The organism is Eisenbergiella massiliensis (assembly GCF_003435485.1).
The window spans coordinates 115798-173468 of the sequence record NZ_QVLV01000012.1 but is presented as its reverse complement, the minus strand read 5'-3'; the positions used below and the strand labels follow the sequence as shown (position 1 = coordinate 173468).

Sequence of the window (57671 nt, the reverse complement as noted above, 5' to 3'; positions counted from 1 at the left end):
CAAAAGAAGTATGGATTGCTGGAATAACAAATGGATTCACTGCTAAAGTAATGGATCAAAATAATGGATCTGGATACAGTATGAACTATTATACAGATTATATGCAACTTGTATTATCAAGGCCAAGATATACTTGGATAATCGTCCGTCTGTGTTGTACAAACATAATTGATTTGACAAATCTATCAACTGTAGAATTATTATACGATCTTGATGGTATCGGAATAACTAAGATTACGCTTGGAACATCGGCATTGGAAAATCCAAATACATATGAGATATCACAGGAAATAAATCGAAATGGAACGGGCACAGTTACTAAAGGCAGTATAACATTGGACATATCAAATTTATCAGGTAAAAAATATATTTTTGTTGAAGTGGTCACACCTAATTCTGGTGAATCAGGATCTTCAACAGTAATTGCGAACTTTAGGATTCGTAGAATTATTGCATATAAATAAGATACGTAAAGCCCGCTTTAGAATACTAAATAAAGCCTCCCAAAATTAAATTTATATTACCACGGTTCCCACTTGAAAAAGTTATATCTGATTCTTTTTGCGCAACATATATTCCGCACCCATAAACCCCTCCGGGGCCGCTACCATACCTAAATCCTTCGTACGATAACAGACTGGATTGGCCAGTAAAAGATGGTTTTACATCATTTACACTTGGCACAGTGGATCCTTGATGAATTTGCATTGAGCTGGATGTTACAACATAAATACTATAGCCAGTCACCGTAGCTGCATCAGTAGCAATGAGCTTAAATTTTATATCTGTTAAATTGTTAAAAGGGATTACTGTATCGGCACCTCCTGGAGGAATATAACCAGGTTTACCGTCAGTGGTTTTTCCGAACTTATACCCGTTCAAATTAGAACTTTAATACATAGTCTATTTAACTTAATTACAAAGTTAATGTTTGAATATAGTCAAAAAGTACATCTGATTGATATTTTTCAGGTATAAAAATTCTATAATAAATCATTTATTTGGTATCTTTGTCCTCACATTCCTTCAAATGTTAATGTATCATAATAAGTAGGTATGATAAGTCTTGAAAAGCATAGTAGCTTTAATATCGTTGTTAGATACTTTAATTTGTCCAAACCCATTTAATTAAGAAGCCGGAAGAGAATTTTGGAAACTTATGTTCATTACATTTTAGTTATTTTTTAACCCCACCAATATATTGAGCTTATTTGTAATGTATTTATTTCCATAATTATTACTCTTTTAATAATTTATTTTACGAAAAATAGACATGAACAAAGTCCATGTCAAAATCTGTAGGTTTTTAGGGCTAATTATTTAGGCTGCATGAATTTTACATTCAGACCTTATTCGTTCTATATTGCTGTAGATATAATAGTTATTTGTAGTATCAATGCTTTCATGCCCCATCATATCCTTGAGATCCTGAATCTTAACTCCTTTATTTATCATACTTGTCGCAAACCATTTACGGAATCGATGTAAGTGTACATTTGATACACCGGCAAGGATTCCTATATCTTTTACATAAGCATGAATAGAATTTACAGTTAGTTTTCCGTGTGGTTTTCGGTCAGATGCGAATAGGTACTCACTTTCATAACCTCTAGTTCGTAAATAGAATTGTAAGTGGACTTTGCAACGTGAAGAGAAGTAAACCATCCGTTCCTTCGCACCTTTACCATGAATCATTATGGACATCTGGTTAAAGTTGACATCTGATACCTGAATTTTTGTGATTTCCTCTCGTCTGATACCCGTGGATACCAGCAAATCAATTAGGGCCGTATCTTTGGCTGTTTTGCAAGCATCCTGCATTAATGCTATATCTTCATCACTAAAAGGCATTTCCATTTTTTTCTCGATTTTCACTTTTTTAACCCGTCTGCATGGGTTCTTAATAACATAATCCTCGTCTTCCATCCATTGATAAAATGTGTTAAGATTTCTCCTTACATTATCTACATAGCTGTTCTGATTTCCTTTGCTAATAAGGCCTAAATAGCATCTAATAGCATTTGTATTTACTTTTTTCAAATCCATGTTTACACAAGAAGCAAACCTGCTGATTGTATACTGATACTGAATAAGAGTATTGGGAAGACAGCCTTCAATTTTTTTACAAGATAAGAAATTTTGGATGAGTTTATTAGTATCATCCATGTCGGGAGATGGTAGTTCTTTTGCCTCAGAGATATCATAGCTTTGCAATACATTAGATAACGTATAAATGAGCATATCTAGTTGTTCCGCTGATAGATTTTCGGACATGGTTTGGGTTATAAGACTGATAAATTTTTCTTTTGAATCATTCATTCACAATTTCTCCTTTTAATAGTATAATTTTCCATTTTAATAATTACAAATATGGAGAATAATGTCAATTAGACAATAGGCTGTGAATGAATGTTCAAAATACTATTGTAGTAAATTCTAATTTTAGTGGTCAGTTTGGGGGAATGACCTTTTGGGTTAACGGTACAGGTGATCCATGTGTAACATATAAGGTTGGTGCTGATACAGTATCAAAAAAATTGGGTAGTGATGCTATTTTGCTTGCCAGCAGCAAAACTGGAACTACAGCGATTAATATAGCGTCACTGTACCCCAATAACTATGCTGCATTTACAAGCAAAAACTTTTTGGTGGTTATGAAAAATATAAATTATTCCCTTAATATTTGGGGACACGGTTCCTCCAATCATGAGAACCAGGGGAGTTCAACGAAAACTATAACTCCATCAATATCGTACACTTCGGAGACAGGGGCATTATCTGTTACCTGTACTGCTGGAAGCTTTTCTCTTGGTGCCTCTTATGGGCATGGTAATGGCGGCACCGTCACATGTACCCCGTATTATGATGTTTACCTGGTTATGTAATACCTATCTAAAATAAAATGGTACTGAGCAATATATCTCATCAGATGCATTGAATGTGCCTATGGCAAATCGGATAACAATTATACCTGCCATTGTAATATAGCCATTATAGGGACATACTTTTTGGCTTCCTCTTCAAACTGTAAATAAAACATCATAACTCAAGAAAATAGTTCAATATTATAAATAAATCCAGTTGCATTGCGGTTTCCTTGGCTTTGATTAGGTCCAGAATTCGGGGAGTTTAATATTATCTTCATCCTAAATTTTTCAGGAACATTATCAAGTTCTATTAATGATACTGTATTTTTTATATTTGAAGTACCCGAAGCAATAACTAAATTTTCTGAATTGAGTAGTTGTAAATTTAAACTTGATACTTCTGAGTTTAAATTTACATGTGCTTTCATTTTAGTAAATCCTTTTGAATCCAAAAAATTTTTTGTAAAAAACTCTACTGTTGAATATTTATACCACCAATCGTTCATTGTAGAATTATATTTAATGTATCCGTTTGTATCTGCAATAATAGAAGCTGCAACACTTCCATTTGGATTCTTATCTAATACAGAAATTGAATAATTTATAATATCTCCATTAAAATAAGAATATGTGTTACAATTACCCAATTTTTTTGGGACTGAATCAGCACCCACAACATATTTTCCGGTTTCATCTTCATAAAAAGACAAACCCCCTAAATTAGAATTTAATTCACTAACCAACTTAGTACTAGCCGCAATTTTGTCGCTGCTGGAATCTTTAGAGCTGGAGATGCCATCGATGGCACCTAACTTCGCCTGGGCGGTCTTTCCGTCGTCGAATTGCAGTGTATTTGCGTTCGTCCAATGGGAAACAAGCTGAAAGCCCGAGGAAGTTAAAATATACTTTTTAAATTTTTTATAACCTGATACAATACTCATATTTTTGTTTCCTTTCTTAGTATTCTTTGTTCCAGAAAACCTTGCCGGCCATTTCTTCGGCGGTAGGTTCTGTGTCTGAATATACGTTAAATATTTCCTGTTTTTTAAAGGACAGCTGTTCTTCGATGGAAACCAGCTTTTGTTCCAGGAAATTGAAGAGTGAGGCGGTAAACGCCTCAAGGTGGGGATGGTTCTTTAAAAGCCTGGCAGCGCCTGCCGGATTGCCCGCTTTGAACAGCTTTTTGTGTTGGTCGGCGGTTTCTTTGCTGCGCAGCCGGGCAGAGCTGTGGGGTACAAAAATAAAATCATGTTCGTTCATTAAATCCTCCCTGTTCAGTATTCGGCAAACCATTCGGTGCCCTGACCGAAATTGCCTTCCGGTTCGGTTTCGTCTTCCGTAATCACGACGGCCTGGGTGGACGAGGCCGTCTGCCACATCTCATAAAGGCCCTGTTCAATTTTGTTGATGCCGTTCATGTCTATAATGTACGGCTTTAAAAGCTCATGATTCTCCTCGAGCAGCCGGGAAGCGGCGGCAAAATCCTCCTGGTCCATGTATTTATAATACTGGAGGACGAGGGGAGCGGCTGTGGCATCCACGTCTTTGTAATTTGACAGTTGATATGACATTTTTCACCTCCTTAGAGTGGGATCTCATAATCGTACATTAACGGATGGAAACGGTACATTGTTATGGAGGTCGTCGGTACGGTGCCTCCCAGATTATGGGATATGTTTGTGATGATATAGGGATAGGGTTGGGATGTATTCTGTTTCTGCCAGGTGACTTTTTCGTAGACATCCAGCCAGGGGACACAGAGGGTTGTGATGGTGACAATATCATTCCAGGAGGAGGTTTTTATATTGTCATAGATAGCTGTTTCGATGGCATTGGACACGGAGGTGATGTTGTCATAGGTATCTCCGGTTTTGACATCGGGAACGATGCCTATCTGCTGTACCGTAAAGGGATTGTCGGGTTCCACGCGGAATACCACGTTTTTGCAGTTAAACCGTTCTGCAAAATACTGCTTCGTATAGACCGGGTCCTGCGCATCGGCGGTAAGAACGCATATGGCATGGGGCTGGTATTGGCCCAGATAATAAAAACGGCCGGAGTTATCAACCTTTTTATATTGTAGGACATATGTTTCACCGGCGGTCATGGTATCTGCGGCGACAAGGGTCGTTGTATTCTCATAATAAATGGGAACCAGGGAAAGCCCGTTGATCTGAAGCTGCATTCCCTCTGTATTGTTTTTGTCTGCTGTGAAAGCGATATAATCGTTGGAAACATATTTTTCATAGTCATCCAGCTGAAGCTTGTAGGTATTGCCTGAGGTGGTGCAATTTTCGGACATCCGGTCAATTTCGTATACGGAACCGAGGACCTCCGTGACATTGCGGATGTTTTCAATATCATAGTCAACGGATTCCCCGCTGTCCGTGAGGATGGATTTGAGAAAATCATCGTCCAGTGCAATCGGATTATTTTCACAGGAAGGGATCATGTGGCAGCAAAAGTTATTGTATACATCAAAATATTTCTGGAGATTGGGATACAGGCCGGTGATTTCGTTAATTTCGTCGGCAACCATGCATCCCATGTTAAATTCCAGGTCATAGGGAAGCTGGTTCCAGCCGGGGTTGTTTTTCCGGTATTCTTCAAAATCCGTGTTATTGGCTTCCATGCCGAAAAATTCTCCGATATCATCAATGATGCAGTTTTCAATCCCGCCCTGCTGCTTTAGGACAAAGGTCAGCACCTCCCGTAGGATGGTGTGATTTCCTTCGTCGTCCACAGCGGGAATTTTTATCAGCGGCGTGCCGCCTACCTGTCCGTTGCGTGTCCCGTTTAGTTTGGAGAACCAGTCCGAAACGGTGAGGGAAAGGGTATTGCTGGTGCTGTTGTACTGGGTATTGGAGGCGGTAATCAGATAGGTGCCGCAGGGATACCAGAGGTAATCATTTTTCATGACGCTGTACATGCCGATTTCAAATTTAAAATCCAGGCCGAACCAGCTTTGGATTTTTTCCTCAATATCCGTCTGAAATTCATCCAGCGCCAGCGTGAAGTTCAGGGTCCTGCGGATGTCGGATTCACCGTTGATTCCGTAGGTGCCCAGCTGTGAAATCCCGTAGATAATGTCCACAATCCGGCTGCCCTTCATGACGCTGAGACGGTATTTATAGTCAAGGGCGCCCTGGCTGAAAAGCAGCTTGTCTTCTTCGTTTATTTTATATTTCATAAATCACCACCATTCCGGCCCGATGGGGCTTAAGCCGTTGGTATAGAGCGCTTTGGGGTCATTGACATCACCGATTTCGGCGAACTGGAAGGTGATTTTACGCAGATCAGGATGGCTGTCCATGGTATCGGTGGGGGTTCCCACAACATCAATCATCCAGATCCGGCCGTCCTCCCATTTGAGGATTTTTGGCTTTTTATCGGTGAGGAAATCCATCATGTCCTTTCTCAGCGACAGGCTGCCGGGAAGGTCGGCAAAGCAGTCCCTTGCGTCCGTTTTCAGGAAGGCGCCGGTAGCTGTGCCCGTATCGTAGTTATAGGCGCCGTTATGGATCACCTTGGCATATTGGCTGTTTAAAAGTGTGGCAGCCTCGCCGGACGCCGTCCTGGTGATATCGCATCCGTCCAGGTTGTAAATGGTTCCGATGGCGTTGTCCTGGTTTACAACGAAAAAGCCGTTGAAATCGGAATGGACTTCCCTGATTACGCGGCTGTTTTCAATGCCGTTGCAGGTGGACGCCAGCATGAATTCGTAATCCGTGTTGCTTCGGGCATAGCGGTAAAAGTAAAACATTTTGAAATCATCAATGGTTTTGATTTCCTTGGTATGGATTGTCCTCCAGTCCATGCTGCCTTTTTCACGGCATTTGACCACCATTACGTCGGTATTCCTTAAGCTGAAGCCGGAATTCCCGGCATCCAGGCTGTCATCAAAGGGCGCGCTGAGAAGGGTATTTTCATTCCATTCATTATGCGTGCTTTCGATGGTTTCTTCGGAATTTTTGCTGGCGTATAAATGATCGAAGGTTCCGTTGGTCAGCTTGATTTCCGTAATCGGGCTGACGCTGACGGCAGGAGGATCCAGTGTATGTAACCCGCTGAAAAAAGCGGTTCCGAGAAATAGCATAGTTTGTCAGTCTCCTTTCAGATATTTTCCACCGTACTGTCGTTTTCATAATAGATGCTTAAGTCATAGCGTCCGTTTTTATAACTGATTTCGAAAACTGCGGTGTTTTGATCCGGGTAGCCCGGGGCGGCGAGCATAAGCAGGTTGCCGGCGGTGTCCACAAGCAGGCTGCCTTGTGCGTCTGCCAGTGAGGCCGTGGGGATTTCTGCAAAAATATTGTAATGCCCCAGTTTGGCGCCATAGGGGATGTTTAAAATCCCGTAGTAAGCTTTCCCCAGCCGTTTTATGCGGATATCAAGATATTTGCCGGTTCCCGGACAGCGCATTTTGAAAAAAGAAGCGTCAAGGGGGACTTTCCGCGCTTTGAGAAATACCTTGAATTCATCCGTGATTTCGAAGCCAGCATTATAGGTGAGCGTGTTGTTGCCGCCGATGATCAGTTCGCTGTTTTTAATGGTATAATTGTCGTTTTCTATTTCATAACCGATGTCAATGACGCCGCTTTCCAGTGCAATGCTGCCGTTTTCGGGATGGTTTTTTGCCTCAAAAAGGACGTTGGCAGGCATGAGGAAATATTTAATGCTTATTTTGATATAGTCGGTTTCGATGCGAAGTCCGTGGGCCGTTGTTCCTGTGGCCCGCACATAATATTCGCTTTCATTTTTCAGGCCGTAAAAGATATGGGTCATGTCGGAAGCGTCATATTTATGTTCGGAGGAAGTGAGCAGTGTTTTATCGTAGTCGTAGAGAAGGAACTGGAAGTCCTGTAAGGCCTCCTGTTCCTTCTGGGAGTAGATAAGAGTCAGCTTTGGGTTGGCCGTGTGGAGGATGGTGTCTTTGTCCAGGGCGTCGAAACGAAATTCCGGGGTGGAGTAGCAGCAGAAAAGTACAGGCTCTGAAAAAGGGGATTCATTGCCATAGGCGTCAAAAACCTTGATGCGGATTTGATAGCTTTTTCCGGGAGAAAAGGTGGCTCCCGGAAATACGTGGTCGGGCCGCATTCTGTCCTGCACGGAATCATATACGGTCTGATAGGTTTCGTTGTCCAGCACGATGGCCCGGTTGCGGACTATCTGGCTGCCTGTGTAGGAAAATTCCACAGTGTGGTTGTTGATGGGATCAAAGGTCTCGACAGGATGTATATCCGGCGTATGTAAAGTAGCCATAGTATCCTCCTTAATATTCCTGAAGCCAGTAATTATTTACTGACAGTCCGGTGGGTTCGGTTGCGCTTATTTTTTCCTTCAGTACGCCTCCTGCCAGGCTTGTGGCAATGGAAACGTTGCCGGACAGGTTGGTCGAGGCTGAGCCGGTGATATCGCCGGTCAGGGAAATGGTTCTGCTGGCGGATAATTTTTCCGCGCTGGAAGCAGCGCCTCCGGCGGAAGCGGAGCCGGCATAATTGTGGGTATGGGATTTGGCGGCCGCATCCGTAATGCCGTAGCCGGAAAGCGTGGTGGGATTGGTGCCGCCGATAACATGGCCCTGGGCGTTTACGGTTACGCTTTTATAGGTTCCGGCCGATGCGCCGCTGTTGGGATGGGTATACACGGTATCTGTAAATTTGGCGTTGGAGGGAACTGCCGCTGCAACGGTGACATTGGACCAGGATCCCCAGGCGCCGTTTGATTTTACACGGATGTATTTTGGTACGGCCCTGGCGTCCGCGCTTGCCGTAAACTGATATACCTCCTGGTACAGGTAGTTGGCGTTATGGGCGGTAACGCGGCCGAAATACCAGCCCGTTGACGGGGCGTTTGCGGCATCATTTCCCATATAAAAACCATTTGCCGCCGCCGAGTTCCAGTCCGTGATGGTTTTGCAGAAATCAGTGAGAAAGCGGTGGGTGGAATCCTCGGTTATCATGGACGCGGGATGGGAAGCGGGGTGGGTATATTTGTTTGCCCCTTCGGCGATGCCGTTGAGCTTGCTGAGAAGGGCGGCCGTAAAATCGTTGGTTGACAGGCCTTTGCCGCTGACCTTGTCCACTTTATTGGAGACGGTGTTCCATTTGTCGAGCATGGCCTGGGTAAGCGTATCCAGGATGCCTTTATTGGCATGTGTGTGGTTCTGGCTGGTATCGATGTCCGCGGAGGTGAGATAGCCGGGATCGTTGGTAAACTGGGACAGCTTTGTGGGCATGTCGGAAATCTGTGCCTTTGTGTGGGTATGGGAGGAAGGCGGGAAAGAGGACGGCTTATTCTTGATAAAAGCATCGGAAGCGGAATCGGTACTGCTCCAATCCGCCTGCACATTGACCTCTGCGCCGGCGGCAATGCCGTTAAGCTTATTTAAAAGAGCTGCCGTAAAATCATTGGTGGATAACCCCTTGCCGCTGACCTTGTCCACTTTATTGGAAACGGTATTCCATTTGTCCAGCAGTGCCTGCGTAATGGAATCCAGAATGCCTTTGTTGGCATGAACATGATTCTGGCTGGTATCGATATCCGCGGAGGTAAGGTAGCCGGGATCGTTGGTGAACTGGGACAGCTTGGTTGGCATATCTGAAATCTGTGCCTTTGTGTGGGTATGGGAGGAAGGCGGGAAGGAGGCCGGCTTATTTTTGATAAAAGCGTCGGAAGCGGAATCAGTGTTATTCCAGTCCGCCTGTACATTAACCTCCGCACCGTCGGCGATACCGTTTAGTTTATTCAGAAGAGCCGTTGAAAAATCGTTGGAGGATAAGCCTTTTCCTGTGACCTTGTCCACTTTATTGGAAACGGTGTTCCATTTGTCCAGCAGTGCCTGTGAAATGGAATCCAGAATGCTTTTGTTGGCATGATTATGGATCAGGGAAGTATCAACATCCTCGGAGGTAAGGTAACCGGGATCGTTGGTAAACTGGGAGAGTTTGGTGGGCATGTCTGAAATCTGGGCCTTTGTGTGGGTATGGGAGGAAGGCGGGAAGGAGGCCGGCTTATTTTTGATAAAAGCGTCGGATGCGGAATCAGTGTTGTTCCAGTCCGCCTGCACATTAACCTCCGCACCGTCGGCGATGCTGTTTAATTTGTTCAGAAGAGCCGCTGAAAAATCGTTGGAGGATAAGCCTTTTCCTGTGACCTTGTCCACTTTATCGGAGACAGTGTTCCATTTGTCGAGAAGGGGCTGTGTGAGGGTATCCAGGATGCTTTGGTTGCCATGCACATGTTTTTTGGCGTTTGCATCGTTCCAGTTTGATTTTTCCGTGGTGGTAACATGTTTGTTGTTGTCCGACTGGTGGGTAATATAGTCGGAGATGGACTTAGCGGTTTTGCCCAACGAAACGGACAGGGTCTCACCTGAGGTCAGCCCGGCCAGTGCGGCGGCGCTTGTGAAGGTGGGAGTCTGATTGTTTGTAGTTACATTGGGGACGTTGCCCAAGCCTACGTCGGCCTTGCCGGGTTTGTTATTTGTTGTATAAATTTTTCCGCTGCCCAGATAGCCGGTGGCGTCATCACGGACTTCCAGAAGGGAATGGAAGGTAGTTCCGCTGTCTTCGGACTGGGAAACTCTGAATACGGCGTCACCGGCGGTGGAATTGTCCACCACTTCGATTTTCTGCTGATAGGTGCCGGCAGTCTGGTCTATGGAAAAACCGGCGCCGTCGCCAAAGGTGGCGGTATCGGGCAGCTTATAGACGGGGGTTTCCGTACCGTTGATTTTGATATTGCCGTTTTTTTCGGAGCGTTCTGTTTTGGTGGCATCGGTTCTGGCATGGGCGGCCAGGCTGTGATCATAGGCGGCTTTGCCCTGATCTCCGCGGAAGGCGGAGCTGCTGTCCGTCCCCAGAACCACGCCTACGCCGTCTGCGTTGGTCACTGTTTTGCCGATGGCGCCGGGAGAACCGGTGGTATTGGATTTCACGGAAATGGAATCGGCGTCCACATGGATGCCGTTCCCCGCGCCTACGTTGAGGGTTCTGTCGGCGGCCAGGGTGCCGCCTCCGGTCAGGCCGCTGCCTGCGTTGATTTTTCTTGTCTGAATTACGGCGCCGTCAATATTTGTCTGGCAGACGGTCCAGTCGGAATCCAGATTGCCGGAACCCTTTCTGTCCGTAAGCGCAACGATCAGATCGCCTGTTTCACAGGGCTGTCCGGCATAGGTGCCGTCTGTGACAACGCGGTAGGTCCAGCCTGTCAGATAGGTGGAGGGCAGGGCGGAAATGGTGCCCCCGGTTCCCAGTGTCCCTTTAAAAATCATGGCGTCGGACGCGGCAATGCCGTTTGCTATCTGCCGGTTTACGAATTCTGTGTTTGCCAGCTGTCCGGAATTATCATCCGCGTCCGCTGTGGGAGCGGTAGGAATGCCGGTAAAAACAGGACTGTTAAACATGGTGGCTTTGGATTCATTTGTGACATTTCCAAGCCCTACCTGGGCTTTTGTAGTTTTATGGGGATTCCCGGAATCTGCTTTGTGGCTGTCTAAGCTGGCCTCCAACGCTTTTCCGGCAGAGCCTTCATAAACGGTTCCTGTTTCTTTCCCGTAGCTTAAAAATTCGGATGGAAGCCTGGCTTTATCATCCAGCGGCGCAATGCCGTTTGCTGCGCCGATGGCCTCCTGATGGGCATAAAAGCTGCTTATGTCATTATGCTCTTTTACATACTGGATCAGCTGTTTCAGGGTGCCCTTGCGGGTGGTGTCCTGATCTTCGATGACAGTGATATCGGAATCCTGTAATTTCTGAACCTCTGCCAGATTTTTTAGTTTCTTATATGGGATTGGCATGTATTCACCTCCATTGCAGAGGAAGGTTTTTATGGGTTTGTCTAACAGCCCGGGACGATGGCCGCCCCGGACTGTTATAATTTTGCAATGATTACCTTCCTGTTAAAATCTCCGGAAATACAGTAAACGAGACATTTATTTCCGGGTTCAAATGTAAGCGCTGTCCCATTTTTTATGTCGTAGCGCTGTTGGTTGACAATGACCTGGCAGGTGCCGTCGCCATTGTCTTTTTGTATGAAGCCTTCGTAATCAAACCTCACATTTTTTATATTGTCGGCAAATGCTCTTGCGAGGACAGAGATTGCCTTTTCATCATATTTTTCCATATTTTTTCAGAGTATGCAGCTTGGGCATACCCTTACAATTACCCCCTTTTTGAAAGTTCCTGTTTGATTTGTGTGGGCAGGCGCATGACAATCTGCCGGGAGAGTGTATCTGTATCCCGGACATTTTCAAGAATAATGTCCCCGATTGTGACATCAATTTTATTGTCCTGATGATTGTCCGCAAAAATCGGCGAGGCTGCGGCTGCGTTAGACTTTGCCAATACGGAATTGCGGGGCTGCAGTTCGGGCAGCGCGGAGGAGAAAAGAACCGGGCTGGCGAGGGAAAGATTTTTGACACCGGAAGAAGCGGCGCGTCTTTTACTGCGTATCAGTGCCAGGGTCTTGCTGTTGTTAAGAACTATGTCGCCGGGGTTTAAATCAGTCAGAGTCGGGGATGAGGTGATTTGGTAGGTACCGTTTCTTCGGATGATAGTTTCCAGCTGACCGTATTCAGAGACCATGGCATTTTTATCGCCATGAGAAAGGCCGCCATTTGCCTGGGTTATTCCGGTAGTGCCGGAGGTAACGGAAAAGTTACCGTCCTGGGGATTTAAGAGAGGAATAATCGCTGTAATATTCCTGAGGTTTTCAAGAATGCCGGAAAGAACTCCGTTTAGTTCCTGCCATTTCTGGATTTGGGCCGGAATTCCGGTTTCTTCATCCAGCGCGGCCTGGGATTGGGCGGCCATGGCCTCCATCAGGGAACCGGAATCCTCGCCGGAGCTGTTTTCTCCTTCTGCGGAGGATTTTTTCCCGGAAGAAGAGCCTGCAATGGCCGCTTTGGCTGCTTCAACGCTTCCGGCAATGCTTTGCGTGGAATCTTCCGAGTCCTCGCCGCCGGCAAAAGCATCCGCAACATTATTGAGCATGGGAACGCTTTCTTTTTCCAGGCCGGCAACCGCGTCTATGAACGATATGTTTCCATTGCCGGAGCCCTGGGAGGGAGAAGCGTTTGTGCCGTTGTTTTTTCCGACGGATACGCCGGTAGTGCCGACGACGGAGCCAGTCATTATGCCCGCGGCCTCAGCAACCTTGGAAAATTGGTCCATGACGCTGCCAAGAGAGTTGTTCAGGTTTTCAAAGTCTACGCCTTCTGCCAGGATTTCCATGTACTCCTGTGTATCGGTTAAATATCCGGTGAGAGAAGACAGGTTTACATTTTCCAGCTCGGATAAGGCGTTCAGCATTTCTGAATTGCCGGCGTAGACATCAGCCATCAGACTATCGTGCATTTCTTTAAAATTGCGGATGGTTTCCTCTGACAGCAGTGCATTCGGATCATCGGGATCGATATTCAGGGATGCCAGCTTAACTTTGTCTTCGGCCTCTTCTATGGCGTCGCCCATTTTTTCCCATTCGGATTTGGCATTTTCAGCGCCCTGAATCATACCGTCCCAGTAGGTTTCGGTATCCTCTATAATTTTTCCATAATATTCGTCAACCTTGTCAATCTGTTCGTCGATTGCATCCTGCTGATCCTTCAGCGCATCCTTTTGCTTTTCCAGGAGGGAAATCTCTTTTTCTATGCCGGCAATGCGGATTTTGTCTTCCGCTTCCTTGACGTTTTGTTCCTGGTCACGGATTGCGCCGGTGTCCGTCCGGTATACGAAGCCTTTTTCTTTACCGCTGTAGGTAAATTCCGTTCGCTGATTGCGCAGCCTTTCAAGCTCATATTGTTCTTTTTCCAGATTTATGGTGTTTTCGTGAGCTTCATTTTCTTCATTGATGGCATCGATTTCGGCCTGTTTGGCGTCAATCTGCTTATCAATCAGCTTTATCTGCTCCTCCAGGGCGTCTTTCTGGGCTTCCAGCGCCTCTTTGGCGGCATCCTGCTGTTCCTTGAGGGAATCCACTGCGGCGCCCTTTTGCTCTTCCAAAGAACTGATGTATTTGTCTATTTGTTTGGTAGCAATAGATATGACGGAATCATGGAGGCTGAGCATGCCGTCAAGATATTCTTTTTTGTATTTTTCGTATTGGTCGGTGTATTTTTCGTTGTTTTTGTAATACTTTTCGTTGAGGGCGCGGAGGGCATCCAGGTATTGCTTTTCGTTGAGGATATCGCGATCTCTGAGGTCTTTGAGTTGGTTGTATTTTTCGTCGAAGGCGGTGACGTAGGCATCAGCTGCTTCTTCACCCGCCTGACTACTTGAGGATTTATTGGATTGTTTTGTTGATTCATTATTGAAGGGCAGAAGATTATTGCCAAAATCAGCTTCAACACTATTTCCTGAAAGGGCGTCTTTCAGCTTTTTATTTACACTATCTAATTGAGAAATGGCGGCATCTATTCTTCCGGCATTACCAGACGCGAGCGCGTCCTCATAAAAATTTTTTGCACTTGCAAATTCCGAAAGAATATCAGAAGAAACACCGGCAGCGGTTGCAAGAGCCAGTACATGATTGATATCATCTTCGGTGTTTAAAGTTACATTATTGCAATATAGTTTTTTCAGTTGTAAGAGTGCCAATGCCTGTCCGGCATATTCAGCAGAAACATGTTCATTAACAAACGCTTCCATTTCACTGTCGCTTGCTTTTGCTAAGTTAAATCCGGCATCGCTAAGAGCATCGGTATTATTTAAGAGTGATTCAAAAGCGACAATTTGTGAATTTGTAACGCCCATGGACTCCAAAGATGATGCAATTACACTGTAATTAGCTGTTGTAATATCACCGAGGTTAGAAGAAACAGAGGATGCCATTTCATTAAATGCATCATGTACTTCATCGGCAGTTGACGTGGATTCAGAAAGCACAGAAATAAGGTTTTCATATGCTGAAATATCAATGGAACCGCCTGCTTTTTGTATTTCTTCCATTCCATCCTTGATTGAAGTGAAAGTATCAAGATCTATGTTGTCTAATGAAAATATTTCTTCACCATTTTCGTCAATACTGAATATATTCTGATAGGCTTTTCCAATAGAATCAAATGCAGGAGATAATTGCGAATTTAACTGATCGATAGTATTAGATATTTCACTTACAGGTTCTTCATCGGAAGGCATATTTTTTTCGGCTTCAGCCAGGGCATATAGCTGTTCTACAAGGGCTTTTGTAGCAGATTCCCCAATAAGCTGGCTACCTTCTATAGCGTCGGTAAGTTCAGAATATCCTTCGAGAGTTTCTGGTGTAAGTTCGCCTGATTTAGCTAATTCAAGGAGTTCTGCCTTGGTTTCGTCTAAATCAGCATTGTTAAAAATATTGTCAAACTCAATGCGGTTCCAGGCTTCCGGATCAGTGTACTGGTAAATCAGTTTCATTCCCTGTTCCAGATTATCGTAAAAGGCTTGTTCATCCTCTGTTAATTCACGGTAATCCATGAGGTCATTAAGATTATCCCTATAACTTTGCAGAGCAGGCAGATTATCTTCTAACTGTTCTTTGTAAGATTGTTCTCTTTCATTTAGTGATGCCAGCCAGTCTGTATTACCAGTATTTTCTGCCTCGACCTTTGCCTCCTGCACTTTTATTATTGCAGCCGAAAGTCCTTCTATTCCCTCCTCAGCTAAGTATAAATCCGATGTTGGTGTATTTGTTAAATCACCATATTTTGATTCCAGATCTAAAACGTCTGAATTACTGAAATTATCGTCGCCAAATTCTTTTTTGAATGCATCCATATTTGCTTTGGACATTTCTTCTGAAGAACGTTTAAGTTCTATATCCTTAATTGCTTTTTGGCGTTCTAATTCCTTAGAGGATTCCCGGAGCCTTTCAAGCTCTTCCTGCTCTACAAAACTTAATTTAGGAAGACCTTCAAGCTCTTTAATCCGTTCGGCATTATTTTCAAGTTCGGTAGTTAAGTCGTTGAATTCCGATTTTATAGAATCAAAGTTGCTTTTTGAATTATTCAGTGTTTCTTTTGCAATCTCAACCCGGTGTATAAAGTTATCAAATGCAGTAACAATCAATTGAATAACAGCTGTTATTGCCCAGGAGGCCAACATATTTCCCGCAGCTGCAAGTCCCTTAAGGGCAAGTTCTCCTGCTTTTACGCCTAAAGACATCTGCCCTAAAGTTTTGTTATATTCGATAGCGGCCTCCCGTGATTTTTTATAGGCGGCCACCATATTTTCTTCATTACGTATTTTCCCTTGGGTATCTTGACCATATTGGGCAATCCAACCGTTTCCCGATTCTTTCTGCGAATCATAAAATGCTTGCCAGGTGGTAGAATTATTCTTTACTTCTTCATCAACCTGCTTTAACTTTTTTATCCAGTCATCGGCATCAAAGGTTTGTTCATTCATTTTAGGAACAACAACGGGAGTTTTTTTCTGATTAGAGTCTGTGCTTCTGTTTGCAGAAACAGAAGTTAATTTGTTTGCGGCAAATATATCTGAATGGTTAAGGCTGCCAACAATACCATTTGAATATTTATCTAATGATTTACCCAATAAGTTATCAATTTGAGTAATAGCCTTTCCTAATTCTCCGTAATTGATTTTTATTGATACCGGCTTTTTTTCTATCTTTTCCTTTAAACTGCCCCACAGCTTATGCGTCTGCTGTTTGGCTGCCTTATCATTCACCTTTACACCAACACTAATTTGACTCTGCCCCTGCAGTTTCTTCTGAACATCAGCCAACTGCCGTTTCATTATTTTATATGTTTTTTCTTCATCCAGCATAGCCGTAATACGCATTATTAAGTCAATATCCATAAACACCTCCTGTTTTGGAGTTTGAATTGTGCCGGTTTATTTCGCGGCCTCCATTTCCCGAAGCTTCTGGGCATCGTCGTGTATTTTTTCATACATTTTATCCTTGAAGTCAGGCGCGGCCACCATTTCTTCCATGAATTTCAGGACCGTATCCATATTTTCACCGCTCAGTTTTTTCTGGATTTCCGCGGTATCGCCCAGATAAGAATGGACGAGATCCGTAACATCCTTAAAAGCAGAGATGATCTCCGCGCTGTTGATAATAAGCAGGCTCAGAGCGTCTCTGCGCAGTTTTCTAAGCTTCAGGTAATTTTTAATTTTAACTAACATTGTATTCTCCCTTCCGCCGTCTCTTTACGGCGATCAACAATTATGTTTTTATAATGGAACAAAATCAGTGCAGCTGTTCGATTGCCTGTTTTACCTTATCGTATCCCACCATAGCGCCCAGCCAGTTGGCAATTCCCATGAGAGGGATGTAGATGATATTTAACGGGGTAAAAGGAATGCCGGAGCCTGTATAATAGAGAATGGTTCCGCCGCATCCGAGAATCAGCGCGATGATGAGCACGACGATATTGGAGGCGTAACGGATACGCTGCTCCTCCAGGAAATTTTTCACCGCCTCGGTTACGGTTGAGGTTAAGACGGCAAAGGACATCAGTAAAAACAGAAAGGTTGTTATATTCATAAATTTATGCCTCCTTTCGGGCAGACGGGCCGTTATTTTCAGTCATTTCAATTACCGGCTTGTTTTCCAGCCAGTATTTCCAGGCTGCCTTTGTCTCCGGGATAAAATAATAGGCGATCAGCCGCCCGCCGTAGCCTTCATCGATCCAGACGGGCTGGACCTTCATTTTTGCATAGGTCAGAATCTGTTTTATGTTGCAGATTCTGCATAAATTGGATTCGCCATAGACTTCCTTCACATCTTCAAAGCTTCTGTATTTAATTTTGACACATCTCCTTTTTCGTAAAAAATAGGGATATAGAAACCGCAAAATATTGTGATTTCCATATCCCTTTTACCAATTCACAATATTCATAATCATCCGGCCATAATGCCTTTCCTTAGAACTCCTGGAAACACAGGGCGGCGGGCTGAAAAACTCCGCCGCCCTGCGTTCGTAAAACAGGCAAAAGGCGGAAGCTGGCTTTCGCTCCTTTGCCCGGATAACCGCTGTATGACCGGCTTTTTTATCCGCAGAAGCAGATTTCTTTATTCCGCTTCATCAGAAATTTCAACGATTTCCGCGAAGTTGCCGTCCTTGTCCTCAAGCAGATCGAAGGTCATGGTGATGCTTGCAGGATCACCGGCGGAAGACTGGGAAAGAGAGAAGTTTCTCTGAGGCTGTGCCTTGTAGAAAATCATCTTGTAAGGCGTCAGCACCTCATTCTCGTCCTTTTCCACAGTATCCATGGTAATGTAGTAAGCCTTGGGAAGCTTGCTGTTGTTGATTGCGATGCGTTTTACGCCGCTTGCCTTTGTGGCAACATAACCAACCTCATATTCCTCGCCTGTTTTAATGTCGCCTTCCACAGCGGCGGTAAAGGTACCGTCTGCAAAGGTGCCAGCGATTTCTGTGCCTGCAAATTCCCCATTCTTGTATACAAATACGGAACCTGCCATGGCGTTGGCGGGAACCTTCAGGCTGCCGTCTGCATCTGCTTTCACCACAGCTTTTTCCGGATATGCGGCATCTGTTTCAATAACGCCGCCGGAAATCAGTGAATACAGCTCAAACGGATATACCTGTGCTTCAATGGTAATGGTTCCTTCGATCGGATTGGCAAAAGCAATCCTCTTCACACCCTTTGCCGTGGCGTACACGGATTCGCCGGTAAGCGCCTGCGTGGTTGTATTGGCTGTTTCAAAGAAGAGTACGGGCTTTCTGTCGAGGGAACGGATATCTACATCACAAACCTGTCTGTTGGCTTTATTAATATTGGGCATAGTAAACCTCCTGATAATTTAATAGGTGAAACAGTCCGGCGGTGCGGACCGAATGAAGTTACGGTTTGATGCATTCAAACCACTGCGTGAAATCAACCTTGTTGTCCTTGTTTCCCCATGCTGCAACGGACATTTTGAGCACATCAAAAATGGTGTTCTGCTGCATCCGGGCGAACAGGTCGTAAACCTGGTAAACGGTAAGATCCCATATGTTCAGTATGTTGATGGAGCTGTGGCAGGCCGAAATGGCTGAAATAATATTGGGAAGCTCCAGCTTGGGATCCGGTTTCGCGCTTTTTTCTTTTGCTTTCTTTCTCTTATTCAGTTTTTCAATTATTTTGGCAGCCGTCTTATTTTTGGCATCGGCGGCATCCATGGTGTTTACGGATACTGCGTTTAACTGCAGTATGATGCTTTCCAGCTCGGAAAGCTGCCGGGAATTTATGGTGCAGACAGGATCGGCGCTCTCGGCGCCGAAAATAAGAAATTCGTTCTCCTCCGGTGAATAGATGATCTTTTCACACAGAAAAAAGGAGAGAGCCTGGGTAAGCGGAACCACTATTTTTCTATCAAAGCCGAAAATATCCAGGCGGCCTGTCAGGGCGCGCTGTTCCTCCGTAAGACCGGCGTATTCGGCCCGTATGCTCAGAATCTGCTGCTTTTCTTTTTCCGTATAACCGGCAAAATAGCTGTCGCCCTGCAGCTCCATATTTTTGTAATAGGTGTCAATATCGAGAAGCAGCATGGACAGATACATATGATAGGTATTGAATTTATCGGGCAGCGCGTCGATTTCCCTGAGAGTGGGGGAGCGCACGCTGCACAGGTTCAGTTGGAGCGGGGAGGGGCTGATCAGAAGAGCATAGTCGAGAGTCAAAATTCTTATCCCTTCATTTTAAAGTCAGGCACGGTAAATACCAGCTGCCTGCCGTAAAACTGGTTTTCCAGCAGGTTATTTGTTACCGATTCCAGATGCAGCGGGCCGATACCGAACTGGTTGGAGGCACGCAGCTCCCGCTCAGCCATATCGGCGAGAATATCCGGTTTTGTTCCAAGATAATCCTCCTTCGCATACTGCATCTGCTCCAGACGGCAATAGGACCATACGATAATTTTCATATCCTTGATCATGCCTGTGGGAATCTGCGGAACATCCACCTCAAAGCAAAGACAGGCATTCATATCGGCCTGGGTATTTATATGGAGGTAAGGAAAAATCCGGGTATAAAGGAGGCTGTCCGCTTCGTCCTGGGTGTAGGAATCCTTTTCAAGCAAAAGACGGCAGATGTCAGGAGAGTTTATGAAGGTGGATATCAGCCTGGTTTTGTATAAACCGATATCGTTCAGGATTGATTTTTTCATAAAGTTATTTTCTCCTTCTGAGAAGAGTTCTGGTGGGAAGAAATGACGAGGGAACGGTAATATTTTTCATGCAGCCTCATAGCCTGCGCCGATTCCGTCATATAATAGGTGCGCCTGTGGCGGGCAACCGTATGGTGGATATCACCATACGGGCCCGGACGTAAACCATTTGAAACAAGATAGTTTCTTTCCTGTTTTGTAATTTTGAGGATCGTTAAAACCTTCTTTCTTCGTAAATTTTCCGGAAAAGGAAGAGGGGCCAGCCGCGGCGCCGTTTGGACAGCGCCGCGGCCGGCTAAGATGGGAACATAAGGGACGGCTTTGAAAGGGAGTGGGCCAAACTATATGGTAAGCTTAAAAGCCGGCAATAAGAGATTGGTTTCAAAAGAAATGGCCATTTCGTATCTGTTCTGCGCAGTTTGAAAGAGGCAGGAGTCTGCTTACTCTCTCATAATAAACACGCTAAATTATCTGGCCGGAGGCTTTAAAATACAGGGTTTTCCATTTTCCGTTCCGCAAAATTAATCAGCTGGTTTAAAATTCGATAAAAATGCCTCTTTGTTCTGCCGGTAGAGCGTATTCAGCATCCGCCTGCCGTATTTGATCCCGTATTTCCTTTTGCAGTTGGGATTGTTGTTTTCCTCTGAAATATCCATGGCAATTTCAATCAGGCGGTTGATGGTTTTAGGATTGCCGATCTTTATTTTTCCCATGGAGGAAAGGAAAGCATTGGTGGTTTCTTCGAATTCCACAAGGAAATCTTCATCTTCAAACCGGTTGTGGTTCATTTTAATGAAGCTGTCATAGGCGCTGACCAGCTGTTGGATTTTGCTGATCTGCCTGTCATTTGCCTTTCCCTCCAGATGTAGGACGAACTGTCTGGTGGGAAGGGCGTTTTCCTGGCTGGCGCCCTGGATTCTGTCCAGGCATTCCTGAAGCCAGTTCATGGGACAGACAAGCTTATGGTTGATCCGGTCATTGATTTTCATCTTTTTATCCCGGATTTCTTCATAAGGAATATCTTTGCCGTTTTTGGTGGCGGGGATTGTTTTTACATATTTCATAAATAACGGAAAATCCTTCCTCTCCTCATGAAGTCTGGGATTCATGCATTCCATGGCCCTGATGCGTTCGATTTCAGACAGGGCGTCCACCTCGTATTCCCGCTTGCAGCCGTCAATAATTACCTGGGCCAGCACAGACAGGATCACGAAGCTGTCATAAAGCTCGGGAGCGGGCGTGGTCCAGTAGTAGGTGAGGGCCAACTGGGCTAGATTGCTGGATTCCCCGATGCCGCGTCTGGACAGTGCGAACTTGTTGTCCATCCGGGCGTATTCCAGGGGCGTATTGCGATAGGTGACGCCGCTTTCCTTCAGCCGGTTTACGATGGTCGGGTATTGCTCATAGCAGATTCCCGCGTATTTTACGAAGGTGGGGTGATTGGTGACGAAGAAAAAATCGGAGTCATGGTCCAGGCCGTTTCCCCGGTCCTGGATATCTGTGCCGATGCAGTTCACTACGATGATATTGTCGCTGAAAGGGAAATATTTTTCCATTTCAGGACTGCGGCGGTTATGGAGGTAGCAGACGTTGTTCGGCGAATTATGGGGGGAACGGAAGGCGCAGAGGTATTCGCCGTCTGCAAATCTGCTGGTATAGCACTGCACCGTGCCCGTCTCCTGCATAAGCGTGGGATCTTTCTTCCAGTCGCCGCCTGCCGCATATAAAAGCAGCGCGTAGGGATTGCTGCAAATGGTAAGGTTATCTCCGTTGACCATCACCTTGCCGCTTCTTATTTTATTGACGTAGGCCCTGATAATCTGCCTCTTTTCGTAACGGTACCATTTGCTGTTGGCGAAGGCCGGGTTCTGGCGGTATAAATCCGCCATCATTTCATAATGGTTCACCTCATTGGCATTTTTCCGGAGAAAAATTTCGAATTCTCCATCGTCAGCTTTCAGCTTTTCTATGTATTCCATGCTGTACTGTGCGATTGCCTTAACATCCTCCCTGGTGCAGGGCAGGGTGTTGAGCATCTGGTAGCTTAACTGCTGTACGTCGCCCAGCTTGCTTTTGTGATCCGTTTTTACGATGCCGAAGAGAGAACCGTCGGCATTGACCCGGCCGCACCAGTAATGGTAGGCGTCCAGAGGGGAAGCGCCCATCAAGTCCGTGAATTTCAGCCATTTTACCGCGTTGTCGGTGGTGATGATTTTTATATCCTTTGCAAGATGCCACTCACCGAACATATCCTGTATCTTCCAGGTCTGATAGTCGATGCCCTTTTCCTCGCACCAGTCCTGCATAAATTGCCGGATCCGGCCCCTGAAGCCGCATGCTTTAAAAAAGTGATTGCGCAGAAGCGCCATGCCGTTGACCCAGGCGGGAAGACAGGAGTCCTCTATCAGGGCCATGCCGTCCCACATGGTGTTTTTTACCTCTGTCTCTTCGCGGGATACAATGCATCTTTTTTTTACGGCGGGTATTTTTTTGTATACCTTATTATATAGGGGATTTCCCTGCAAATCCAAAAGCCCTTTTTCCAGCGCGCGCTGCCTGGCCTTTTCCGTACCTTCTTCATCGATGACCCGCCGGGTTCCTTCGTATTCCTCCGCCCGCACCACATTGACCATGGTGGTAAAAAAGCTGTCCTGATCCTTTAAAATCAGGATATCCTCCACCGGGATGGAAAATGTGTCCAGGATGGTGCTCGTCGTGAGCGGGGCATAGGCGGACAGCTCCACGATTTTCGCATTTTCAAGGGGCATCCGCCCGCCAAGCCCCATAGTCATCCAGTCATAGGCGGCGTCATACAGCGTTTCATTGATAAACATGACCTGTCCCAGCTTGGCTTTTGCGCTGTTCCGGTAAAGCATCCTGTAATGGATGCGTTCCTCCCCTGTCATATTTCCCTGCCTGTCCCTGGCGGTATAGGTGACGGATACGCCGTCCCTGTAAAAAAGCTCCCGTATTTCATCCTTGCTTTTTTTACAGTATTTATGTTTGTTCTGGTTCACCTTTTCGATGATTTGGCGTAATTTTGCCCGGCCCTCCTCATCGGCTTCCCTGACAAGCAGGCTGCCCAGATGCTTTATCTCTTCCTCATAGGAACGGGAGCCGAAGTCAAAATCCAGGCAGATAATATCCCTCGTCAGCCTGTCCTTATACAGCTTCATGCCGTGGTTTTGCAGGAAAATCCGGAACAGACTGTGGTTCAGGACGCCGGTGGTATAGTCGTATCTGTCTCTGATGCCAAGATTATAGCCATACAGAGTTCCTGCTTTAATATTGAGAATTTTAATTCCTGTTTCGTTAATGATAATCACTCCTTCTGAAAAAAATTGACGGGTTGTGCGTGCCGGGATTTATCTGGTCTGCTCCCGGAAACGCCTGTGCGCGCCGGCTATTTTATCAATGGTGTAAGCGGCGGGACGTTCCGTGCTGAAATCAGAAAGCCGGATGCTGCCGGTGTATTCCCTGTGGAATTCTTCCCGCGTGGGAATGTGGGTGTCTCTGTAAGGCGGGTGGTATGCCGTCCTTCCGGCCTGGATGTGTTCTTTTAATATCCGTAATTTTATATCGCTCATGCTTTTGCCTCCTTTTGAAAAATGCATTTTCCGCGAGTAACGAGCCAAGTGGATGTACTTGTGCATCCGTTTGACGACTGCCGCGAGAGTCAAATATCCCGCCGTTCACGGCGGTGGGGTGACTTTTAGTGGGAACATACTTTATTTCTCCGTTTGAAAATAAAAGGAGCGGTTCACAGCAAGGGAGGCTGAACTGATACAGTTATGGAAAGAAGGAAAGGAAGTTACTGAGTCCTGTTAATGGGACACTGAATGTATTATCATATAGAATATAAAGGCGTATAAGAAACAGAGAACAGAACAAACGTTCGAACAAATATTGACAAGAACATATGTTCGATGTATACTCGAGCTATCAAAGCAATAAAAAAAGACCAATCCTCAAACGGTGTTGGCGCACCTCGGATTGGCCTTAAGCACTTATTACATAAGCCTTACCCAATGGGAAAAAAGCTTATGAAGTACAGCAGAAGCTATACATCTGCATTATTACATAATAAATGTTGTATAGTCAAGCGATTCTGCTGAATTTCCCAACTGGTTTTTTTGAAGCTGTCCCACAGGGACAGAACGGTTCTTTCCTAATGCATATGGAAGGAACCGCTCATATCAATGCGGTATCGCAGGCCTGCCTGCGATATGCGGGAGGTAAAAAATGGACAATGACAATTTATTAGAGGAGTATTATACGCAGAATGCAAGGAAGCTTCGGCGTATGGTAGACAGGATTTTACGCAGGTTCAGCGGTATATCGCAAAAGGATTATGATGATTTTTACTCCCTGGCCAATGAAGTGTTCACCGGTGCCTTGCGGCGTTTTGACGGAACACAGAGCTTTGAGGGTTTTTTATATGCCTGCCTTTTCAACAGAATCAAGACTGAATTTACGAAGAGAAACAGGGAAAAGAGAAAGACGGATACCCAGTCCGTTTCGCTGGATACGCCTGTTGGCGATGGGGAAAGCGTGCTGGGCGATATGCTGGAATCGGATTTTGATATGGAGGCCGAACTGGAAAAAAAGGAACCGGACTTACAGAATACATGGATAGGGCAGTTCCTGGAAGAGCTGTCCGGCGTCCAGAAGAAAATCGTACACATGAAGCTGGACGGGCTGACAAAGACAGACATTATGGAACAGCTTCATATCAATGAACATACCTATAGCAGCAATATGAAGAAAATAAAGAATTTTGACAGGAGCCGGGTCCTTCACAGACATAAGGAACCTGAGCTGGCAAACGTGCGGGAGGGAAAATTAATGAATAAAGTGATATCTCAGACAGCCGAGAAAAGCAAACCGAAAAATTACCAGGTGTATGCCATCATCCAGAGAATGTATGATTACTCAATCCGCCTGGATCATCCTTTGCAAAGGGAATCCGAACAGTGGAGCAACGTAATGAAAGGAAATCTGATTTCCGATATTTTACAGGATAATCCCATACCGCCCCTGGTTTTTGCGGAGCAGGTAATTGACGGGGTGGTCATCATCTGGGCGATTGACGGGAAACAGCGCTGCTCCAATGTGGAAAGCTTCCGGAGGAACGGCTTCCGCATCAGTAAAAATGTGGAAAGATATCAGATTAAATATCAGACGGCCGCAAGGGATCAGGAGGGGAACATCATTTTTGATGATAACGGGCTGCCCCGCTATGAGGTGAAGGAATGCGATATCCGGGGCAAATGCTATGCGGATCTGCCGGAAAAATTACAGCAGAATTTTAATGAATACAACTTTGAGGTGACGCAGTATTTAAATTGCAGCAATGAGGATATTGAATACCATATCAGGAGATATAACGCATCCAAGCCCATGTCGGTGGCGCAGAAGGGGATTACGCACCTGGGAGAGCAGTATGCAAGGATCGCAAAGGCCATAGCCGGGAAACCGTTTTTCAGGGATAAGGGAAATTACAGGATTTCGGAGTTTACAAACGGTACAATGGACAGGGTGATTACGGAAAGTGTGATGGCGATCAATTTTCCCGGGGACTGGAAGAAGAAAAATGAGGATATCTGCACATATTTAAAGGAAAATGCAAAAGTGATCCACTTCAACATTTTTGAGGAATATATAGACAGGCTGGATGAGGTAATAACGCAGGAAACAGCGGAAATGTTCAATTCCAGGGATTCCTTCCTGTGGTTCGGCCTGTTCCGACGTTTTACCAGGGCGGGAATGGAGGATGAATGCTTTATCCGGTTTATGAAGGAGTTCAAAGACAGGCTGCATGGCAGGAAGGTGGGCGGCGTTTCCTTCGATGACCTGAACGAAAAATCAACAAAGGATAAAAATATCGTACATCAGAAAATGAATCTGCTGGAATTGCTGATGGATGAATTTTTGCATATCACACGGGAGGAAACCGTGGAGAAGTTCGTAGTGAAGGACGCAAGGCTACAAAGCTTTATCGGAGAATTCAACCAAAGCGATATCGTGAAGGTAATCAGAGTGCAGCCGGAAAAGGAACGGATAAAGCTTGCGATCCAGTCGCTCATGGTGGTTTCCGGGAAAAAGGGCTTCTCCGACAGGGAGGTTCAGAAAATTCTGAGCGCAGGCGCCCCGGGAGAAGAAGAAATGGACGATACCCTGCTGTATCTGGCGGCCTTGAGTGACTGGACGCTGAATGTAAACAATAACTCCCGGCTTTTTGAACAGGGTAACCTGCCGGCACTGGTAGGGGTGGTTGCCTATGCCTACCGGAATGAAATTGATGACCGCACCTGTGAGGAATGGCTGGAAAAGTATGTGGAAAGTTTCGATACAGGCGGCGGAGTATGCGGGGGAATCATGGAACAGCTGCATAAAATGATTTCGGATTTGGAGCATTTTGCAGCGTATAAAAGGAGGCGGACGGCGTAGGCGCCGGTATTCGGCGGAATACATAGCGTTAGCGTGCATCCGGCCCATTGCGCAGGAATTTTGAATGGTTGGGGGCAGTTACAGTTTGGTCACAGGCTGAACGGGAACCTCCTGGAAAAGTATTCATGCGAAAAACCTTGACTCTCACGCAGCGTGATGATGTAGGATAGATATATGCATAAGCCGTATCACTTATCAGGCATTATGAATACAGACGGATGCCCGGACAGGATTGCGGTATTCAGGAGGGATTCAAATGAAAACAATAAGCCAGGTGGCCCAGCTGACAGGGGTGAGTGTCAGAACCTTGCAGTATTACGATGAAATTAATTTACTGAAGCCGGCGGCTGTTACCGATGCAGGCTACCGGATGTATGATGAAGCCGCCCTTGAACGGCTTCAGCAGATTCTGTTTTTCAGGGAACTGGATTTCCGGCTGAAGGAAATCAAAGAAATTATGGAAAATCCGGAGTATGACAAGCAGGAGGTATTCCGGAAACAGAAAAAAATGATCCGGGCAAAGAGGGACAGGCTGACCAGGCTGCTGAAGCTGTTGGATAAGCTGGAAAAGGGGGAAGACTGCATGAGCTTTGACGCATTTGATTTGACCGAATATTTCGAACTGATGGAGAATTTTAAGCAGCAAAATGAAGAGGAAGTAATCAGGGTATGGGGAAGTGTAGAAAACTATGAAAGGCTAATAAATAAGGTAAAAGCGGATGAACAGAGGGTGGGTGAGCTTGCCGTCAAATATTATGGCAGCACCGAAAATTATACCAGGGTGATTGAGGAAGGGCTGAATAAAATCCCGGATATCATAAACGATGCCTGGACACAGAAAACCAATGCGCTTTACAGGAAGCTTACCGGGGATTTAACCCGGGATGCCAGATCCGAAGAGGTACAGGCCATTGTCAGGGAGTTGATGGAGCATACGCAGGGACGGGTGAATAAACAGGGCTGGAAGAAGCTTGTTGAAAGCGGATTTTACACGGGACATGGAATTAAGGAAGAAAATGATGCGCTTTATGGGGCGGGAGCTTCCGAGTTTATGGAAGCGGCCATGAAGGAATATTTTTCTCATATCAGCCCGGAAGAACTGGCAGACGAAGCGGGCGGACCGGAAAAATGAAAGACTGAAAAATAACCGGTTTATCCTTTACGAAGCATGCGTCCGGAAGTACAATAGATAAAAATGCCGCTTTAAATACGGACACAGGGGGACAGAGGATGAAAGCCAATATTATAGCCGTTTTTGATAAAGAGAAGGAAAAGGTCCTTGTATGCAGAAGAAGGAAAAATCCTTATAAAGGCCTGCTGAATTTTGTGGGCGGCAAGATTGAAAAGGAAGAGGACGGCCTGACGGCAGCCTACAGGGAACTGTGGGAAGAAACCGGCATTACTGACGCGGATATAGAGCTGACGCATCTGATGGACTTTAACTATCTGGTGTTTGATAACTGGCTGGAGGTCTATTTCGGCCGGCTGAATAAGGATTTTACCGTCAGAGGAGAGGAAAACGAGCTGCTTTGGATAGATATTTCTTCAGATTTCTTTGATGTGACACAGTTTGCGGGCAGAGGGAATATGGGGCATATCATGGAACTGATTAAGGAATATGAGAGTGATTTACCGGATGAAGAAAAATACTGAAGTGTATCGATTTCTTATGAAAATTTAGCTGCATGAATTATTACGCTTGGAGGGGGATTGGGATGGAGGCTGTATTGATTTTTATTGATGGAACCATATGCGATATGAGGCACAGAATACCAGCTATGGGGACGGAAAAATTTTTCTCGGAGGAAAACCTGGCCAAAGACAAACCTACGCAAGGCAGTGTGGAGTGTCTGAATGAACTTGCTGAAGTATATGAGCTGGTTTATATAGGAGCCAGACCGGATATTTATACAGATGCTACACATAAATGGCTGCTTGATGCCGGTTTCCCGGAGGGAAAGGTATATTTGGGAAGCAGCCAGCAGGAGCGGCTGGATATTGTCAAAGAACTGAAAAAACGTTTTGTATTCCGGGCCGGAATCGGGGATCGGTGGGATGACAATGAACTGCATCTTGAATTAGGTTGCCAAAGCTTTATTTTAAAGGAATGGAGTCCTGACTGGGATGTGGTAAGAAAACACCTGGAAATGAAACTGGCACCTCGTGTCAGATATTCCCAGTTCAACGCGGAGGATATCAAAAAAGAACTTTTGCAGCGCTATGAGCTGGAACAGCCTCTCAACTGCCGGTTCTATGATTTTGGCATGAATGACATTTATCTGATAAGAGCAGGAAATACAAATTATTACCTGCGTATTTCCCTGGCGGGGATTCATCAGAGAATAGATTATCTGGAAGAAATGAATATAATAAAGACGCTGGCAGAAAGGGGGATCCGGGCCGCAGTACCGGTAAAAATGGCGCATGCTGCCGGTTCTGACAATCCTTTTGTATGGGAACTTGCGGCACCGGAGGGCATCAGATACGCAGCATTGTTTACGGAAGCTCCGAAGCAGCCGTCCGAAGATAACGAAAGCTGTGCTTTTCATTTGGGACGAATGCTGGCAATGCTGCACCGGACTGCGGATGAGGAGAACTTCCGTGTTTCCAGGGAACCTATTGATATGATGCAGCTGGCGGAAAAACCTCTGGCCGGTATCCGGCCCTATCTGGAAAATCGTCCGGCCGATTACAGATGCCTGAAGGAAGGCGCGGCAAAGCTGAAGATTTTTATCAAGGACAGACTTTCGGAAGCTTCACCGGAATATGGTTTCTGTCATGGAGATCTCCACAGCGGTAATGTATTTTTCGAAGGAGTTGATCCTACGATCTTCGATTTTGATTGTATGGGCTATGGATGGAGGGCATATGACATCTGTGTTTATGCGTGGGATGAGAGCTTTCAGAATGAAAAGTTTATGGAAGGGAATACATGGAAAAAATATTTGGAGGGCTATGAATCTGTAAGACCCCTCAGCAGGGAAGAAAAAGAGGCCATCCCCGCATTTGCAGCCCTGAGAGAGCTGTGGATGATTGGGCTGCATGCAGAAGTAATGGAGAAAAATGCGGGGTGCTGCTGGCATCAGGATGATTATTTTGATTATCAGCTTAAGGTTTTCAGGCAGTGGTTGAACCGGTGCGGCCTGTTAAGTGAGTAAGCTCCGCCAGCCAGGTTCAACTGCTTCTGCACATTTATGAAGCGAATTTCAATGGGAACCGCCATGTATGAGCTCCCTGCTTCCGGGAATTTAGTCGTCGTGTGTTTCCGGCACGTTTGGATTTGTATCCGTATAATTTACCGTGGTAAACATTCCGCCCAGAGTGGGAACTCCGTTGTTGGTCACGTGGTGTGGCATATGGCAGTGCATAGGCCATACGCCCGGATTGTCGGCGATGAATTCCACATCCCAGGTTTCGCCCGAGGCGACAAGAATTGTATTTTTGCATATCTGAGCTCCCGGCTGGATGGGAAAGCCGTCTGCGCCGGTAACTCTGAACTGATGGCCATGCAGATGAATAGGGTGGTGATGCATCTGGATGTTTCCGAAACGTATCTTTACCTTGTCACCGCAGTTCACCTGTAAAGGCAGTGTCTGGGGATAGCTTTTTCCGTTGATGGTAAAAAAATTGAACATCGGCTTCACGAAATTCAGCGGATATGTACCTGGTGTGAGATCGCCCCAGGGCAGAACGTTGACTGCCCATTCCTGAAGAATGCACAGATAGTCTTTATCGGGAGCGTCAAACGTCCGGCACGGATTTTCCACAATCAGGCCGCCAAACAGCCCCGCATTATCCTGGATGGGAACCTCTACATGAGAATGATACATATAAGTGCCCGGAGGATTACAGATAGTAAAGGAGTAATCAAAATATTCCCCCGGATAAATATAGGGGGAAGGTTCCAGCGGAGGCACCCCGTCCATGAGGTTGGGAACCTCCAGGCCGTGCCAGTGGACGCTGGTGCGGTGCGGCAGATGATTGGTAACGCGTATGGTCACTTTATCTCCTGGAAAAACATGAATCGTAGGGCCGGGGGTGGAACCGTTATAGCCCCACGCCCGGATGACAATGCCATCCACAAGCTCCCACAAAATTTCCTCTGCTGTCAGTTCAAAAAATTTTCTCCCGTTTACAATGGTATAAGGCAAGTCCTGAATTCCTGGTGTGATTACCATAAAAATATCCTTTTCCCTGGTTTGGCAACTGTTCAGTACCCTCTCAGCTACTGCTAAAATACAGTCGCCTGGTTTGTAACAATATATTACTTCTTTTGAAAAATATGTTATATATCAAATAAGGTGCTCCTGTCTGGACGGAGAAGTATTTTTCCTGGAAAGAAAACAGAGCAAGAACGGAACAGCTGAAAACAGAACGGCCTGCTATACTTAACTTACCGTACGGAAAGGAGCAGGAACTTGGAAAACAAAGAGATGCTGCAGCATATTCTGCGGTATATTGATGAAAATATACGCGAAGAACTGTCCGTATCGATATTGGCGGAGGAAGCGGGATATTCGCCGTTTCATTTCAGCCGTATCTTTACGAAAACGGCCGGTATGCCGGCTATGAGTTATGTTACCAGGCGGAGACTGCAATATGCCCGCTACGATTTGTCACAGGGAAAGAAAGCGGTGGATGCCGCAGTGGAATATGGTTTTGAGACACATGCCGGATTTACAAAAGCATTCAAAAGATGTTTTGGTTATCCGCCGTCCTTCTGCTTCCTGCGCGCCGGCATTACGCCGCCCTGTGAAAAGGATCAGGAATATTTTTTATCCGGAGAGGAAAAAGGAGAAAAGAAAATGAATCCACATATTTATGAATTTACGCCGTTTTCTGTCATTGGTTATCCGCAGAGACAAAGAAAATCCAATGTGAAGAGGACTGCCGATATCCCGGCCTACTGGGACAGTCTGAAAATGGACAGCGCCGCGCTGCTTACCAAGCTGCATGATACCTTCACGGCGTCTAAACATTTTGAGATCAGCATGTGCTATGACATTGATACGGAAAACGGGGAATTTACATACCTGTTAGGAAGAGGTATTGATAATCCCGCCGATTATGAAAAAATGGAACCGGATATGACAAGAGTGGACATCCAGGGAGGACTGTATGCTGTCTTTTCCACGCCGCCTGCGGAGGATTACCTGGTTGCGATTCAGGATACCTGGCATGAAATCCTCACGGACTGGCTGCCTGGCTCTGAGTTCGAATTTGACGATACACGCTATGATTTTGAGTACTATGACCACAGAGATCATGGCTGGTATTTCGGAGGAAAGGTACAGATGGATATCTGCATTCCCATTCGCCTGAAAGAAAAATAAATTCCATAAAATATATTCCGGAAAATAAATACCGAAAAATAAATTTCGGTAAAAAAATCCTGACAATCAGCTCTTCCCGAAGGCGATATATGAAACTTCCCGTCCTTATGCTTTCTGAATAAAAAAAGATGAGCACAAATAATACTGCCGGATGTGGTAGATTAACGGTAAGGCTGCAAAATAGAACAGCTTGAGGAATGAGAATGGAATGGCTTGCTGCTGCAGCAGACGGAAAAAGTGAAGTAAAATACGATGTGGAATAATAAGCGGGAGTAAGTGCAGGATAGGATGTGTGATGATAAGCGTGATGAGATGCAGGATAAGATGTGTGATGATAAGCGTGATGAGGTTCAGGATAAGATGTGTGATGATAAGCGTGATGAGGTTCAGGATAAGATGCAGGGTGATAAGCGGGATGAGATACGGGATAAAATGCAAAATGAAATACAGTCAGTGCTGACAAACTGGGACGTGTTGGGAACAGCAAAGCAGATTTATTCAACAGCCTGGGCCATATCGGATGAATATGTACTGAAGACATACGATAATTTGGAGCAGCTGAAAAAAAACGGCCGTATGCAGATGCTGCTCTGCCGGATGGGTATTCCCGCAGCAGAGATTATTCAAACGCGCAGAGGGGAAATCTATGCAGCTGAGGGCAGCAGGTATTATATGCTGTCCAGAAAGCTGCCCGGCAGCAATGCTGCGGATATTACAGCGGATGGAATGGCTGAGAAAATGGGGGAGGTTTTGGGCAGCCTGCATCAGGCCTTCAGTAAATGTGAGGAAATCCTGTATACGCAGTCTGAGCCTACAGACGAAACAATCAGCTTCCCTGACTGCAGCCTGCTGGAGGAAATGAACGGCTGGGTAAAGGAAAGCCTGTACCGGGAACATTGGATGGATGAAAAAAACTTCTGTAAAGCGGTACAAAAACTGGCGGAACACTATGAGGAGCTTCCCAGGCAGCTGATTCACAGAGATGTGCATCTGGGCAATTTCCTGTTCGATCAAGGGACGTTTTCCGGGTATATTGATTTTGATCTGAGCCAGAGAAATATCCGCGTTTTTGACCTGTGCTATTTTCTGGCAGGACTGCTTGCCGCCCAGGTAGGAAATGGTATGGAGGAGATACAATGGTATGATGTAATCAGCAGAACGACAGCCGGATATGAAAGCCGTATTCCCCTGACCGCAGCGGAAAAGCAGGCGGTTCCGTATGTAATGGAAAATATTGAGCTGTTGTTTGCCGCCTATTTTAATGAACCGGAAACGAAACATTTCAGGGAAAATGCGCTTGAACTGTTCTGGTTTATTTTTAAAAGAGAGGAACAGATTTGGTCAGCGCTGTATAGTTAAGAGCTGTGCTGTACAGGAAAAGAAGAATGACAGCCGGAGGAGGCGGAAAAAGTGAAATTGACAGAGAAAAAGGATTTACTGGTAAATGCAGTAAGTACGATGAAAAGTGTGGAAGCGATCGGACAGACAGGGAATATGACAGAAATTCCGGTTCCTGGGCAAGGGGATTTTGACCTGTTCGTTCTATGCGGAGTAATTCCTGATTATGAAGAGAGACAAAGCTGCTATGCCGGTCAGAGGCAGCTTTATACGGAATGCAACATGGAGGTATGCAGGGAAGATGTTCACTGGGGGACCGGAGATATTCTTCTGGTAGACGGCGTGGAAACCATGTTTATGTATTTCACAGTGGATAGCATGAAGGAGTACCTGGAAACTGTCGCCAGCGGACAAAGGCTGGAGCCGGAAGGAGAATTTTATCCGTTGGGGCGGCTTGCTACGATGCGCAGCATCCATATTTTATATGACAGGAACGGAATAATGAAGGAAATGCAGGAGAACCTGAAAGAATATCCCGGACAGCTTCGGCAGAAAATTATTAAGAACCATTTTCCCGCAATCTGGGATGGAGAAAGCATCGACAGAGCAATCCTGCGAGGCGATGTTATTTTTAACCATCGTGTGTTTCAGGCATCGCTGGATCATTACATGCAGACGCTGTATGCGCTGAACCGTACCTATTTTCCCAGCTGGAAGCGGGCGGAGCAGTATATTGCCTCTTTCCGGATAAAGCCGGAAAACTGCTATGAAAGGATAAGAAAGGCGATAAAACTTTCCGCAGAACCGGAAACGATAGAAGCCTGCTATGAAGTGTGGAGGAAGCTGGTGGAGGAGCTGGAAAAACTTGTGGAGGAGAACTTAGTCATAGAAGAATAGCGCTCTGGCGCCCTGCTCCGAAAGGTTTCAGGGTAATATTTTCCGGCTGGGCAGAATCCATGATGCAGGTTATAATAAATGAGTCCGGTGCACTGTTACTAAAAAGCTCTCCGTTTCTATATGGAAAAAGAGAGGAGGGAAGTGCAAAGAACCGATAAAATAAATTGTGGCAAATACTATATAACGATATAACTAAAGGAGCGCACATGGATTGGATTGAACGGCTGAATAAAGCCATGGAATACCTGGAAGAGCATATGACGGAAGAAATTTCCTACGAAAAGGCGGCGCGTATCGCATGTTGTTCCACCTATCATTTTCAGAGGATGTTTGCCTATATGGCAAACGTGCCACTTTCCGAATATATCCGCCGCAGGAGGATGTCTCTGGCTGCTGAGGATTTGCAGAGTTCAGATGAGAAGATTGTGGATATCGCCTTAAAATACGGCTATGCTTCTCCTACAGCCTTCAACCGTGCTTTCCAGGGAGTACACAGTGTAGCGCCGTCTCTGGTGAAAAAAGGCAATGTCTCTGTAAAGGCCTATCCGCCTATCAGCTTTACCATAACGATAAAAGGAGCGGTCGGGCTGGATTACCGGATAGAAGAAAAGAAGGCCTTCCGGGTTATCGGTGTATGCAGCCCACTGCAGGCTGAAGTGGAAAAGAATTTTGCCGTAGTCCCACAGCTATGGCAGCAGGCGGGATCGGACGGCAGCCTTTATAAACTGGCCGGGATGATGGACGGTGAACCCAAAGGCATTTTGGGAGTGAGCGCCTGTAATGACGAAGAAGAGTGGAAGTATCTTATCTGTGTATCCAGCACTCTTCCTTTACCGGAAGGGTGGGAGGAGTATCTGGTGGAAGCATATACTTGGGCTGTTTTTACCGGCACAGGTTCCTGCCCGCAGGCGATCCAGCAGCTTGAACAGAGAATTGTGACGGAATGGCTGCCCGCTTCCGGCTATGAATATGCAGACGGCCCTGATATCGAGGTATATCTGACTCCGGATATGCAGAATTCCAGTTTTGAGGTGTGGATACCAATAAACAGAAAACGGCAGTAACGGACTGCAGACGAACTGTAAAAAGAGAGTGAAAACACATGAGGCTTTCACTCTCCCTGATTATATAGTAGTTTTACTAAAACGTCTGCAATGTGGATGGGTTCACAGCTGCTTTAGTTTCTTATAAAAATTCCAATGGAATGATAAACTTAATAAATACCCTATGCATTGCTTCTAACAATTTCTCATAAAAATATTATCAGTATCACCGCCGTAATTTATCAGAACATCAATTTTTTGAAAACCGTATTTCTCATATAAACCAGTGATGCCTGAGGGTATATACACTCTGGTAAAGCCCACTTCTTTTGCATAGCCTGCCGCACATTCAATTAGCTGCCGGCTGATCCGGTTCCCTCTGAAATCTTCATCGACAAACATTGAGCTTATCCATGGTGAGTATCTGTTTTCGGGATAATAATCTGTTTTCAGAAATGTGCAGAAGCCTATAATTTGACCATTCTGTTTTGCGCAGAATACACTTTCCCAATCGATAAAAAGGTCTTTCTTCATCATCTCGGCAAGATGGACGCCGGCGGCTTCCCAGCTACAATTTTCTGCAAAGCAGATAAGCTTGTCCCAGTCATCGCAATCTTTTGTTACCCGAAGTATTTCTAGCGTATTCATTTGTGCCTCCTTATTTGTATAAAAATAAAACCTGCTTGTATAAACAGGCTTTCCCCTTTTGCTGTTGTCTTCCAGTCAGCTATTTCAAGCGATTATCACTATACAAAAAATGGCACCTCATTTATGCTCCTCCCGGAAAATCTGATATAAATTCCAATATATTTTCAGCTTATCATGCTCCTAAGCAGCCGTCAAGAATTGCCTGTCTGGAGGAACGGCAAAGGAGGAAGCTTGCCATACTGCGCAGGCTGCCGATATGGAGCCTGACCGTGACCGATCTGATAAATGACTGAGGCAGGGCGAAGGAAATAATCAGAAGCTATGTGGAAACGAGAGGACTGTGGAAATAGATAAAGACATAGGTCTATTGAAATAAGAAAGCCGGAGGTGAAAATTTTTTATCCGCCTTTTTAATCTGACATACTGTTGTCATATTATGTGTGCTAGGATGAATACATCAAAAGACGAAAGGAGTCAGATATGGAAGAAAGATTTTGCCAGAGCTGCGGAATGCCTATGGGGGATACCGATGAATTATACGGAACGGAGGCAGACGGCAGCAAGAGTACAGACTATTGCTCCTATTGCTATGCGGACGGCGCATTTACATCGGAATGTACGATGGATGAAATGATTGAAGGTTGCATCCCTCCCATGCTGGAATCAAATCCCGAATTAAAGGAAGAGGATGCACGCAGTATGATGCAGCAGTGGTTCCCTGTCCTGAAACGGTGGAAGAACAACTGAATATGAAAAAACAGGGAGCGCGTCAGCATTACAGGTTAAGCTGAGTTCAATGCAGTGCCGACAGACTCCCTTTCTGTCATACCGGAACATTTATTTCTTCTTTTCCCTGATAGGAATCCATATTTCACTGCTGTAATCATAAGAATGGGTATCTCCCATTGTGTACATTTCCACATTAAAACCGCTCGCAAACTCATACCGGGAGTTCCCCGGCAGCCATTCATTGAAAATACGCGAATTCACCGCCTGAAGTGAGCCGGGCATCGGCCCTGTACACCGGAATTTTGCTATAGTGCAGCCCGGCAGCAGGGCTTGTGTCATACCCTCCGGAAGCTCCCCTCCCCTGTAATCGCCCGCGATAATATAACGGAAATCCCTGCTGTTACCAGGGATTTCGATACAGATGCCGTACTTTCCGATACAGCAGTCCCTGACCTGGGCCGGCGCATTTTTATTGCAGTATTTCTGCTTGAAGCTGTTCCAGAAGGACGGTATTTCATCATATGCGCTGTCGAAGGAGAAGATCCGCTCCAGACCGATTACCGGCAGCGGATCCATTTTTTCCATTGTATAATTCAGATTACTTCCGCCTTCCACCGTGATTTTTATATGAAGCGGCTGAAAAACCTGAAGTTTGTCAGGATTTTTTTTCAGCTGCATGGGAGCCGCCCCATGAAAACGGCTGAAGGCTTTTGTGAAGCTTTCAGGAGTTTCATAACCGTATTTGTAAGCCAGGTCAATGATCCTGTCATTTCCGGCCAGCACATCCAGCGCGGCAAGATACAGCCGTCTGCTGCGAAGATAAGCGCCGATAGTCATTCCGGTTATGATTTTAAAGCCCTTCTGGAAATAAAAGGGGGACAGGTTTATATGAGCGGCTATATCCTCTGCTGTAATATTTTCCATCAGATGAGCTTCCATATAATTTACAGCTTCCTTCATTGCTTCCAGCCATTCCATACCGTCAGTCCTTTCTTTCGTGCAACGCACATTTCTACTTAAAGTTCCATCTATTATACATGATGGCAGATTAAGTTGCCTGTCTTTTCCTGCCCATTTCTGTCCGCTCCATTTTGGCCGAATGCAGGGCAGACAGGAGAATATCGTTATTATACCACGCTCCGGGCTCTGGTTATTTAGAACGCTTTATATAAATAATAAAATGGCGCAGGAAAATCTTTTGAAATTATAATAGCATAGATGGGAACAGAAGGGAGATGTTATTTTAAGCTAGAAGTTGATGAAAACCGTGTAAAAAACGAACTGCCCCGTTGCAGACTGGCTTCGGCGCCGGATGTCAGACGGGGCTGGCTTTTTTCCATCGGTATAGTATAATGAAAATGCAGAGATAAAAACACAGCCCGGTAGGTAGTCCGGGCGCAGCGGACAATATTTGTGAAAGCGCTGTCAGTAACCCTCCCTCCTTGGGTCGTCCGTTCTTTGTTCATAAATATATTTAAGGAGGATTCTTTTATGGACAGAGCATCGGAAGAAGCAGGACAGCAGGCAGTTTTGAGGGTGTTTTTTGAAGACCCGTTCTGGGTGGGGGTGTTTGAGCGCACTTCACAGGGAAGGGTATCCGTTTCAAAGATTACCTTTGGCCCGGAGCCTAAGGATTATGAGGTATGGGATTTCCTTCTCAGGAATTATTCAAAGCTGTGTTTCAGTCCTTCGGTGGAAGCTGTGGTAAAAGAAACGGGTCAAAATCCCAAAAGGATGCGGCGGCAGGCGTGCAGGGAACTGCGGCAGCCGGGCATCGGAACCAAATCCCAATTGGCGCTGAAGCTGCAGCAGGAGGAACGGAAAACGCAGCGCAGAACGGTGAGCCGCAGGCAGCGGGAAGCCGAAAAGCAGCGGTTGTTTGACTTGAAGCAGCAGAAACGGAAGGAAAAACATAAGGGAAGATAGGAAAGGATAGGAAAAGAGACGGCCGCCGGGAGTTTCACCGTAAAGCGGCCGCCTCTTTGCTTATTTTGGATTCATTTGATTTGAATTCATTTGTCCGTTACCTCTGATTTCATTTTATTTTAAGAGGGGAATGAGGAAATTTTTTACCGGCGGCGCCCATGTAATCTTCTTTCCTGCAAATCCTCCATTTTACTTGAATTATATAGCGATGGGCCATATACTGGAATAAGAAATAACAAAAAAGGAGCGGTCAGGATGCAGAAAATTTTTATCCGCTATATGAGTGCCGTGGTTATTGTCGCCCTTCTGGCTATTTTGGCGATGAACTGGGGACTGCAGGAATTCAACGCCCGGAACCGGATGATGGAGAATTCCGAAATGAAGCTGGATCAAATCGTGCAGACGCTGGAAAATAATGAGGTGGAGCTTCAGAATCTGAAGGACAGTCTCAGCGAAGATTACCTGACCCGCGCCTATGCGTTTGCCTATATCATAGAGCAGAATCCGGAGGTGCTTGGCAGCCAGTCCGAACTGGAGAGGATTGCCCGGCTGCTTAACGTGGATGAACTGCATGTTATTGATGAAAACGGCATCCTGTTTGCAGGAAGCGTTCCGTTGTATTTTGGTATGGATTTTCATGATACGGATCAGACAAGAGAATTCCTGCCCATTCTGGAGGAGCCGGACTCTTACCTGGTCCAGGATATCCGTCCCAACGGCTATGAGCAGAAGGTCTTTCAGTATATCGGCGTGGCTAGAAAGGATCAGAAGGGGATTGTGCAGGTGGGGATGGCTCCTACCAGAATGCTGGAGGCTCAAAAGAGAAACCAGCTGGAGTATATATTGTCGCGTATGCCCCTGGATTCAGGGACTATGCTTTTTACGGTGGATAAGGATACGCAGAAGGTTCTGATTTACTATAATGAACGGATGGATGAGTATGACCTTTCAGAGTTCGGTGCCACGCCGGATGCGCTTGCCGGTCTGTCAAGCGGTGTATTTATGGAGGAGGGCGGCCAGAGAATATTTTATGTAACCAGGGAATATGGAAATATTCTGCTTGGTATGGGGAAAACGTCGAAGGCGCTTTATAAGGATCGGAACCTGCAGCTGTTTTTGACCATGGCCTTTCTCATATTTGCATGCCTTATCATGATATCTGTAATCAACTGGCTGCTGAAAATAAAGATCGTAAACGGAATCCACCGCATCACCGATGATCTTTCCAAAATCACGGAGGGCAGACTGGATACGGTGGTAAATGTGGACAATAATCCGGAGTTCAGGCTGCTGAGCCAAGGGATTAATAAAATGGTGCAGGGAATACTGAACGCCACCGTGCGGGTATCCCAGGTAATTGATGTGGTGGATATGCCTATCGGCGTTTTTGAATACGGAAAGGATAGCCGGGAGGTGATGGCCACCGACAGGCTGCGCCTGGTTCTTGGCTGGACGGAGGAAGAGGGCAAAAAACTGTATCAGGATAAGGAGAACTTCGAAAAACGTCTCCGGGAAATTCTGTGCAGGCCGGCAGCAGGGGAAAAGAATGTGTATCAGGTTTCGGAGAAGCCTGAAAAATGGGTCAGGCTTCAGATGAATTCAGATGAAAACGGAACCTTCGGTATTGCCGCGGATGTGACAAAGGATATGCAGGAAAAGTGGAAAATCCAGCATGAAAGGGATTATGATTCCCTGACGGGCCTGTGTAATATTGATACCTTCAAAAAAGAGGTTTCTCTTGTGCTGGAGCAGGGAAATCCCGGTGCGGCGGCCATGGTAATGATGGATCTGGATAATTTCAAGGGAATTAATGATCGTTATGGCCACGACTGGGGCGATGAATATCTGAGGCGCTGCGCCCGCATCCTGGAAAAAAGCAATGGGGAACGGGGCATAGCGGCCAGAAGGTCGGGAGATGAATTCTGCCTGTTTCTGCATCATTTTTCTTCCAGGGAGGAAATCGCCAATTATATGGAAGAACTGTACGGGGAAATCCGTGCCGGAGAAATCACTTTCCCTGACGGAAGCACCGGCTTCCTGCGAATCTCCTCAGGGCTGGCCTGGTACGGGGAATCGCTTAGCAGCGGCAGCATGCTGCTGCGTGCGGCGGATTATGCGCTGTATGATGCAAAGAACAATGGAAAAGGAATATGGAAGCAGTATTCTCTGTGAGATACAGGAAAACTGAAGAAAGTAAGCCGCAGGAAATCGGGAATTTCCTGCGGCTTTTATTTCCGCGGCTTACCCCGGCCGCGGCCTTGTTGCACTTTTACTTAACTGTATTAAAACGGTACAGATACTTTTTATCAGTAGCTGTTACCATTATTTGCTGCTGATTTCACTGTGCAGCTCCTGAATGGATTTTACTTCCCCGTTGCCGTGTTCCTTCACATACTTGATTCCCTTTGCGGTAGCGCGTGCGGCGGCAATGGTGGTCATGTAAGGAATTTTTGCTTTGATGGCGGCTTTCCTTAAATAGCTGTCGTCATGCATGCTTTCCTTGCCGACAGGAGAGTTTACAACCAGCTGTATTTTACCGTTGGTAATGAGGTCGAGGATATTCGGCCTGCCCTCATAGAGCTTGTTAACCCTTTCCGCTTCAATGCCTGCTTCTCTGATGAGATTGCAGGTATTTTCCGTTGCGATGATTTTAAAGCCTGCTTCAGCAAATGCCTTTGCCACCTCAACCACCTCGGCCTTGTCCTTTCTGTTTACGGAAATCAGAACGGTGCCTTCCAGGGGAAGACGGGACTGGGTTGCTTCCTGCGCTTTATAGAACGCTTCTCCATAGTAGGTGGACAGACCTAAAACTTCGCCGGTGGAGCGCATTTCCGGTCCGAGAACCGGATCGACCTCCGGGAACATATTGAAGGGGAATACCGCTTCCTTTACACCGTAGTAAGGGATATGCTGCTCCTTCAATCCGGAAATGGGGGAGGGCTTGCCGGTAAGCTCTGCAGTGATGATATCAATGGCAAGGGGCACCATACGGATATTGCATACCTTGGATACTAACGGCACGGTACGGGATGCGCGGGGATTGGCCTCCAGCACATAAACTCTGCCGTTTTCGATGGCATACTGCATGTTCATCAGGCCTTTTACATGCATTTCTTCCGCAATCCTTCTTGTATAATCCTTGATTGTTTTCACATTTTCCTCGGAAATGTGTACGGAAGGGATAATGCAGGCAGAGTCTCCGGAATGCACGCCTGCCAGCTCAATATGCTCCATAACCGCAGGAACAAAGGCATGTGTCCCGTCGCTGATGGCATCCGCTTCACATTCCATGGCATGATTCAGGAAACGGTCGATGAGGATGGGGCGGTCGGGAGTAACGCCGACTGCGGCCTTCATATAGCCCGCCATGCTTTCATCATCGTAAACCACTTCCATACCGCGTCCACCTAAAACATAGGAAGGGCGGACCATTACAGGATAGCCAATCCGGTTTGCAATCTCAAGCGCTTCTTCCACGGTGGTTGCCATTCCTGATTCCGGCATGGGGATTTCCAGTTTTTCCATCATGGCGCGGAACAGGTCGCGATCCTCTGCCAGATCGATAACGGAAGGGGAGGTGCCGAGAATTTTCACACCGTTCTTTTCCAGTTCATTTGCAAGATTCAGAGGCGTCTGTCCGCCGAACTGTGCGATAACGCCCACCGGTTTTTCTTTTTTATAGATACTCAGTACATCCTCCAGGGTCAGCGGTTCAAAATACAGCTTGTCGGAGGTGTCGTAGTCGGTGGAAACAGTTTCAGGGTTACAGTTAACGATGATAGTTTCAAAGCCCAGCTTTTTCAGGGCCAGTGAGGCATGAACGCAGCAGTAGTCGAATTCGATGCCCTGTCCGATACGGTTGGGGCCGCCGCCGAGAATCATAACCTTGGGCTTGTCGTTGGAGATGGGATTCTTATCCTCCGCGTTGTAGGTGGAGTAGTAGTAGGCGCTGTCGGCAGTGCCGCTTACATGGACACCTTCCCAGGCTTCCTCCACACCCAGCGCAATACGGCGGTTCCGGATATCGTCTTCCGGGATTTCAAGGATCTGGCTTAAGTATTTGTCGGAGAAGCCATCCTTCTTTGCAGCAATCAGGCGGTCATCGGCAGGAAGGCTGCCTTTATGGGCGGCGAGCGTCTCTTCTTCTTCCACCAGTTCCTTCATCTGCTGTATAAAGTAGGTTTTTACCTTGGTAATGTCATGGATTTCATCAATGGTGGCACCCTTGCGGAGCGCTTCATACATGATAAAATGACGTTCACTGGAGGGCGTAATCAGCATGGAGAGGAGCTGTTCCTTTGTTTTGCTGTCAAAATCCTTCGCATGGCCCAGGCCGTAGCGGCCGGTTTCCAGGCTGCGGATGGCTTTCTGGAAGGCTTCCTTGTAGTTCTTGCCGATGCTCATGACTTCGCCTACCGCACGCATCTGCGTACCCAGCTTGTCTTCCACGCCTTTGAATTTTTCAAAGGCCCAGCGGGCGAACTTGATTACCACATAGTCTCCGTCAGGCACATATTTGTCCAGAGTCCCGTATTTTCCGCAGGGGATGTCCTTCAGGGTGAGGCCGCAGGCCAGCATGGCGGAAACGAGGGCGATAGGGAAGCCGGTAGCCTTGGAAGCCAGAGCGGAGGAACGGGAGGTACGGGGATTGATTTCGATAACAACGATGCGGTCGGTTTCCGGATCATGGGCAAACTGTACGTTGGTGCCGCCGATAACCTGAACGCTTTCAACGATTTTATAAGCCTGCTCCTGCAGACGCTTCTGACATTCCTCAGAAATGGTGAGCATAGGGGCGGAACAGAAAGAATCGCCGGTATGCACGCCGAGGGGATCGATATTCTCAATAAAGCAGACGGTGATCATGTTGTTTTCACAGTCCCTGACAATTTCCAGCTCCAGCTCTTCCCAGCCGAGAATGGATTCTTCCACAAGAACCTGTCCCACCAGGCTTGCCTGGAGGCCTCTTGCGCATACTGTTTTCAGCTCGTCCACGTTGTAAACGAGTCCGCCGCCTGCGCCGCCCATGGTATAAGCGGGACGGAGTACTACGGGATAGCCAAGACGATCCGCAATGGACAGCGCCTCTTCCACGCTGTAGGCAACCTCGCTGCGGGCCATTTCAATGCCCAGCTCGTTCATGGCTTTTTTGAATTCGATACGGTCTTCGCCGCGTTCGATGGCATCCACCTGGACGCCGATAACCTGAACGTTATATTTTTCCAGAACGCCGGCTTTGTTCAGCTCCGCGCACAGGTTCAGTCCGGACTGTCCGCCCAGGTTGGGCAGCAGGGCGTCGGGCCTTTCCTTGGCGATAATCTGCTCCAGCCGTTCCACATTCAGCGGTTCGATGTAAGTAACATCGGCTGTTTCCGGATCGGTCATAATGGTTGCAGGATTGGAATTAACGAGTACGATTTCATAACCCAGTTTCTTGAGTGCTTTACATGCCTGGGTTCCGGAATAGTCAAATTCGCAGGCCTGACCGATGATGATCGGACCGGAACCGATGATAAGTACTTTGTGAATGTCTGTTCTTTGTGACATATTTCCTCCATTCTGCTGCAGAAAATCCGCAGCCCTAGTATCAGGCGGGAAAACGGCGCCAGCTTTTACGCATCTGTACGCAGACCGAAATGGAAAGAACCATCTGATCCCTTCCGCCCGTTCTGCAGTAATTTCCCTTTGCAGTATATTATATAGGAAAATCACCAAAAGGCAAATCATATTTTTTATGAATTATAAAAAGAAAATAAAGTGATAAAAAATAGTTGCTAAAACAATAATGTTTTATTATACTGAAAATCAGGAAAAGAATATTTCCTGACGGCTTCTGTTATCAGTCAGGAGTAAAGATGAAAGCAAGAGATAAGTTTCAGGAGTTAAATCTGAGCAATGCCTTCCTGTTCGCAGCGGTGATGAATGACGCAGAGGTCTGCCGGCTGGTGCTGGAGATTTTGACAGGAGAACCTGTGGAAGCGGTGAATGTGCAGAGTGAACAGAGTATTTTGTTCAGTTCCGATTTCAGGAGCGTGCGTCTTGATGTTTATGCCAGGGACTGCCTGGAGGTAGAGTACGATCTGGAAATGGAGAATGGAGGCGAAAGTCTGCCAAAGCGCAGCCGATATTACCAGTCCCAGATGGACGTAGCCGCTCTGAAGCCGGGGGATGATGTGGATCTGCTGGGATTGAGCTATGTTATATTTCTGTGTACCTTTGATCCTTTTGACGAGGGACTGTATCGTTATCGTTTTGAAAATACCTGCACGGAAACAGGAAACAGCCTGGGAGACGGAACGAAAAAAATATTTCTGAATACCAGGGGACGGACAAAAAAGGATGTATCAGAGGAACTGCTGCATTTTCTGGCCTATGTGGAAAATACTACGGATGAATGTGCGGCATTGTACAATGATCGGAAGCTTGACAGGATTCACCGGAAGGTGAAGGAACTGAAGGCAAGCCGGGAATGGAGGGCGAGGTATATGAAGTTTGAGGAGCTGCTTTCTAAGGAACGTGAGGAAGGGCAGTTTGCCGGTGAAAAAAGGATGCTGGCTTTGGTGCGCGCCATGCTTCAGGATAACCGGAGCGATGAAATCCAGTTGCTGGAAACAGATGAAAAGCTGCGGGAAGAGCTGTTCAGGGAATATCATATATAATTCAATAATTCTATTCTTCTCAGCTGCCCGTCCGGGCAGCGTCTTTAGCGGACCGGGGGTTATACTGCCGGTCTGTTCAGGTATTTTATGTGCCTGATTTCAAATTTTCCAATATATAATAAATTCAGATAACGGCCTGCCGGGCGGGAAATATTTTTTTCTTTTTATTCTTTTTTAGATCAGTTTTATCCTTTTATAATTATTACGTCTTTCTTTTTTATATTCAGGCAACAGCATACGGATTTCCACTTCAATAGTTGACATATACTATAAAATATACTACACTAATTTATAGGAAAAGGAGGTGTTACATGGCAGCCATAGATCTGATAGTTCTGGGAATGATTAAGCAGCAGCCGCAAAGCGCTTATGAACTCCAGAAAAATGTAGAGTACAGGAACATATCCCGCTGGGTAAAAATCAGCACGCCTTCCATATACAAGAAGGTTATCCAGCTGGAGGAGAAGGGATATCTGGAGGCGGAGCTTGTCCGGGAGGGAAATATGCCGGAGAAAAGCGTCTACCGGATAACGCCGGAGGGCGAACATTTTTTTATGGACCTGATGGAAAAAACAGCGCGGGAAACCGTGAGTATTTTCCTGAATTTCAATGCGGTGATCATGAACCTGGATTTTATGCCGGAGGAAAAGAGAAAGGAGCTTCTGGAAGGAATACATGACGGAATCAGCGATCTGAAGGAAACCATCGAGGTAAAAAGCGGTGAAAGACAGCATATTCCGCTGACAGGGCGGACCATACTGCAGCAGCAGCTGGAAATGACGGAGGCAATGGAGCGCTGGCTTACCGGCTTTGAAAAGGAGTATCTGAAGAAAAAATGAGGCCGCTGTGATAAGCAGCGGCGTAAAAAACGTGCAGGTCCGCATCAGCGGATGGAGAGGAGAAGGTATGTACGAATCAAGATGCGGCGTATGCTGCAACAGCTGTGAAAGAAAAGAGGCCGTTCACTGTACCGGCTGTCTGACCATGGAAAAACCGTTCTGGGGCGGAGAATGCCAGGTGAAAAGCTGCTGCCAGGAAAGAGGATTGAACCACTGTGGGGAGTGTGAGGAGTTTCCCTGTGAGGTTTTAAGCAGCATGGGCGTGGATCAGGGCTTTGATCCCACAATTAAAATTGAGCAGTGCAGAAAATGGGCGGAGGAGGAGAAGTAATGGCACTCTTTGTGAAAAAGGGCTGCCTGTGATCTATGAGGAAGGACCCGGAGCCCACGAATGGGATTTCTGGAACCGTTATATCAAACGGATTCTGGTCTGGCTTCCTTTAGAGGAGCCGGCAGCAGGAAGCTACAGCGGAAATGTAGGTGATGCCGGGCGGCCGTAGACTGTGCTGCAGAGACAAAGGTAATTGTTCAGTCCCTTCACAGTTACTGCAGGATTCGGTTGCAACTGGCGTCGTACTGGGGCATAATAAAGATAACAGCTAAAGAGGACGGACGAGCCGGCGGTAATACCGGCTCGTCATTTCCGCGGGCAGTGCAGGAGCGCGGCAAAAGCAGGAAGAACGTCGGGTGCGCAAAAGGGAGGGGCTTACGTGAAGCAAAATGGAAAACGCAACAAGTATACCTTTGGATTAGGGACCATAGGCAGGGATATGGTCTATTCCATGGTGAGCATGTATCTGATTTATTATCTTACGGACATTATTGAACTGCCCACATCCACACTTTGGTGGATCACGGCAATCGTTCTTTGTGCCCGTATTTTTGATGCGTTAAACGATCCGATTATGGGCGTGATTGTGGATAATACGGACACAAAATATGGGAAATTCAAGCCCTGGATCGCACTGGGCGCATTACTTTCAGGAATGCTGACCGTCCTGCTCTTTACTGATTTCGGACTGCAGGGAGCGGCCTATATCGCCGTATTTGCCCTGATTTATGTGGCCTGGGGACTGGCCTATACTGCGAATGACATTTCCTACTGGTCCATGCTGCCTTCCCTGAGCCTGGAGCAGAAGGAGCGGGAGCAAATCGGATCCGTTGCCAGGATTTGCGCCAATATAGGCCTGTTTTTCGTGGTTGCGGGGATTGTGCCTATTACCACTGCCTTTGGAAATGCCATGGGAAGCATGCAAAAGGGCTACTTTGCCTTTTCATTCCTGGTGGTGGCCGTGATGTGGGCGGGCCAGTGTGTCACTCTTGTCGGAGTGCGTGAGCCAAGGGAGCTGGTGGTGAAAAATAAGCATACCAGCCTGCGGGAGCTGCTGCAGGTGATTTTCAAAAACGACCAGCTTCTTTACACAGCAATTTCCATGGCGCTGTTCATGATTGGCTATACCACAACCACCAGTTTCGGCCTTTATTTTTTCAAATATGCCTATGGGGATGAGGGGATGTATTCTGTTTTTGCGCTGATTCTTGGCGTTTCCCAGATCGCCGCGCTGGTGGTGTTCCCCTGGATCAGCAGGTTCTTCGAGCGGAAGACGCTCTATGCCTTTGCCACCGCACTGGTGGTGGCCGGCTATCTCATCTTTTTCTTTGCGCCGCTTGATACCATGCTCTTTATCGGAATCGCCGGCGTTCTGCTCTTCGTGGGGCAGGCATTTATCCAGCTGATGATGCTCATGTTTCTGGCGGATACGGTGGAATACGGGTTCTGGAAATCGGGACGCAGAAATGACAGCGTCACCTTCTCACTCCAGCCGTTTATCAATAAAATGGGCGGCGCGGTTTCCTCCGGCGTGGTAAGCGCCACGGTCATCCTGTCCGGCATCAAGGAGGCGCAGAGCGCGGCGGATGTAACGGCCGAAGGCCTGCTGATGATGAAAACGGCCATGATGGTTTTCCCGTTGATTTGCATTGTGGCGGGTTTCCTGCTTTACCTGAAAAAGTATAAAATTGACCGAAAGCTTTATGAACAGATTCTGAAGGACTTAAAGGAGAGAGGCGATCTCAGAATCGGGGAAGGAGAGTGAACCATGTATCACGAAATTACAATGAAAAGCAGCTTGAGAGAGGTATACGCCCACCCCGTCGGACACGACATCCTGAAAAAAATCCTTCTGCAGGCAGGTATGCAGGATAAGCTTCTTACCAGCCGGCTGACCGGCTCCCTGTCCTTGCAGGCTCTGTCCGTACTGACGAAAAAAATGCTGGATGATGCCTTCTGGCAGACCTTTCTGCATCTGCTCAACAGCGAACAGGACCGTCCGGACGGGGGAGATGGGGAGCTTATTAAAAAGTGGTGGAAGGAAGCCGTTTTTTACCAGATCTATCCCCGCAGCTTCTGTGATACGAACGGCGACGGAATCGGTGATTTGAAGGGAATTATCGGAAAACTGGATTACCTGCATACGCTGGGGGCGGACGCTGTCTGGCTGTCGCCGATCTATGATTCGCCCAACGACGACAACGGCTATGATATCCGGGATTATCATAAGATAATGAAGGAATTCGGCACCATGGAGGAGTTTGACGCCCTGCTTTCCGGTCTGCACCAGAGGGGAATGCGGCTGATTATGGATTTGGTGGTTAACCATACCTCAGACGAGCATGAATGGTTCCGGGAGGCGGTAAGGGATCCTTACAGCCCCTGCCATGATTACTATATTTTCCGGGAAAATGAGGACGGAAGGGAGCCGAATAACTGGACGTCCTTTTTCGGTCAGGGAAAATACGGGGATGCCTGGCGCTATATTCCGCAGAATGACGAATGGGCGCTGCATCTTTTTTCCAAAAAACAGATGGATTTAAACTGGGATAATCCAAAGCTTCGCTCCGAAATCATTTCCATGGTAAAATGGTGGCTGGAAAAGGGCGTGGACGGCTTCCGCCTGGATGTTATCAACTATATTTCCAAGGAGGAAGGGCTTCCCTACGGCAATGAAAGCGTGGGAAAAATGATGGGCTATGTGGGAATTGAGCATTATTTTTACGGCTCCCATCTTCATGATTATCTGCGGGAGCTGCGTTGTAAGGCGTTTGACACTACCGACGCTTTTTCCGTGGGGGAGACGCCGGGGGTGGGAATGCAGATGGCCAGGCTTCTTACCGGGGAGGACAGGCATGAGCTGGACATGATTTTCTCCTTTGATCATCTGGAAACGCCGGGACATACCCGTTTTGACGACTATCGCTACGATCTGAACTACCTGAAGCAGTATTATACGGAATGGATGGAGGGTTATGGAAGCGGCTGCTGGATGTCGCTCTTTTTTGAAAACCATGACAATCCCCGGATGATATCAAAAATAAACGAAGACCCGGAGTACCGCTTTGCCATCGGCAAGCTCCTGGGAATGATCCAGTTTACGCTGCGGGGAACGCCTTTTATCTATCAGGGGCAGGAACTGGGAGCAATCAACGGGTCGTTTACGGATATATCACAGATTCAGGATGTGGAGAGCCGGAACCTGTATGAAGAATTCTGCCGCACCATTGGCGAAGAGGAGGCACTGCGCCGGATCCTTGCAGGGACCCGCGATCATGCCAGGCTTATGATGGACTGGCAGGAGGTATGCCGTCAGAAAAACGACAGAGAATCCATTTATTATTTTTATAAAAAACTGATAGCCCTGCGGAAAAAATATCCCGCGCTTGTTTACGGGGAAGTCAGGATTGTCCATAAGGAGAAGAAAAATTTCTTCGCCTGGTTCCGTGAACTGGGCAACGAGGCTTTTTATGTGGAATGTAATCTCAGCGAAAAGCAGAGAAAGCGCCCGCCCCGCCCGGAGGGCTTTTGCCCCTTGCTTTCCAACTATAGCCGGATAGGGAGCAGGATGCAGCCTTATGAGGCCTGCCTTTACCGCTTTAAAAAGGAAGCTGCCGTTTGCGGTGAGGGTTCCGCCAAAGCGCCGGAAGGAAGGTGACTGACATGGATAAGCATATGGATAAGAAAAGCAATGTCTCCAGCCCGGTGATATTACTCCTTTCCTTTTTATTTATCGCGTTGGAAAGCGTCCGCCTTTTCACTGGTAAACAAAGCGCCTATTTTACAGACGCCATCCTGCCGGCCGTATGGATTGCAGCTTATTTTCTCATAATAGCTGCGTTGCTTTTGGCCTGCTTCCTCCTCTGCATCCGGGGAATGCGCCGCCAATGGCACCACCTTTTACGCATTCCCCTGGCCATGTACTTCCTTTATTGCCTGGCGGTAGCCGGCCTTATCCTCACCACCGGCTATGCCCCGCTGATTCTGCCTCCCGTCATGGTGGGAATTATCGTCATCATAGTAGAAATCATCAACGAAAGAACCCTGGTCCGTTGAGCGGGGGAGGTGGAAACGTCCCGGCTCCGGATCCATCCGCCCTTTGTCCGCGCAGGCTGCGGCCGGGCTTCCTTTTCCCGGGCCGGTGGGGCGTGTTTTCAGTTCCAGTCTCAAAAACAGGGTGTTTCTAACCGTTCCCCAATACCGGGCATCTGCCAACGCGGCCAAAACTCCTCCGCAGCGGCCCTGGAAGCTGCGGCGCGTGAAAAGGTTTTGAGGCCTGCTGCGTCGTCAGACAGGCCGCTAAGGGCGGCAGAAGCCCGGCCCTGGGGATCGGTAAGAAACATCTCCGTTTTTTCCAATGGAGCCGAAAACACGCCCCCGCCGGCCCGGGAAAAGGAAGCCCGGCCGCAGCCTGCGCGGGCAAAGGGCGGATGGAACCGGAACCGGGACGTTTCCCCCCTCCACATAAATATAAACCGGTCAGAAAAAGACAAATAAACTGCAAGATTTTACATTTTCAAATGGTTTAGGATCTTTTATTATTTAGTATTAGGATATGTGTGTATGAAGTTTTCCTTTAGGAAATGCTTCATACTGCAGCATATAAAAAAATGGAGGAAATATTTACGATGAACAGCAAGCTTTTACAAGAAAACGGGTTTATGCCCTGGGAGCAGAATCCGGAGTGTTTCCGGATCAATAAGAGAGCGCCTCACAGTGACATTATCCCTTTTCCTTCTCTGGAGGATGCCCTTTCATGGAATAAGGCTGCCAGAAGGGTGACAGATTTGAACGGAATCTGGAAGTTCCGTTATTTTGAGAATCCGGATCAGTGCGACGCCGCATATCCGGAAGGACTGGAAATGGTAATGGATACACATAACTGGGGACATATCCGGGTGCCGGCAAACTGGCAGATGGAGGGGTATGATTATCCGCAGTATGTGAATGTAAAGTATCCCTGGGAAATGACGGAAGATATCATGCCGCCGGAAATCCCCAGAGTTTATAACCCGGTGGGGATTTATGAACGTTCCTTTTTTGCAGAGAAAAAAGACGGAGAGAGGATGTACCTTCGTTTTGAAGGCATTGAATCCTGCGGCGAGGTGTATGTGAACGGAAGCTTCGTGGGCTACAGCGAGGGTTCTTTTACTCCCGCGGAGTATGATATTACCGATTATGCGGTTGACGGGGAAAACCAGCTGGTGGTGAAGGTGCTGCGCTGGTGTGACGGCAGCTGGCTGGAGGATCAGGATTTCTGGCGTCTGTCAGGTATTTTCAGGGATGTGGCCCTGTATACCCTGCCTGAAGTACATATTGGTGACTGGAAAGTGGATGCCCTGCTGGATGAGAATTACCAGGACGGTATCCTGAATGTGGAAGCGGCGCTGGAAGGGAAGGCGGACGGCTGCAGGGTACGGCTGGAGCTTTACAGTCCCAAGGGCAGACAGCTGCTGGATTCTCCCGAGACAGGGGTAAAGGACGGAAAAGCTGCATTTTCCCTGCAGGTGGAGACACCCTGGCAGTGGAGTGCGGAATCTCCTGTGCTTTATACCGTAGTGCTGTATCTGGAGAATGAAGGAGAGGAAACAATTCTGGCGGCACGCTGCGGATTCCGTACCTTTGAATTAAAGGACGGCCTGATGATGCTGAATAACAAGAGGATTGTTTTCAAGGGCGCAAACAGGCATGAGTTCGGCGCTGAATTCGGAAGGGCCATTACGAGGGAAGCCATGCTTAAGGACGTGCTGGCGATGAAACGCAACAATATCAACGCTGTCCGCACCTCCCATTATCCCAACCATCCTTATTGGTACGAGCTGTGTGATGAATATGGTCTTTATGTAATCGATGAAACCAATCTGGAAACCCACGGCAGCTGGACCTACGGCGTACCCGAAGAGGAGCAGCCCGACATGCTTCCGGGAAGCAATCCCCGCTGGACGGGAGCGGTCCTTGACAGAGTGGCGGATATGTATTACAGGGACAGAAATCATCCTTCGGTGCTCATATGGTCCCTGGGAAATGAGTCCTTCTGCGGAACGAACTTCCGTAAAATGGCTGATTTCCTCCGCACCCATGACAGTACCAGGCTTGTCCATTATGAAGGCCAGTGCCACTGCCAGGGGTATGAGGATGTGACGGATATGATTTCCACCATGTACACCCCGGTGGAGCAATGGGTGAAATATGAAGATACTAATCCGGAGAAGCCCGCTATCCTCTGTGAATATGCGCATGCCATGGGAAATTCCTGCGGCAGCCTTATCAAATATACGGAGGCTTTCGAAAAATATTCTAAGCTTCAGGGCGGCTTTATCTGGGATTTCGTGGATCAGGCGATTTTGACAAAGGACAAGAATGGTAAGGATTACCTGGGCTACGGCGGTGATTTTGGAGAAGGCTATACGGATGGGATTTTCTGCGGAAACGGCCTGATGTTTGCGGACAGGACGGAAACTCCCAAGATTAAGGAAACGAGAATCTGCTATCAGAATATGAAATTCGCTGATGCCGACTGGGAGACCGGCGAGGTGACAATCTGCAACAGGAGCCTGTTTACGGATTTATCCGCTTATCGTTTTGTGTGGACGCTGGTTCTTGACGAGGTTTCCTGCGCTCAGGGAAGTGTGGACGTTAAATGCGCGCCCGGGGAAACCGTTAAGGTACGCCTTCCTTTTGCCGGAGAACTGAAAAAATGGAAGGAAGCAGGAAGAGCCTGTCTGGAGGCCTTCCTGAATATGGAAGCGCAGCTGAAGGAGGATACGGCCTGGGCCAGAGCCGGCTATGCTGTTGCAAAGGGACAGTTTATTACCGGCAGCAGGGAAAGCCTTCTTACGGAAAAGAAGGAAGGAAGCAGCCTGAGAGTAACGGAGAATTTCGGCACCCTGATAATTACAGGCAGTGATTTCGAATACCGTTTTTCCAAACGAAGCGGAGATTTCTACAGCATCCGCAGAGGCGGAAAGGAATACCTGAAGGCGCCCCTGGAATGCAATTTCTGGAGAGCGAGTACGGACAATGACCGTGGAAGCAAACAGTCCTACCGTTCCATGATATGGAGATATGCCGGTGCGAATGCCGCCAAATGGACCAATCAGGGAAAGGTTAGCGGCGAGGCTGTGGAGGTGGAGATGAAATTCATCCTGCCCACTACATCCCAGGCAGTGATGGAAACGAAAATCACCATACGTCCGGATGGCAGCATTCTGTTTGACAACACATATAAGGGCGGGGAAAATCTGCCTGATATACCGGAGGCAGGCCTGCTGTTTACCCTTCCGGAAAGCTTTGACCGTTTTGAATGGCACGGCAGGGGAGAACACGAAAACTACATTGACAGGAACAGCTCCGCCTTTGTAGGAACCTACCGTTCCAAAGTGACGGATCGCATGGTGCCTTATCTGATGCCTCAGGAATGCGGCAACATGACAGGCGTCAGGAGGCTTACCGTAATGAGCCGCTGCGGAGCAAGCCTGACCTTTACCGGAATCCCGGAGGTGGAAGCGAATGTCCTTCCCTATACCCCGGAGGAAATGGAGCTTGCCGCACATCAGAAGGATCTGCTCCCTTCCGATAAGACGGTGGTACGAATAAATTACCGCCAGACCGGCGTTGGCGGAGACGACACCTGGAGCCTCAATGCCAGGGCACATGAAGAATTCCGCATCAAAGGCGACGGAACGTATCATTTTGTATTTGAAGTAAAACCGGAATAAAAAAGCGTTAACGCAGTAAAAAACGGCCGCCCCGGAAGCGATGGTAACATCAGAGCTTCCGCAGGCGGCCGTTTCTGTGAAATTATACATCATGCAAGCTGACTCAATACTGTTTGGGCCGCAGCCCCTTCAGGACTCAGGTCATGGAGGCTTTATAAATCTCATCAATGGAGCGTTTCAGCACCGCATTGAATTCTTCGTCCGTCTGCTGCTTCAAAAGCCCTGCGGTAAGCGCCCTGGAAAAGCTTGCGATCAGCCGGTGATTCCTTGCCAGCCGCTGATTGGCTTCCACCTGGCTGTAACCGCCGGACAGCGCCACAACACGCACCACATGAGGATCGTCAATCAGCTCTGCATAAAAATCATCTATGCTGGGTATCGAAAGCTTAAACATCAGCTTCGTATCCGGAGCCAGCGTGCTTAAATGCGCCAGCAGCTCCTTTTTCAGCAGATTTTCCGCCGCCTCCTTGTCGGGAATGAAGATATCCACCTCAGGCTCAAGAATCGGAACCAGTCCGGCATCGGCAATACGGCAGCCAATTTCAAACTGCTGGTCCACGATTTTTTTAATTCCGTAAGGATCGGCCGCTTTGATAACAGACCGCATTTTCGTTCCGAAAATATGCCTTTCCTTCGCCCGTTCCAGCAGTTCCTCCAGATTGTGGATAGGCTTCATCATCCGGACGCCGTATTCCTGTTCCGCAAGTCCCTTGTCCACCTTCAGAATCGGCAGAATCCCTTTCTCTTCCCACAGGTAATCTGCGGTAAACTTCCCGTCAATCTGCCGTTCCATCGTGTTCTCAAAAAGAATTGCCCCCAGAATATGTTCGGAAGTGAAAGCTGGGCTTGTCATAATCCTGGTCCTCATCTCATGGATAAGGTCGAACATCTCCTTATCGCTGTGATAGGCTTCATCCGGAATACCATAGAGCCGGAGAGCCTTCGGCGTGCTCCCGCCGCTCTGATCCAGTGCCGCGATAAAACCGTTTCCCTTGTGCATCCGTTCAAATTGTTCCTGATTCATATATGCTCCCCCTTTTCTGCAGAATTCCGGCAAATTTCACGTCCCGGCCTCTACGATCAGCCATCCGCATATATTCAGCCGATGCGTCCTTCACCACAACTGCTAATCAAAATCAACAAGTTTCTCTATAGTTATATTATACTGCCATATCCGCAAAAACGCCACAAAATATCAGCAAATTCCACAAAAAAATCCAAGGCGTTTTGCCAGAAAGCCCATTCATTTTCCATTATTTATGGCGGGCTAAATCGTAAGTTCACGCCTTTACGCCAAAACATTCCAAAAGCCGCCAATGTCCGGGGCGCGTCCGGCTCCGGCAGAACCGATGTGCGTCCGCTCCAAAGCTGCCGCCAAAACCGCAAAAATAGCGGAAGGCCCCGCAAGTACGGGACCTTCACTTTTTTTTATAATATAATTGAGCAACAGAACCGCATCCATAAGCCTGACTGACACAATTCCGTGTTCCCATCAATTTGTTATAATCATACCCTACAAATGTGACAAAACTATGTACACATTCATAAGAAAAAATAAAAAAAACACGAAAGATTTTATAAATTATTAGGAATAAGAGGAAGAAAGACAGCCGATTGCAGCCGCATCGGATGGCAGGAAGGACGGCGCCGACGCTGATGCATTTATCCTGGTTCCTTCACAATGAATTTCAAAATGTCTTGTGATATTTTATGAAATATAGTAATATGAAGTTAACTTCACGTGAAGTACACTTCATATGAATAAAGGGAGGCTGATAATGAAAACGAAGGTGAAAGAGCTGCGAACCGCATCCGGGATTACCCAGCAGCAGCTTGCCGAATTGGTTCACGTTTCGGCAAGGACAATCATATCCATTGAGAAGGAACAGTACAGCCCGTCCTTAATGCTGGCATATCGGATAGCGGAGGTTTTTCATGTAACAGTGGAGGATTTATGCTGCCTGGAAGAAAACAAAAGGCTGGAGGATCAAAAGTATGAGGAATTGTAAGAAATTAAGCTATACGGATAAAATTAAATGGCGTATCCGTATTTTGTGGATGGTTTTAGCTGCGATGCTGGTTTATATGGTAACGGTGGCGGAACTGGGCGGCGGGGATTCCAGGATTATGACCGGCCTGGCGAAGCAGTTCAGCAGTTTTGTTTTTTTCGGGGGCCTTATTTATGTGGCTTACAGAATTGTCCGAAATAAAAAGCTGCTGAAAAACAGAATGCTTTTAAAGGAACATCTGCGCATGGAGCAGGACGAAAGAAATCAGTATCTGCATGATAAAAGCGGAGGGATCATAGTGGATATCCTGTTATTATCTCTGCTGTTTATCACTGTGACAGCCGCATTATTCAACATGGCGGCCTTTTATACGGCAATCACCATACTGGGGCTTACGGTTGTCCTGAAGGCGGCGGCATACTTCTTTTTCAGCCGCAGATAGGCGCGGGGAGAGGAGAATGCTGCGTCGGATGGCAGCTGAGATGTGATGCTTTTGTGTGTTTCCCATGTAAGAAGTGAAAGGAGAAATCAGATGAGGGCGCTCAGAGTGTTTGGAAGCTTTGTGTATATGACGGCGGTAATTTTTTTCTGCCTTTGCATTTCCGCCGGGCCGTTATGTACATTTACGATTAATAACGTGATTGTGGGGCGTGCAGTATCCTCCAGAGTACTGGACGAGGTATACAGGGTCTGGCCGGAAGTGACCTATGGACAGATGGAGGCCATAGAGAAGGGGATTACGGACAGCGCTGCGCTGCAAAGGCTGACCGGCGATCTCCTGGATGCCATGGCTGAAGAGGCGGTAATGGAAGAGACTGCAAAAAGCGCGGAAATGGCAGAAGCAGCCGGAAGGACCGGAAATGAAGCTGCCATATTTCTGATGGATAAAACGGTGGAAGAACTGAAGGAGGGTATTTACTCGGAAGTGATAAAGGAAATGGGAGAGCTTCTGACAGAGGAACAAAAGACGGTACTGGAGGATGGGATAGAAATTCAGGTTAATATAATAGCGGACGGTCTTAAGACGGTCGCAGCCGGTATACTTGGCGACGTTTATCTGCCGGTAAACGGCCCGCTGCGGCTGTATGCCGCGTTGACTTCTTTTCAGGCAAAGGCTGTTGCGTTCCTGTTTCTTTTTGCAGGTGCCGCCGCCGTATTCTGGGCCTGCAGGGGATGGTCTGCAGGGCTCCGCCTGCTGGCCTGGGACAGCATAGCCGCAGGCCTGCTTACCGGAGCGGCCATACCCTTTGCCATTTCATCATCAGCCCGTTTCCTGACCAACCGGATTCTGGGAAGAACGGTGGAGATTACGCTGACGCCTCTGTTATTCTGCGGCGGGATACTGTCTGCCGCAGGGCTGCTCTTCCTTGCCCTGGCGTATGTGCTGCAAAAACACCGATCTGACAGGCTGTAAAATACTGTTTGCGCCAACTGGACAAACCGCTGGAAAAATCCCCCTGCCACAGATTACAAAAAGGGCAGAGACAGTCAAGCGGCTGTAGTACAGGTATGGTATGGTAATAAAAAAAGGAGGGACAAAAAATGTACGCTTGGGAACAGATACAGCAGACGGTTGACTATATTGATAAGCATCTGGGAGAGGAGCTTGCCATAGATAATCTGGCAGAAATGGCCTCACTGTCACCTTTTTATTACCAGAGACTGTTTAAGCGGTTGGTAAAAAAGCCGGTGGGTGAGTACATTAAGCTCCGCCGCATGGGTAAGGCGACGGAGGCGCTGTTGCAGAAGGACAGCCGCATTTTGGATATTGC

General features: G+C 47.0%; 49 protein-coding genes (2 of these 49 only partly in view). 25 read left to right on the top strand and 24 right to left on the bottom strand.

The annotated features are described in order from the left end of the window. Nucleotides 1–464, top strand: the 3' portion of a protein-coding gene (locus DXC51_RS29295) for a hypothetical protein (RefSeq protein WP_147332377.1). 109 nt of this gene lie to the left of the window's left edge; the window shows 464 of its 573 coding nt (coding positions 110–573); its start codon lies beyond the left edge, outside the window; its stop codon occupies nt 462–464. A gap of 25 nt (nt 465–489) precedes the next feature. Here DXC51_RS29295 and DXC51_RS29805 read toward each other — a convergent pair whose 3' ends face one another. Together DXC51_RS29805 and DXC51_RS17690 are read right to left on the bottom strand one after the other, a co-directional pair. Further along, nucleotides 490–882, bottom strand: a complete 393-nt coding sequence (locus tag DXC51_RS29805) for a hypothetical protein (protein WP_207660864.1) — start codon at nt 880–882, stop codon at nt 490–492. Between the two features lie 438 nt (nt 883–1320). Further along, nucleotides 1321–2319, bottom strand: a complete 999-nt coding sequence (locus DXC51_RS17690) for a tyrosine-type recombinase/integrase (RefSeq protein WP_025490979.1) — start codon at nt 2317–2319, stop codon at nt 1321–1323. 86 nt (nt 2320–2405) lie between these two features. On the opposite strand from DXC51_RS17690, the gene DXC51_RS29290 reads away from it, so the two are divergent. Next, the gene (locus DXC51_RS29290; RefSeq protein WP_147332376.1) at nt 2406–2885 is read left to right on the top strand and encodes a hypothetical protein; all 480 of its coding nucleotides are present in this window, start codon (nt 2406–2408) and stop codon (nt 2883–2885) included. Nucleotides 2886–3046: 161 nt separating this feature from the next. On the opposite strand, the gene DXC51_RS17685 is transcribed toward DXC51_RS29290, so the two are convergent. The 17 genes from DXC51_RS17685 to DXC51_RS17605 form a co-directional block, all read right to left on the bottom strand. After that, a complete protein-coding gene (locus DXC51_RS17685) occupies nt 3047–3808 on the bottom strand; it encodes a hypothetical protein (RefSeq protein WP_117545065.1) in 762 nt (253 codons plus the stop codon). Between the two features lie 16 nt (nt 3809–3824). Next, on the bottom strand, nt 3825–4127 hold the full coding sequence (locus DXC51_RS17680; protein WP_021636492.1) for a hypothetical protein: 303 nt from the start codon (nt 4125–4127) through the stop codon (nt 3825–3827). A 14-nt stretch (nt 4128–4141) separates the two neighbouring features. Beyond that, complete coding sequence (locus tag DXC51_RS17675) at nt 4142–4438, bottom strand: hypothetical protein (protein ID WP_025490981.1); 297 nt, start codon at nt 4436–4438, stop codon at nt 4142–4144. An 11-nt stretch (nt 4439–4449) separates the two neighbouring features. Further along, complete coding sequence (locus tag DXC51_RS17670) at nt 4450–6057, bottom strand: DUF5048 domain-containing protein (RefSeq protein WP_025490982.1); 1608 nt, start codon at nt 6055–6057, stop codon at nt 4450–4452. Nucleotides 6058–6060: 3 nt separating this feature from the next. Further along, nucleotides 6061–6963: a hypothetical protein gene (locus DXC51_RS17665; protein WP_025490983.1), complete on the bottom strand. Its 903-nt coding sequence runs from the start codon at nt 6961–6963 to the stop codon at nt 6061–6063. Between the two features lie 17 nt (nt 6964–6980). Continuing rightward, the gene (locus DXC51_RS17660) at nt 6981–8129 is read right to left on the bottom strand and encodes a hypothetical protein (protein WP_025490984.1); all 1149 of its coding nucleotides are present in this window, start codon (nt 8127–8129) and stop codon (nt 6981–6983) included. Nucleotides 8130–8139: 10 nt separating this feature from the next. Beyond that, a complete protein-coding gene (locus DXC51_RS17655) occupies nt 8140–11667 on the bottom strand; it encodes a pyocin knob domain-containing protein (protein WP_025490985.1) in 3528 nt (1175 codons plus the stop codon). Nucleotides 11668–11741: 74 nt separating this feature from the next. Beyond that, complete coding sequence (locus DXC51_RS17650) at nt 11742–11993, bottom strand: hypothetical protein (protein ID WP_021637556.1); 252 nt, start codon at nt 11991–11993, stop codon at nt 11742–11744. 38 nt (nt 11994–12031) lie between these two features. After that, a complete protein-coding gene (locus tag DXC51_RS17645; RefSeq protein WP_117545064.1) occupies nt 12032–16663 on the bottom strand; it encodes a hypothetical protein in 4632 nt (1543 codons plus the stop codon). Nucleotides 16664–16699: 36 nt separating this feature from the next. Next, nucleotides 16700–16993: a hypothetical protein gene (locus DXC51_RS17640; protein WP_102288327.1), complete on the bottom strand. Its 294-nt coding sequence runs from the start codon at nt 16991–16993 to the stop codon at nt 16700–16702. A 64-nt stretch (nt 16994–17057) separates the two neighbouring features. Further along, the gene (locus DXC51_RS17635) at nt 17058–17354 is read right to left on the bottom strand and encodes a hypothetical protein (RefSeq protein ID WP_117545063.1); all 297 of its coding nucleotides are present in this window, start codon (nt 17352–17354) and stop codon (nt 17058–17060) included. 4 nt (nt 17355–17358) lie between these two features. Next, nucleotides 17359–17592 carry a hypothetical protein gene (locus tag DXC51_RS17630; RefSeq protein WP_117545062.1) on the bottom strand — a complete coding sequence of 78 codons (234 nt, stop codon included), beginning with the start codon at nt 17590–17592 and terminating at the stop codon, nt 17359–17361. 290 nt (nt 17593–17882) lie between these two features. Further along, nucleotides 17883–18617: a YomU family phage tail tube protein gene (locus DXC51_RS17625; protein WP_021637550.1), complete on the bottom strand. Its 735-nt coding sequence runs from the start codon at nt 18615–18617 to the stop codon at nt 17883–17885. Between the two features lie 58 nt (nt 18618–18675). Further along, nucleotides 18676–19494 (bottom strand): hypothetical protein, encoded by an 819-nt coding sequence (locus DXC51_RS17620; RefSeq protein ID WP_117545061.1) that lies wholly within the window; start codon nt 19492–19494, stop codon nt 18676–18678. 5 nt (nt 19495–19499) lie between these two features. Further along, nucleotides 19500–19979: a YomW family phage-derived protein gene (locus DXC51_RS17615; protein WP_025490994.1), complete on the bottom strand. Its 480-nt coding sequence runs from the start codon at nt 19977–19979 to the stop codon at nt 19500–19502. Between the two features lie 521 nt (nt 19980–20500). Beyond that, nucleotides 20501–23305 carry a hypothetical protein gene (locus DXC51_RS17610; RefSeq protein WP_243003222.1) on the bottom strand — a complete coding sequence of 935 codons (2805 nt, stop codon included), beginning with the start codon at nt 23303–23305 and terminating at the stop codon, nt 20501–20503. Between the two features lie 39 nt (nt 23306–23344). Further along, nucleotides 23345–23566, bottom strand: a complete 222-nt coding sequence (locus DXC51_RS17605) for a hypothetical protein (RefSeq protein WP_025490996.1) — start codon at nt 23564–23566, stop codon at nt 23345–23347. Between the two features lie 655 nt (nt 23567–24221). Here DXC51_RS17605 and DXC51_RS17600 point away from each other — a divergent pair. The 4 genes from DXC51_RS17600 to DXC51_RS17585 all read left to right on the top strand — a co-directional run bounded on the left by DXC51_RS17600 (nt 24222) and on the right by DXC51_RS17585 (nt 29587). After that, entirely contained in the window at nt 24222–26429 is a 2208-nt protein-coding gene (locus DXC51_RS17600) for a sigma-70 family RNA polymerase sigma factor (RefSeq protein ID WP_117545060.1), read from the top strand. A 256-nt stretch (nt 26430–26685) separates the two neighbouring features. After that, nucleotides 26686–27561 (top strand): MerR family transcriptional regulator, encoded by an 876-nt coding sequence (locus tag DXC51_RS17595; RefSeq protein ID WP_117545059.1) that lies wholly within the window; start codon nt 26686–26688, stop codon nt 27559–27561. 98 nt (nt 27562–27659) lie between these two features. Beyond that, on the top strand, nt 27660–28082 hold the full coding sequence (locus tag DXC51_RS17590) for an NUDIX hydrolase (protein WP_025490999.1): 423 nt from the start codon (nt 27660–27662) through the stop codon (nt 28080–28082). A gap of 62 nt (nt 28083–28144) precedes the next feature. Continuing rightward, complete coding sequence (locus tag DXC51_RS17585; RefSeq protein ID WP_243003221.1) at nt 28145–29587, top strand: phosphotransferase; 1443 nt, start codon at nt 28145–28147, stop codon at nt 29585–29587. A 90-nt stretch (nt 29588–29677) separates the two neighbouring features. Here DXC51_RS17585 and DXC51_RS17580 read toward each other — a convergent pair whose 3' ends face one another. After that, nucleotides 29678–30607, bottom strand: coding sequence for a multicopper oxidase domain-containing protein (locus DXC51_RS17580; RefSeq protein ID WP_021637539.1), 930 nt, complete (start codon nt 30605–30607; stop codon nt 29678–29680). Nucleotides 30608–30847: 240 nt separating this feature from the next. Between DXC51_RS17580 and DXC51_RS17575 the strand changes: the two genes are divergently transcribed. The 4 genes from DXC51_RS17575 (at nt 30848) to DXC51_RS17560 (ending at nt 35061) form a co-directional block, all read left to right on the top strand. Continuing rightward, nucleotides 30848–31762 (top strand): AraC family transcriptional regulator, encoded by a 915-nt coding sequence (locus DXC51_RS17575; protein ID WP_035322606.1) that lies wholly within the window; start codon nt 30848–30850, stop codon nt 31760–31762. Between the two features lie 288 nt (nt 31763–32050). Next, nucleotides 32051–33121 (top strand): phosphotransferase, encoded by a 1071-nt coding sequence (locus DXC51_RS17570; protein WP_117545058.1) that lies wholly within the window; start codon nt 32051–32053, stop codon nt 33119–33121. 51 nt (nt 33122–33172) lie between these two features. Continuing rightward, nucleotides 33173–33997 carry a DUF4037 domain-containing protein gene (locus DXC51_RS17565; protein WP_117545057.1) on the top strand — a complete coding sequence of 275 codons (825 nt, stop codon included), beginning with the start codon at nt 33173–33175 and terminating at the stop codon, nt 33995–33997. 206 nt (nt 33998–34203) lie between these two features. Continuing rightward, nucleotides 34204–35061 carry an AraC family transcriptional regulator gene (locus DXC51_RS17560; protein ID WP_117545056.1) on the top strand — a complete coding sequence of 286 codons (858 nt, stop codon included), beginning with the start codon at nt 34204–34206 and terminating at the stop codon, nt 35059–35061. Between the two features lie 174 nt (nt 35062–35235). Here DXC51_RS17560 and DXC51_RS17555 read toward each other — a convergent pair whose 3' ends face one another. Further along, on the bottom strand, nt 35236–35688 hold the full coding sequence (locus DXC51_RS17555; RefSeq protein ID WP_117545055.1) for a GNAT family N-acetyltransferase: 453 nt from the start codon (nt 35686–35688) through the stop codon (nt 35236–35238). Nucleotides 35689–36168: 480 nt separating this feature from the next. Here DXC51_RS17555 and DXC51_RS17550 point away from each other — a divergent pair, with 480 nt between their 5' ends. Then, on the top strand, nt 36169–36435 hold the full coding sequence (locus DXC51_RS17550) for a zinc ribbon domain-containing protein (RefSeq protein ID WP_021637531.1): 267 nt from the start codon (nt 36169–36171) through the stop codon (nt 36433–36435). Between the two features lie 90 nt (nt 36436–36525). Here DXC51_RS17550 and DXC51_RS17545 read toward each other — a convergent pair whose 3' ends face one another. Then, nucleotides 36526–37395 (bottom strand): AraC family transcriptional regulator, encoded by an 870-nt coding sequence (locus tag DXC51_RS17545; protein ID WP_117545054.1) that lies wholly within the window; start codon nt 37393–37395, stop codon nt 36526–36528. A 513-nt stretch (nt 37396–37908) separates the two neighbouring features. Between DXC51_RS17545 and DXC51_RS17540 the strand changes: the two genes are divergently transcribed. Beyond that, nucleotides 37909–38343, top strand: a complete 435-nt coding sequence (locus DXC51_RS17540) for a YjdF family protein (RefSeq protein WP_117545053.1) — start codon at nt 37909–37911, stop codon at nt 38341–38343. A 255-nt stretch (nt 38344–38598) separates the two neighbouring features. Beyond that, the gene (locus DXC51_RS17535; RefSeq protein ID WP_117545052.1) at nt 38599–40515 is read left to right on the top strand and encodes a diguanylate cyclase; all 1917 of its coding nucleotides are present in this window, start codon (nt 38599–38601) and stop codon (nt 40513–40515) included. Nucleotides 40516–40665: 150 nt separating this feature from the next. On the opposite strand, the gene carB is transcribed toward DXC51_RS17535, so the two are convergent. After that, nucleotides 40666–43890, bottom strand: coding sequence for a carbamoyl-phosphate synthase large subunit (gene carB / locus DXC51_RS17525; RefSeq protein ID WP_117545050.1), 3225 nt, complete (start codon nt 43888–43890; stop codon nt 40666–40668). A 308-nt stretch (nt 43891–44198) separates the two neighbouring features. Here carB and DXC51_RS17520 point away from each other — a divergent pair, with 308 nt between their 5' ends. The 8 genes from DXC51_RS17520 to DXC51_RS17480 all read left to right on the top strand — a co-directional run bounded on the left by DXC51_RS17520 (nt 44199) and on the right by DXC51_RS17480 (nt 53890). Further along, complete coding sequence (locus DXC51_RS17520) at nt 44199–45002, top strand: Rpn family recombination-promoting nuclease/putative transposase (RefSeq protein ID WP_117545049.1); 804 nt, start codon at nt 44199–44201, stop codon at nt 45000–45002. Between the two features lie 311 nt (nt 45003–45313). Next, entirely contained in the window at nt 45314–45841 is a 528-nt protein-coding gene (locus tag DXC51_RS17515; RefSeq protein WP_021637523.1) for a PadR family transcriptional regulator, read from the top strand. A gap of 67 nt (nt 45842–45908) precedes the next feature. Further along, nucleotides 45909–46172 carry a DUF3795 domain-containing protein gene (locus tag DXC51_RS17510; protein ID WP_117545070.1) on the top strand — a complete coding sequence of 88 codons (264 nt, stop codon included), beginning with the start codon at nt 45909–45911 and terminating at the stop codon, nt 46170–46172. Between the two features lie 28 nt (nt 46173–46200). After that, entirely contained in the window at nt 46201–46341 is a 141-nt protein-coding gene (locus DXC51_RS17505) for a hypothetical protein (RefSeq protein WP_021637521.1), read from the top strand. A gap of 210 nt (nt 46342–46551) precedes the next feature. Further along, nucleotides 46552–47937: a glycoside-pentoside-hexuronide (GPH):cation symporter gene (locus DXC51_RS17500; RefSeq protein ID WP_117545048.1), complete on the top strand. Its 1386-nt coding sequence runs from the start codon at nt 46552–46554 to the stop codon at nt 47935–47937. Nucleotides 47938–47940: 3 nt separating this feature from the next. After that, entirely contained in the window at nt 47941–49830 is a 1890-nt protein-coding gene (locus tag DXC51_RS17495; protein ID WP_117545047.1) for an alpha-glucosidase, read from the top strand. 5 nt (nt 49831–49835) lie between these two features. After that, on the top strand, nt 49836–50228 hold the full coding sequence (locus tag DXC51_RS17490) for a hypothetical protein (protein ID WP_117545046.1): 393 nt from the start codon (nt 49836–49838) through the stop codon (nt 50226–50228). A 572-nt stretch (nt 50229–50800) separates the two neighbouring features. Beyond that, nucleotides 50801–53890: a beta-galactosidase, LacZ type gene (locus tag DXC51_RS17480; protein ID WP_181970129.1), complete on the top strand. Its 3090-nt coding sequence runs from the start codon at nt 50801–50803 to the stop codon at nt 53888–53890. A gap of 136 nt (nt 53891–54026) precedes the next feature. Here the strand turns inward: DXC51_RS17480 and DXC51_RS17475 are convergent, their stop codons facing one another. After that, on the bottom strand, nt 54027–54914 hold the full coding sequence (locus tag DXC51_RS17475; RefSeq protein WP_021637513.1) for a fructose bisphosphate aldolase: 888 nt from the start codon (nt 54912–54914) through the stop codon (nt 54027–54029). A gap of 754 nt (nt 54915–55668) precedes the next feature. On the opposite strand from DXC51_RS17475, the gene DXC51_RS17470 reads away from it, so the two are divergent. The 4 genes from DXC51_RS17470 to DXC51_RS17455 all read left to right on the top strand — a co-directional run. After that, nucleotides 55669–55899, top strand: a complete 231-nt coding sequence (locus tag DXC51_RS17470; protein ID WP_117545043.1) for a helix-turn-helix transcriptional regulator — start codon at nt 55669–55671, stop codon at nt 55897–55899. Beyond that, complete coding sequence (locus DXC51_RS17465) at nt 55886–56341, top strand: hypothetical protein (protein WP_117545042.1); 456 nt, start codon at nt 55886–55888, stop codon at nt 56339–56341. The genes DXC51_RS17470 and DXC51_RS17465 overlap by 14 nt, the downstream gene beginning before the upstream one ends. Before the next feature lie 90 nt (nt 56342–56431). Continuing rightward, nucleotides 56432–57313, top strand: a complete 882-nt coding sequence (locus DXC51_RS17460) for a hypothetical protein (protein ID WP_117545041.1) — start codon at nt 56432–56434, stop codon at nt 57311–57313. Nucleotides 57314–57441: 128 nt separating this feature from the next. Then, nucleotides 57442–57671, top strand: the beginning of a protein-coding gene (locus DXC51_RS17455; protein ID WP_117545040.1) for an AraC family transcriptional regulator. Its footprint extends 697 nt past the window's final position; the window shows 230 of its 927 coding nt (coding positions 1–230); the start codon lies at nt 57442–57444; the stop codon falls past the right edge of the window.

Bases quoted from the DNA above. Each gene is read 5' to 3' on its own strand.
- DXC51_RS17475 (WP_021637513.1), bottom strand. From the start codon at position 54,914: ATGAATCAGGAACAATTTGAACGGATGCACAAGGGAAACGGTTTTATC.
- DXC51_RS17495 (WP_117545047.1), top strand. From the start codon at position 47,941: ATGTATCACGAAATTACAATGAAAAGCAGCTTGAGAGAGGTATACGCC.
- DXC51_RS17605 (WP_025490996.1), bottom strand. From the start codon at position 23,566: ATGAGCGATATAAAATTACGGATATTAAAAGAACACATCCAGGCCGGA.
- DXC51_RS17540 (WP_117545053.1), top strand. From the start codon at position 37,909: ATGGACAGAGCATCGGAAGAAGCAGGACAGCAGGCAGTTTTGAGGGTG.
- DXC51_RS17490 (WP_117545046.1), top strand. From the start codon at position 49,836: ATGGATAAGCATATGGATAAGAAAAGCAATGTCTCCAGCCCGGTGATA.
- DXC51_RS17520 (WP_117545049.1), top strand. From the start codon at position 44,199: ATGAAAGCAAGAGATAAGTTTCAGGAGTTAAATCTGAGCAATGCCTTC.
- DXC51_RS17470 (WP_117545043.1), top strand. From the start codon at position 55,669: ATGAAAACGAAGGTGAAAGAGCTGCGAACCGCATCCGGGATTACCCAG.
- DXC51_RS17685 (WP_117545065.1), bottom strand. From the start codon at position 3,808: ATGAGTATTGTATCAGGTTATAAAAAATTTAAAAAGTATATTTTAACT.
- DXC51_RS17545 (WP_117545054.1), bottom strand. From the start codon at position 37,395: ATGGAATGGCTGGAAGCAATGAAGGAAGCTGTAAATTATATGGAAGCT.
- DXC51_RS17535 (WP_117545052.1), top strand. From the start codon at position 38,599: ATGCAGAAAATTTTTATCCGCTATATGAGTGCCGTGGTTATTGTCGCC.
- DXC51_RS17670 (WP_025490982.1), bottom strand. From the start codon at position 6,057: ATGAAATATAAAATAAACGAAGAAGACAAGCTGCTTTTCAGCCAGGGC.
- DXC51_RS17655 (WP_025490985.1), bottom strand. From the start codon at position 11,667: ATGCCAATCCCATATAAGAAACTAAAAAATCTGGCAGAGGTTCAGAAA.
- DXC51_RS17635 (WP_117545063.1), bottom strand. From the start codon at position 17,354: ATGAATATAACAACCTTTCTGTTTTTACTGATGTCCTTTGCCGTCTTA.
- DXC51_RS17580 (WP_021637539.1), bottom strand. From the start codon at position 30,607: ATGGTAATCACACCAGGAATTCAGGACTTGCCTTATACCATTGTAAAC.
- DXC51_RS17465 (WP_117545042.1), top strand. From the start codon at position 55,886: ATGAGGAATTGTAAGAAATTAAGCTATACGGATAAAATTAAATGGCGT.
- DXC51_RS17515 (WP_021637523.1), top strand. From the start codon at position 45,314: ATGGCAGCCATAGATCTGATAGTTCTGGGAATGATTAAGCAGCAGCCG.
- DXC51_RS17480 (WP_181970129.1), top strand. From the start codon at position 50,801: ATGAACAGCAAGCTTTTACAAGAAAACGGGTTTATGCCCTGGGAGCAG.
- DXC51_RS17555 (WP_117545055.1), bottom strand. From the start codon at position 35,688: ATGAATACGCTAGAAATACTTCGGGTAACAAAAGATTGCGATGACTGG.
- DXC51_RS17570 (WP_117545058.1), top strand. From the start codon at position 32,051: ATGTGTGATGATAAGCGTGATGAGATGCAGGATAAGATGTGTGATGAT.
- carB (WP_117545050.1), bottom strand. From the start codon at position 43,890: ATGTCACAAAGAACAGACATTCACAAAGTACTTATCATCGGTTCCGGT.
- DXC51_RS17660 (WP_025490984.1), bottom strand. From the start codon at position 8,129: ATGGCTACTTTACATACGCCGGATATACATCCTGTCGAGACCTTTGAT.
- DXC51_RS17590 (WP_025490999.1), top strand. From the start codon at position 27,660: ATGAAAGCCAATATTATAGCCGTTTTTGATAAAGAGAAGGAAAAGGTC.
- DXC51_RS17600 (WP_117545060.1), top strand. From the start codon at position 24,222: ATGGACAATGACAATTTATTAGAGGAGTATTATACGCAGAATGCAAGG.
- DXC51_RS17595 (WP_117545059.1), top strand. From the start codon at position 26,686: ATGAAAACAATAAGCCAGGTGGCCCAGCTGACAGGGGTGAGTGTCAGA.
- DXC51_RS17645 (WP_117545064.1), bottom strand. From the start codon at position 16,663: ATGGATATTGACTTAATAATGCGTATTACGGCTATGCTGGATGAAGAA.
- DXC51_RS17550 (WP_021637531.1), top strand. From the start codon at position 36,169: ATGGAAGAAAGATTTTGCCAGAGCTGCGGAATGCCTATGGGGGATACC.
- DXC51_RS17585 (WP_243003221.1), top strand. From the start codon at position 28,145: ATGGAGGCTGTATTGATTTTTATTGATGGAACCATATGCGATATGAGG.
- DXC51_RS17615 (WP_025490994.1), bottom strand. From the start codon at position 19,979: ATGAAAAAATCAATCCTGAACGATATCGGTTTATACAAAACCAGGCTG.
- DXC51_RS17460 (WP_117545041.1), top strand. From the start codon at position 56,432: ATGAGGGCGCTCAGAGTGTTTGGAAGCTTTGTGTATATGACGGCGGTA.
- DXC51_RS17680 (WP_021636492.1), bottom strand. From the start codon at position 4,127: ATGAACGAACATGATTTTATTTTTGTACCCCACAGCTCTGCCCGGCTG.
- DXC51_RS17665 (WP_025490983.1), bottom strand. From the start codon at position 6,963: ATGCTATTTCTCGGAACCGCTTTTTTCAGCGGGTTACATACACTGGAT.
- DXC51_RS29290 (WP_147332376.1), top strand. From the start codon at position 2,406: ATGAATGTTCAAAATACTATTGTAGTAAATTCTAATTTTAGTGGTCAG.
- DXC51_RS17560 (WP_117545056.1), top strand. From the start codon at position 34,204: ATGGATTGGATTGAACGGCTGAATAAAGCCATGGAATACCTGGAAGAG.
- DXC51_RS17625 (WP_021637550.1), bottom strand. From the start codon at position 18,617: ATGCCCAATATTAATAAAGCCAACAGACAGGTTTGTGATGTAGATATC.
- DXC51_RS17690 (WP_025490979.1), bottom strand. From the start codon at position 2,319: ATGAATGATTCAAAAGAAAAATTTATCAGTCTTATAACCCAAACCATG.
- DXC51_RS17510 (WP_117545070.1), top strand. From the start codon at position 45,909: ATGTACGAATCAAGATGCGGCGTATGCTGCAACAGCTGTGAAAGAAAA.
- DXC51_RS17675 (WP_025490981.1), bottom strand. From the start codon at position 4,438: ATGTCATATCAACTGTCAAATTACAAAGACGTGGATGCCACAGCCGCT.
- DXC51_RS17640 (WP_102288327.1), bottom strand. From the start codon at position 16,993: ATGTTAGTTAAAATTAAAAATTACCTGAAGCTTAGAAAACTGCGCAGA.
- DXC51_RS17650 (WP_021637556.1), bottom strand. From the start codon at position 11,993: ATGGAAAAATATGATGAAAAGGCAATCTCTGTCCTCGCAAGAGCATTT.